This window comes from Achromobacter sp. CF-sbj1-Ac2-l, assembly GCF_052698165.1.
Genome location: NZ_CP199856.1, coordinates 1 through 53556, shown reverse-complemented (window position 1 = coordinate 53556; position 53556 = coordinate 1). Strand labels below are relative to the sequence as shown.

The 53556-nt window shown below is 63.8% G+C and carries 60 protein-coding genes and 4 pseudogenes (1 of these 64 only partly in view); 25 read left to right on the top strand and 39 right to left on the bottom strand.

Going from position 1 to position 53556, the window contains the following annotated elements; all coding sequences use genetic code 11:
• From ACUDCK_RS29295 to ACUDCK_RS29240, 12 genes are all read left to right on the top strand, one after another.
• Positions 1-347 carry the 3' portion of a conjugal transfer protein TrbH gene (locus ACUDCK_RS29295; protein WP_445659340.1) on the top strand. The gene continues 136 nt to the left of window position 1, outside the view, so 347 of the gene's 483 nt are visible here — the last part of the coding sequence; its start codon lies beyond the left edge, outside the window; the stop codon is at positions 345-347.
• 4 nt (positions 348-351) lie between these two features.
• Positions 352-1743 (top strand): TrbI/VirB10 family protein, encoded by a 1392-nt coding sequence (locus ACUDCK_RS29290; RefSeq protein WP_445659339.1) that lies wholly within the window; start codon positions 352-354, stop codon positions 1741-1743.
• A 16-nt stretch (positions 1744-1759) separates the two neighbouring features.
• Positions 1760-2536, top strand: a complete 777-nt coding sequence (trbJ, locus tag ACUDCK_RS29285) for a P-type conjugative transfer protein TrbJ (protein WP_445659338.1) — start codon at positions 1760-1762, stop codon at positions 2534-2536.
• Positions 2537-2547: 11 nt separating this feature from the next.
• Positions 2548-2757 (top strand): IncPalpha-type entry exclusion lipoprotein TrbK, encoded by a 210-nt coding sequence (gene trbK, locus ACUDCK_RS29280; protein WP_445659337.1) that lies wholly within the window; start codon positions 2548-2550, stop codon positions 2755-2757.
• Between the two features lie 6 nt (positions 2758-2763).
• Complete coding sequence (gene trbL, locus ACUDCK_RS29275; protein WP_445659336.1) at positions 2764-4359, top strand: P-type conjugative transfer protein TrbL; 1596 nt, start codon at positions 2764-2766, stop codon at positions 4357-4359.
• A gap of 23 nt (positions 4360-4382) precedes the next feature.
• Positions 4383-4982, top strand: coding sequence for a TrbM/KikA/MpfK family conjugal transfer protein (locus tag ACUDCK_RS29270; RefSeq protein ID WP_445659335.1), 600 nt, complete (start codon positions 4383-4385; stop codon positions 4980-4982).
• Between the two features lie 135 nt (positions 4983-5117).
• A complete protein-coding gene (locus ACUDCK_RS29265) occupies positions 5118-5702 on the top strand; it encodes a muramidase (RefSeq protein ID WP_445659367.1) in 585 nt (194 codons plus the stop codon).
• Between the two features lie 30 nt (positions 5703-5732).
• Positions 5733-5996, top strand: a complete 264-nt coding sequence (locus ACUDCK_RS29260; RefSeq protein ID WP_087638863.1) for a hypothetical protein — start codon at positions 5733-5735, stop codon at positions 5994-5996.
• Between the two features lie 36 nt (positions 5997-6032).
• The gene (locus ACUDCK_RS29255) at positions 6033-6767 is read left to right on the top strand and encodes a TraX family protein (protein ID WP_445659334.1); all 735 of its coding nucleotides are present in this window, start codon (positions 6033-6035) and stop codon (positions 6765-6767) included.
• A gap of 16 nt (positions 6768-6783) precedes the next feature.
• Positions 6784-7203 carry a hypothetical protein gene (locus tag ACUDCK_RS29250; protein ID WP_011205799.1) on the top strand — a complete coding sequence of 140 codons (420 nt, stop codon included), beginning with the start codon at positions 6784-6786 and terminating at the stop codon, positions 7201-7203.
• A gap of 15 nt (positions 7204-7218) precedes the next feature.
• Positions 7219-7914: a plasmid fertility inhibition factor family protein gene (locus tag ACUDCK_RS29245; RefSeq protein ID WP_445659333.1), complete on the top strand. Its 696-nt coding sequence runs from the start codon at positions 7219-7221 to the stop codon at positions 7912-7914.
• Positions 7915-7949: 35 nt separating this feature from the next.
• Entirely contained in the window at positions 7950-8612 is a 663-nt protein-coding gene (locus ACUDCK_RS29240) for a hypothetical protein (protein WP_445659332.1), read from the top strand.
• A 23-nt stretch (positions 8613-8635) separates the two neighbouring features.
• Here the strand turns inward: ACUDCK_RS29240 and ACUDCK_RS29235 are convergent, their stop codons facing one another.
• Genes ACUDCK_RS29235 through ACUDCK_RS29225 form a run of 3 tightly spaced genes read right to left on the bottom strand, consistent with a single transcriptional unit; the run spans position 8636 to position 10079 of the window.
• On the bottom strand, positions 8636-9295 hold the full coding sequence (locus ACUDCK_RS29235; RefSeq protein WP_011205802.1) for a recombinase family protein: 660 nt from the start codon (positions 9293-9295) through the stop codon (positions 8636-8638).
• Positions 9256-9789 carry a thermonuclease family protein gene (locus ACUDCK_RS29230; RefSeq protein ID WP_445659331.1) on the bottom strand — a complete coding sequence of 178 codons (534 nt, stop codon included), beginning with the start codon at positions 9787-9789 and terminating at the stop codon, positions 9256-9258. The genes ACUDCK_RS29235 and ACUDCK_RS29230 overlap by 40 nt, the downstream gene beginning before the upstream one ends.
• Positions 9786-10079 carry a hypothetical protein gene (locus ACUDCK_RS29225; protein ID WP_445659330.1) on the bottom strand — a complete coding sequence of 98 codons (294 nt, stop codon included), beginning with the start codon at positions 10077-10079 and terminating at the stop codon, positions 9786-9788. The genes ACUDCK_RS29230 and ACUDCK_RS29225 overlap by 4 nt, the downstream gene beginning before the upstream one ends.
• A 151-nt stretch (positions 10080-10230) precedes the next feature.
• Here ACUDCK_RS29225 and ACUDCK_RS29220 point away from each other — a divergent pair, with 151 nt between their 5' ends.
• Together ACUDCK_RS29220 and ACUDCK_RS29215 are read left to right on the top strand one after the other, a co-directional pair.
• Positions 10231-10482, top strand: coding sequence for an antitoxin (locus ACUDCK_RS29220; RefSeq protein WP_445659329.1), 252 nt, complete (start codon positions 10231-10233; stop codon positions 10480-10482).
• Positions 10479-10790 carry a type II toxin-antitoxin system RelE/ParE family toxin gene (locus ACUDCK_RS29215; RefSeq protein WP_445659328.1) on the top strand — a complete coding sequence of 104 codons (312 nt, stop codon included), beginning with the start codon at positions 10479-10481 and terminating at the stop codon, positions 10788-10790. Before ACUDCK_RS29220 ends, ACUDCK_RS29215 begins: the two co-directional genes overlap by 4 nt.
• Before the next feature lie 273 nt (positions 10791-11063).
• Here the strand turns inward: ACUDCK_RS29215 and ACUDCK_RS29210 are convergent, their stop codons facing one another.
• The 9 genes from ACUDCK_RS29210 to traJ are packed head-to-tail and all read right to left on the bottom strand — an operon-like array spanning position 11064 to position 22545.
• On the bottom strand, positions 11064-11354 hold the full coding sequence (locus tag ACUDCK_RS29210; RefSeq protein WP_445659327.1) for a DUF5440 family protein: 291 nt from the start codon (positions 11352-11354) through the stop codon (positions 11064-11066).
• 7 nt (positions 11355-11361) lie between these two features.
• Positions 11362-11802, bottom strand: coding sequence for a protein TraB (locus ACUDCK_RS29205; protein WP_011205812.1), 441 nt, complete (start codon positions 11800-11802; stop codon positions 11362-11364).
• 15 nt (positions 11803-11817) lie between these two features.
• Positions 11818-15003, bottom strand: a complete 3186-nt coding sequence (locus ACUDCK_RS29200; protein ID WP_445659326.1) for a zincin-like metallopeptidase domain-containing protein — start codon at positions 15001-15003, stop codon at positions 11818-11820.
• Between the two features lie 6 nt (positions 15004-15009).
• Positions 15010-15273 (bottom strand): hypothetical protein, encoded by a 264-nt coding sequence (locus ACUDCK_RS29195; RefSeq protein ID WP_445659325.1) that lies wholly within the window; start codon positions 15271-15273, stop codon positions 15010-15012.
• 5 nt (positions 15274-15278) lie between these two features.
• Positions 15279-17492, bottom strand: coding sequence for a DNA topoisomerase 3 (locus ACUDCK_RS29190; protein ID WP_445659324.1), 2214 nt, complete (start codon positions 17490-17492; stop codon positions 15279-15281).
• Between the two features lie 14 nt (positions 17493-17506).
• Positions 17507-18040: a conjugative transfer signal peptidase TraF gene (gene traF, locus ACUDCK_RS29185; RefSeq protein WP_181856081.1), complete on the bottom strand. Its 534-nt coding sequence runs from the start codon at positions 18038-18040 to the stop codon at positions 17507-17509.
• Complete coding sequence (locus tag ACUDCK_RS29180; RefSeq protein ID WP_445659323.1) at positions 18037-19944, bottom strand: type IV secretory system conjugative DNA transfer family protein; 1908 nt, start codon at positions 19942-19944, stop codon at positions 18037-18039. The genes traF and ACUDCK_RS29180 overlap by 4 nt, the downstream gene beginning before the upstream one ends.
• A complete protein-coding gene (gene traI / locus ACUDCK_RS29175; RefSeq protein ID WP_445659322.1) occupies positions 19941-22139 on the bottom strand; it encodes a TraI/MobA(P) family conjugative relaxase in 2199 nt (732 codons plus the stop codon). Before traI ends, ACUDCK_RS29180 begins: the two co-directional genes overlap by 4 nt.
• Positions 22140-22173: 34 nt before the next feature.
• A complete protein-coding gene (gene traJ / locus ACUDCK_RS29170; protein ID WP_008832110.1) occupies positions 22174-22545 on the bottom strand; it encodes a conjugal transfer transcriptional regulator TraJ in 372 nt (123 codons plus the stop codon).
• Positions 22546-22912: 367 nt separating this feature from the next.
• Here traJ and ACUDCK_RS29165 point away from each other — a divergent pair, with 367 nt between their 5' ends.
• The 3 genes from ACUDCK_RS29165 to ACUDCK_RS29155 are packed head-to-tail and all read left to right on the top strand — an operon-like array spanning position 22913 to position 24476.
• A complete protein-coding gene (locus ACUDCK_RS29165; RefSeq protein WP_011205820.1) occupies positions 22913-23317 on the top strand; it encodes a TraK family protein in 405 nt (134 codons plus the stop codon).
• A complete protein-coding gene (locus tag ACUDCK_RS29160; protein ID WP_046797610.1) occupies positions 23317-24042 on the top strand; it encodes a nucleotide-binding protein in 726 nt (241 codons plus the stop codon). Before ACUDCK_RS29165 ends, ACUDCK_RS29160 begins: the two co-directional genes overlap by 1 nt.
• Positions 24039-24476 (top strand): conjugal transfer protein TraM, encoded by a 438-nt coding sequence (locus ACUDCK_RS29155; protein ID WP_445659366.1) that lies wholly within the window; start codon positions 24039-24041, stop codon positions 24474-24476. The genes ACUDCK_RS29160 and ACUDCK_RS29155 overlap by 4 nt, the downstream gene beginning before the upstream one ends.
• A gap of 53 nt (positions 24477-24529) precedes the next feature.
• On the opposite strand, the gene ACUDCK_RS29150 is transcribed toward ACUDCK_RS29155, so the two are convergent.
• From ACUDCK_RS29150 to ACUDCK_RS29055, 20 genes are all read right to left on the bottom strand, one after another.
• Positions 24530-25876 (bottom strand): phosphoribosyltransferase, encoded by a 1347-nt coding sequence (locus ACUDCK_RS29150; RefSeq protein ID WP_445659365.1) that lies wholly within the window; start codon positions 25874-25876, stop codon positions 24530-24532.
• A gap of 28 nt (positions 25877-25904) precedes the next feature.
• Entirely contained in the window at positions 25905-26252 is a 348-nt protein-coding gene (gene kfrB / locus ACUDCK_RS29145; RefSeq protein ID WP_445659364.1) for an IncP plasmid survival protein KfrB, read from the bottom strand.
• Positions 26253-26409: 157 nt separating this feature from the next.
• Positions 26410-27336, bottom strand: coding sequence for a DNA-binding protein (locus ACUDCK_RS29140; RefSeq protein WP_445659363.1), 927 nt, complete (start codon positions 27334-27336; stop codon positions 26410-26412).
• 186 nt (positions 27337-27522) lie between these two features.
• Positions 27523-28050 carry a hypothetical protein gene (locus ACUDCK_RS29135; protein ID WP_445659362.1) on the bottom strand — a complete coding sequence of 176 codons (528 nt, stop codon included), beginning with the start codon at positions 28048-28050 and terminating at the stop codon, positions 27523-27525.
• Positions 28051-28059: 9 nt separating this feature from the next.
• Positions 28060-28563, bottom strand: coding sequence for a hypothetical protein (locus ACUDCK_RS29130; protein WP_445659361.1), 504 nt, complete (start codon positions 28561-28563; stop codon positions 28060-28062).
• Between the two features lie 69 nt (positions 28564-28632).
• Positions 28633-29709, bottom strand: coding sequence for a transcriptional repressor gene korB (locus ACUDCK_RS29125; RefSeq protein ID WP_445659360.1), 1077 nt, complete (start codon positions 29707-29709; stop codon positions 28633-28635).
• Positions 29706-30485, bottom strand: a complete 780-nt coding sequence (locus ACUDCK_RS29120) for a ParA family protein (RefSeq protein WP_445659359.1) — start codon at positions 30483-30485, stop codon at positions 29706-29708. The genes ACUDCK_RS29125 and ACUDCK_RS29120 overlap by 4 nt, the downstream gene beginning before the upstream one ends.
• Positions 30482-30787 (bottom strand): transcriptional regulator KorA, encoded by a 306-nt coding sequence (locus ACUDCK_RS29115; protein WP_011205830.1) that lies wholly within the window; start codon positions 30785-30787, stop codon positions 30482-30484. Before ACUDCK_RS29115 ends, ACUDCK_RS29120 begins: the two co-directional genes overlap by 4 nt.
• A 173-nt stretch (positions 30788-30960) precedes the next feature.
• The gene (locus ACUDCK_RS29110; protein WP_445659358.1) at positions 30961-31923 is read right to left on the bottom strand and encodes a TrbC/VirB2 family protein; all 963 of its coding nucleotides are present in this window, start codon (positions 31921-31923) and stop codon (positions 30961-30963) included.
• Positions 31920-33056, bottom strand: a complete 1137-nt coding sequence (klaB, locus tag ACUDCK_RS29105) for a tellurium resistance system protein klaB (RefSeq protein WP_445659357.1) — start codon at positions 33054-33056, stop codon at positions 31920-31922. Before klaB ends, ACUDCK_RS29110 begins: the two co-directional genes overlap by 4 nt.
• Before the next feature lie 17 nt (positions 33057-33073).
• On the bottom strand, positions 33074-33847 hold the full coding sequence (locus ACUDCK_RS29100) for a toxic anion resistance protein (RefSeq protein WP_445659356.1): 774 nt from the start codon (positions 33845-33847) through the stop codon (positions 33074-33076).
• A gap of 113 nt (positions 33848-33960) precedes the next feature.
• Positions 33961-34206 (bottom strand): hypothetical protein, encoded by a 246-nt coding sequence (locus ACUDCK_RS29095; protein ID WP_445659355.1) that lies wholly within the window; start codon positions 34204-34206, stop codon positions 33961-33963.
• A gap of 9 nt (positions 34207-34215) precedes the next feature.
• Positions 34216-34518 carry a DUF2761 domain-containing protein gene (locus ACUDCK_RS29090; RefSeq protein WP_445659354.1) on the bottom strand — a complete coding sequence of 101 codons (303 nt, stop codon included), beginning with the start codon at positions 34516-34518 and terminating at the stop codon, positions 34216-34218.
• A 26-nt stretch (positions 34519-34544) separates the two neighbouring features.
• On the bottom strand, positions 34545-34868 hold the full coding sequence (gene kleE / locus ACUDCK_RS29085) for a KleE stable inheritance protein (protein WP_445659353.1): 324 nt from the start codon (positions 34866-34868) through the stop codon (positions 34545-34547).
• 345 nt (positions 34869-35213) lie between these two features.
• A complete protein-coding gene (gene kleA, locus ACUDCK_RS29080; RefSeq protein WP_445659352.1) occupies positions 35214-35444 on the bottom strand; it encodes a stable inheritance protein KleA in 231 nt (76 codons plus the stop codon).
• Positions 35445-35595: 151 nt separating this feature from the next.
• Positions 35596-35811: a DUF2688 domain-containing protein gene (locus ACUDCK_RS29075; RefSeq protein ID WP_445659351.1), complete on the bottom strand. Its 216-nt coding sequence runs from the start codon at positions 35809-35811 to the stop codon at positions 35596-35598.
• 47 nt (positions 35812-35858) lie between these two features.
• The gene (gene kleA / locus ACUDCK_RS29070) at positions 35859-36092 is read right to left on the bottom strand and encodes a stable inheritance protein KleA (RefSeq protein WP_011205839.1); all 234 of its coding nucleotides are present in this window, start codon (positions 36090-36092) and stop codon (positions 35859-35861) included.
• Positions 36093-36318: 226 nt separating this feature from the next.
• Positions 36319-36576 (bottom strand): transcriptional repressor KorC, encoded by a 258-nt coding sequence (korC, locus tag ACUDCK_RS29065; protein WP_445659350.1) that lies wholly within the window; start codon positions 36574-36576, stop codon positions 36319-36321.
• Positions 36577-36598: 22 nt separating this feature from the next.
• Positions 36599-37984: a klcB gene (locus ACUDCK_RS29060; protein ID WP_445659349.1), complete on the bottom strand. Its 1386-nt coding sequence runs from the start codon at positions 37982-37984 to the stop codon at positions 36599-36601.
• A 45-nt stretch (positions 37985-38029) separates the two neighbouring features.
• Positions 38030-38470: an antirestriction protein gene (locus ACUDCK_RS29055; protein ID WP_011205777.1), complete on the bottom strand. Its 441-nt coding sequence runs from the start codon at positions 38468-38470 to the stop codon at positions 38030-38032.
• A 1321-nt stretch (positions 38471-39791) separates the two neighbouring features.
• Between ACUDCK_RS29055 and ACUDCK_RS29050 the strand changes: the two genes are divergently transcribed.
• Positions 39792-40481: a hypothetical protein gene (locus ACUDCK_RS29050; protein WP_445659348.1), complete on the top strand. Its 690-nt coding sequence runs from the start codon at positions 39792-39794 to the stop codon at positions 40479-40481.
• Here the strand turns inward: ACUDCK_RS29050 and ACUDCK_RS29045 are convergent.
• Positions 40395-43280, bottom strand: a complete 2886-nt coding sequence (locus ACUDCK_RS29045; protein WP_134231062.1) for a Tn3 family transposase — start codon at positions 43278-43280, stop codon at positions 40395-40397. The two genes, ACUDCK_RS29050 and ACUDCK_RS29045, sit on opposite strands and share 87 nt — an antisense overlap.
• Before the next feature lie 125 nt (positions 43281-43405).
• Here ACUDCK_RS29045 and ACUDCK_RS29040 point away from each other — a divergent pair, with 125 nt between their 5' ends.
• The 5 genes and pseudogenes from ACUDCK_RS29040 (at position 43406) to ACUDCK_RS29020 (ending at position 45975) form a co-directional block, all read left to right on the top strand.
• Positions 43406-44020 (top strand): recombinase family protein, encoded by a 615-nt coding sequence (locus tag ACUDCK_RS29040; RefSeq protein WP_000904906.1) that lies wholly within the window; start codon positions 43406-43408, stop codon positions 44018-44020.
• Between the two features lie 65 nt (positions 44021-44085).
• Complete coding sequence (aph(3'')-Ib, locus tag ACUDCK_RS29035; RefSeq protein ID WP_001082319.1) at positions 44086-44889, top strand: aminoglycoside O-phosphotransferase APH(3'')-Ib; 804 nt, start codon at positions 44086-44088, stop codon at positions 44887-44889.
• A pseudogene (locus tag ACUDCK_RS29030) lies at positions 44889-45158 on the top strand (aminoglycoside phosphotransferase family protein); the annotation flags it as partial. The gene aph(3'')-Ib and the pseudogene ACUDCK_RS29030, both read left to right, overlap by 1 nt.
• Positions 45149-45628, top strand: a pseudogene (locus tag ACUDCK_RS29025) (HesA/MoeB/ThiF family protein); the annotation flags it as partial. The pseudogenes ACUDCK_RS29030 and ACUDCK_RS29025, both read left to right, overlap by 10 nt.
• Positions 45616-45975, top strand: a complete 360-nt coding sequence (locus tag ACUDCK_RS29020) for a DsrE family protein (protein WP_044061793.1) — start codon at positions 45616-45618, stop codon at positions 45973-45975. The pseudogene ACUDCK_RS29025 and the gene ACUDCK_RS29020, both read left to right, overlap by 13 nt.
• Here the strand turns inward: ACUDCK_RS29020 and ACUDCK_RS29015 are convergent.
• Together ACUDCK_RS29015 and ACUDCK_RS29010 are read right to left on the bottom strand one after the other, a co-directional pair.
• A complete protein-coding gene (locus ACUDCK_RS29015; protein ID WP_044061792.1) occupies positions 45965-46759 on the bottom strand; it encodes an aminoglycoside N-acetyltransferase AAC(3)-C322 in 795 nt (264 codons plus the stop codon). The two genes, ACUDCK_RS29020 and ACUDCK_RS29015, sit on opposite strands and share 11 nt — an antisense overlap.
• A 218-nt stretch (positions 46760-46977) precedes the next feature.
• Entirely contained in the window at positions 46978-48333 is a 1356-nt protein-coding gene (locus tag ACUDCK_RS29010) for an IS1380-like element ISKpn23 family transposase (RefSeq protein ID WP_003168745.1), read from the bottom strand.
• A gap of 87 nt (positions 48334-48420) precedes the next feature.
• On the opposite strand from ACUDCK_RS29010, the pseudogene ACUDCK_RS29005 reads away from it, so the two are divergent.
• Positions 48421-48999 (top strand): annotated as a pseudogene (locus tag ACUDCK_RS29005) (aminoglycoside phosphotransferase family protein); the annotation flags it as partial.
• A gap of 278 nt (positions 49000-49277) precedes the next feature.
• Here the strand turns inward: ACUDCK_RS29005 and tetR(A) are convergent.
• Positions 49278-49928: a tetracycline resistance transcriptional repressor TetR(A) gene (gene tetR(A), locus ACUDCK_RS29000; RefSeq protein ID WP_000164043.1), complete on the bottom strand. Its 651-nt coding sequence runs from the start codon at positions 49926-49928 to the stop codon at positions 49278-49280.
• A 105-nt stretch (positions 49929-50033) separates the two neighbouring features.
• Here tetR(A) and tet(A) point away from each other — a divergent pair, with 105 nt between their 5' ends.
• Complete coding sequence (gene tet(A), locus ACUDCK_RS28995) at positions 50034-51233, top strand: tetracycline efflux MFS transporter Tet(A) (protein ID WP_000804064.1); 1200 nt, start codon at positions 50034-50036, stop codon at positions 51231-51233.
• A 31-nt stretch (positions 51234-51264) separates the two neighbouring features.
• Here tet(A) and ACUDCK_RS28990 read toward each other — a convergent pair.
• The 3 genes and pseudogenes from ACUDCK_RS28990 to trfA all read right to left on the bottom strand — a co-directional run.
• A pseudogene (locus ACUDCK_RS28990) lies at positions 51265-51597 on the bottom strand (DMT family transporter); the annotation flags it as partial.
• 290 nt (positions 51598-51887) lie between these two features.
• On the bottom strand, positions 51888-52322 hold the full coding sequence (locus tag ACUDCK_RS28985) for a hypothetical protein (protein ID WP_445659347.1): 435 nt from the start codon (positions 52320-52322) through the stop codon (positions 51888-51890).
• 85 nt (positions 52323-52407) lie between these two features.
• Complete coding sequence (trfA, locus tag ACUDCK_RS28980) at positions 52408-53556, bottom strand: plasmid replication initiator TrfA (RefSeq protein ID WP_445659346.1); 1149 nt, start codon at positions 53554-53556, stop codon at positions 52408-52410.

Sequence of the window (53556 nt, the reverse complement as noted above, 5' to 3'; positions counted from 1 at the left end):
TCAAGCTCTACCCGCCGGCGCAAACCAGGCTGGAATTGCAGCAGGCTACGCCCGACCCGTTCGGCATTGCTCTGGTCACTGACCTTCGCGCCCAGGGCTATGCCGTCATGGAGTACAAGCCCGACGGCAACGCGGCCGCAGCTCCGGCTGCTGCGTCCTCGGCCGCTGCGAAGCCGGCAACGCCGCAAGCCCAGGGCGGCTATCCGCTGCGCTACGTGCTGGATCAGTTCAGCGACAGCAACCTGTATCGCCTGACCGTCATGGTCGGCTCTCAATCGCTCACGCGCGCCTACCTCGCCCAAAACAACACTATGGTCCCGGCCGGCGCATGGGTTCGGAAGGAGTAAGCCAATGAGCGAAGATCAAATGGCACCGGACGCATCGCCCGATGCGGTCAAGCCGAAAAGCGGGGTTCGCCGCGTCAACAACATGCCGATGTACCTCGTCGGCGGTGTGCTCGGCATCTTCCTGCTGGTGATGGCCCTGGTTGCTGCGGATCGCGCTGCGCAGCAGAACCAGCCGGGAGCTGCGAAGGCTGAGAAGGCCGGCAGCACCAGCATGTTTGCCGACGAAATCGCCGGCAAGCAGCAGGACGGCATCATCAAGGCCAAGCCGCTGGAAATTCCGCAGGAACAGACCGCCCAGCAGCCGACGACGGAGCTGACGCCAGCCCCGGCGCCGGGAACGACTATCACGGTCGCCCGGCCCGAGAACCTGGACCAGCCCCCGACGCCGCCGCAGGGTGCGCGCAACGAGGACCTGGACCGCATCCGCATGGCGAAGTTGCAGATGCTGGAAGAGGCGATCAAGGCCAAGACGACGGTGCGCATCGACGCGCCGCGCAGCCAAGGCAGCGCCGGCGGCGGTGCTCCGCAGGGCCGCGAGGAAACCCTTGCGCGCATCCAGGAGCTGCGTCGGCAGGCTGAGAACGCCCGCGCCAACGATCCGACCGCTGCCTATCAGGCTGCGCTTGCGCAGGCTCGCACGATGGGCGGCGGGGCAGGGGGTGGCGGCATGGGCGGCTCGGGTGCGCCGACCTTGGTGCAGACCTCGAACCGCAGTGGTGGCAGCGCTGGCTATGGGTCGTTCGACAACCGCAGCGAGGGCGACCGTTGGCGGCTCGACTCGCAGCCGGAAGCCCCTGCAACGCCCTATGTGCTGCGCGCTGGCTTCGTCGTTCCGGCTACGCTTATCTCGGGCATCAACTCCGATCTGCCAGGCCAAATCATGGCCCAGGTATCGCAGTCGGTGTACGACACGGCGACCGGCAAGCACATGCTCATCCCCCAAGGCTCCCGCCTGGTGGGCAGCTACTCGAACGATGTGGCCTACGGGCAGAAGCGCGTTCTGGTGGCATGGCAGCGCATCATCTTCCCCGACGGCAAGGCAATGGACATTGGGGCCATGCCGGGCGGCGATAGCGCTGGGTATGCGGGCTTCAACGATAAGGTCAACAACCACTACTTCCGCACCTTCGCATCGGCATTCCTCATGTCGGGCGTCGTTGCGGGCATCAGCTTGAGTCAGGACCGTGGCAACAGCAACAGCGGTTACGGACGACAAGACGCGGGTTCCGCGATGAGTGAAGCGTTGGGTCAACAGCTCGGCCAAGTAACGGCGCAGATGATCGCCAAAAACTTGAATATCGCGCCGACGCTGGAAATCCGTCCGGGCTATCGCTTCAACGTCATTGTCACCAAAGACATGACGTTTTCTAAGCCCTACCAGGCGTTTGACTATTAACTCCAAGGAGTAACTTATGAAGAAGCTCGCTAAGAATGTTTTAGCCGCTAAAGTCGCTCTGGTGCTGGCCCTCACGGCCGGCACCTTGGCGGTCACGCCTGCGCAAGCGGGCATTCCGGTCATTGACGGCACCAACCTGTCGCAAACCACTGTCACCGCGATTCAGCAGGTTGCGCAGGTCCAGAAGCAAATCGAGCAATACCGGACGCAGTTGCAGCAGTACGAAAACATGCTGCAAAACACGATGGCTCCGGCCGCCTACGTGTGGGACCAGGCGCAGTCCACCATCAACGGCCTGATGAGCGCCGTTGATACCCTGAACTACTACAAGAACCAGGCAGGCAGCATCGACGCCTACCTGGGCAAGTTCAAGGACGTGTCCTACTACAAGGGCTCGCCGTGCTTCTCCCTGTCGGGCTGCTCGGAAAGCGAGCGCAAGGCGATGGAAGAGAACCGCCGCCTGGCGTCCGAATCGCAGAAAAAGGCCAACGATGCGCTGTTCCGTGGCCTCGATCAGCAACAGAGCAACCTCAAGTCCGACGCCGCCACGTTGGAGCAATTGAAGGGCAAGGCGACGACGGCGCAGGGCCAGTTGGAAGCCCTCGGCTACGCCAACCAGTTCGCAAGCCAGCAGGCCAACCAGCTCATGCAAATCCGTGGCCTTCTGCTTGCGCAGCAGAACGCCATCGCCACGCAGATGCAGGCCCAGCAGGACCGGCAGGCCCAGCAGGACGCTGCGGGCGCGAAGCTGCGCGAGGGTTCGTACCGCGCAAGCCCGGCTAAGACCTGGTGAGGGGAGGCGCGATGAAGAAATCCAACTTCATCGCAGTTGCCGCGCTGGCCGCCGTCATGGCGGCCAGCCTGGCAGGCTGCGACAACAAGCCTGACACCGACAAGCTGACCTGCGCCGATCTGCCGAAGATCACGGATGCCGCTCAACGCGCGGAGCTGTTGAAGAAGTGCCCGCGCGGAGAACCGGGAGGCTTCAAGCCCAGCGAAAAGAAAGAGTGGTGATGACGTATGAAAATCCAGACTAGAGCTGCCGCGCTCGCGGTCCTGATGCTGGCCTTGATGCCGGTAGCGGCATACGCCCAAATCGACAATTCGGGCATCCTCGACAACGTATTGCAGCGCTACCAGAACGCCGCCAGCGGTTGGGCCACTGTCGTCCAGAACGCCGCAACCTGGCTGTTCTGGACCTTGACCGTGATTAGCATGGTCTGGACCTTCGGCATGATGGCGCTGCGCAAGGCCGACATTGGCGAGTTCTTCGCCGAGTTCGTGCGGTTCACGATCTTCACCGGCTTCTTCTGGTGGCTGCTGACCAACGGCCCGAATTTCGCGTCGTCCATCTATGCGTCCCTGCGGCAAATTGCAGGCCAGGCAACGGGGTTGGGGCAGGGGCTTTCGCCGTCCGGCATCGTCGATGTTGGATTCGAGATTTTCTTCAAGGTGATGGACGAAACCTCGTACTGGTCGCCGGTCGATAGCTTCGTCGGGGCCTCCCTGGCGGCCGCCATCCTCTGCATCCTGGCCCTGGTCGGCGTGAATATGCTCCTGCTCCTGGCGTCCGGCTGGATTCTCGCCTACGGCGGTGTGTTCTTCCTGGGCTTCGGCGGCTCGCGCTGGACCTCGGACATGGCGATCAACTACTACAAGGTCGTCCTCGGGGTCGCTGCGCAGCTCTTCGCAATGGTGCTGCTCGTAGGCATCGGCAAGACCTTCCTCGACGACTACTACAGCCGCATGAGCGAAGGCATCAACTTCAAGGAACTTGGAGTGATGCTGATCGTCGGCCTGATCCTGCTCGTCCTGGTCAACAAGGTGCCGCAGCTCATCGCCGGCATCATCACCGGCGCGAGCGTCGGCGGTGCTGGTATCGGCCAGTTCGGCGCTGGCACGCTCGTCGGTGCGGCCGCGACGGCCGGCGCGGCAATCGCCACTGGCGGCGCGGCCGTTGCGGCCGGCGCAGCGGCGGCGGCCGGTGGCGCGCAGGCCATCATGGCGGCCGCGTCGAAGGCCAGCGATAACGTCTCTGCGGGGACTGACATTCTGTCGAGCATGATGGGCGGCGGCGGTGGTGGCGGTGGCAGCGCCGGCACCAGCAGCAGCGGCGGTGACGGCGGCGGCTCCGGCGGCGGTGGCGGCTCGGGCGGTGGTGAAACCCCGATGGCCTCGGCCGCCGGCGACAACAGCAGCGGCGCACGCGGCGGCAGCTCGGGTGGTGGCTCGGGTGGTGGCCGCTCGTCCGGCGGTTTCGGGGCCACGGCGGCCAAGGGCGGCCGGATCGCGGCCGATACCGTCGCCAACCTGGCGAAAGGTGCCGGCTCGGTCGCCAAGGCCAAGGCCGGCGAAATGCGCGCATCGGCCCAGGAACGCATCGGCGATACCGTGGGCGGCAAGATCGCGCAGGCAATTCGCGGCGCGGGTGCGGCGGCGCAGACCGCTTCAACCGTCGCCGATAGCAGCAGCAACAGCCAGGCGCAGGAACAACCTGCACCGGCACCCGCACCGTCGTTCGACGACAACAGCCTTTCCGCAAGCAACAACAGGGAAGCGGCCGCCGACGCGGATTCCGAAGTGGCGAGCTTCGTCAACAAGCCCGCCCAATCCTGAAACGACTCTTAGGAGCTACGACCATGCAACTGAAAAAAGCGTTCTCGTCGGCCGCCCTGGTGGTGGCCTTGGGCCTCGGCGCAACTGGCTCGGCCAGCGCGCAAGACGTGCTGACGGGCGATACCCGCCTGGCCTGCGAGGCCATCCTGTGCCTGTCCACGGGCAGCCGGCCCAGCGAGTGCAGCCCGTCGCTGTCGCGGTACTTCGGCATCCACAAGCGCAAGCTGTCGGATACCCTCAAGGCGCGGCTGAACTTCCTGAACCTCTGCCCGGTATCGAACCAGACGCCGGAAATGCAGACGCTCGTTTCCGCGATTTCGCGCGGGGCCGGGCGCTGCGATGCGTCCTCGCTGAACTCCGTGCTGCGTGAGTGGCGGAGCTGGGACGATCAGTTCTACATCGGCAACCGTCTGCCGGACTACTGCGCGGCCTACACCGGCCATGCCTATACCGACTTCAACACGACCGCGCCGCGCTACGTCGGCACGCCGGAAGAGGGCGGCTATTGGGTCGAGGCGGCCGACTACGACCGCGCGCTCAAGGAGTATGAGGCGAAGCTGAAAGAGCGGCAGCAGCAGTCCGGCCGCTATGGCAGCGACGCCTACCGTCGGTTCGAGCGGTAAGGGGAGGGGATAGCGATGCCGTTTGCCAAGCTGCTGGCACGGAACGCTCTGCCGGTGGTCGCCCTGGTGGCGGCCACTGGCTTCGGTGCGGCGGATGCGACCGCCGCACGGCTCTTCCCCGATCTGTCGGAACAGATGGAAGAGCGCGTTGTGTGCTCGGTGTCTGCGGCCGCGAAGTATGAGATTCCGGCCAACATCCTCCTTGCCATCCGCGAAAAGGAAGGCGGCAAGCCGGGCCAGTGGGTCAAGAACACCAATGGCACCTATGACGTGGGCGAGCTGCAATTCAACACCGCCTACCTGGGCGATCTGGCGAAGTACGGGATCACGGCCCAGGACGTTGCTGCGGCAGGCTGCTATCCCTATGACCTGGCGGCCTGGCGGTTGCGCGGGCACATTCGCAACGACAGGGGCGATCTGTGGACGCGCGCCGCTAACTATCACTCGCGCACGCCGTCGAAGAACGCGATCTATCGCGCCGACCTGATGGTGAAGGCCGACAAGTGGGCGAAGTGGCTGGATGCGCGTTTCGTCACCGTCAACTATGGCCCCAGCTCGCCGGCGCAGCCGGCAGGGAAGGGGACCACGCTCGCGGCCGCTGATGCGCCCGCAGCAGCGTCGGCCGAAGCGCAGCCAGTGAAGCAAGGCCGGATCACCCGCACCAGCTTCCGCAGCTCGGGTTACGTGCCTCGGCAGCTCATCATCAACAACACGCCATAAGGAGGAACGGCCGTTTAGCGGCTAAAGCCTATGGGCATTCGCAACCTGACGCAGCGATACATGAACGGGTCCAGGGCCTACGCGGCCTGGGCGGCATCGCAGGCGAAAGCGCCGTTTGATCTTCTGGTCCTGGGCATCGGACCTGTCATCGTCTTTGGCCTGGTCGCGCATACGCTGCTCGCGTTCCTGCCCGCATGGGCCATGTACGCCGCCGGCGCTCTGCTGGGCCTCGCAGCCCTGCCTTTGGCGCTGCACGTCCTCCGGGAATACGCGCTGCGCTATGGGCGCAAATAGCGCCCTGCAGGGCGTCTTTACTCCAAGGGGGAGGGCATGAATACACGCGCCATGAACGACGCCAGCGGCCGGGCCTCGCTGCCTGCCCTGGTGATCGCCGACGGCACCATTGAAGCCTTGAAGTGGCTCGCCCTGCTTGCCATGACCGGGGATCACGTCAACAAGTACCTGTTCAACGGCACGCTGCCATATCTGTTCGAGGCGGGGCGCTTGGCCCTGCCTCTTTTCGTTTTCGTCCTGGCGTACAACCTCGCCCGCCCGGGCGCGCTCGAGCGCGGTTTGTACGGGCGAGCGATGAAACGCCTGTTGGCCTTCGGCCTGGTCGCCTCGGTCCCGTTCATTGCGCTGGGTGGCGTGGTGGGCGGATGGTGGCCGCTGAACGTCATGTTCACGCTGTTGGCCGCAACCGCGATGCTCTACCTGGTCGAGCGCGGCCGCTCGGTCGCTCCTATAGCACTGTTCGTCGTGGCCGGCGGCCTGGTCGAATTCTGTTGGCCTGCGCTGCTGCTGGCCGCGTCTGTCTGGTTGTACCTCAAGCGCCCGACGTGGGCGGCCGCGTTGATGGCGCTGCTGTCTTGCGCGTCGCTGTGGTACATCAATGGCAACCTGTGGGCGCTTGCTGTCGTGCCCCTAGTGATCGCCGCCGCCGGCGTCGATCTTCGTGTCCCGCGCCTGCGCTGGGCCTTTTACACGTACTACCCGCTGCATCTGGCCGCTCTTTGGCTGATCCGCATTCCGATGCGCGAGGCGGGCTACTTGTTTTTCACCTGACCTTTGAGATTCCAATATGCAATTGCTCAAGAAATGCACCATCGCGGCCCTGCCGCTGCTCGCCCTGTCCGGCTGCGCACTGCTGAACATCCCCATGCCGACGCCGCCCGGTTCGACCCCGCCGGAAATGCTGACCGTGCCAGTGGCGCAAATCTGCCGCGACGCTGACAAGAACCCGGTTCGGGCGACGGAGCTGTACGGCAAGAAAGGGTTGTCGGCGACCGGCAAGGTGCAGGTAATTTCCGAAGGCTTCAAGCCTCGCTACCGGGTGCTGCTGCGCGCTGGCAGCGCCTCGGTCCATGCAGGGACCGATAACCAGCTTGCCATCAAGTCGGTTTCCACCGGCCAGACCACGCGCGTCACTGGCACCGTTAAGGACGTGTCCTACGACCATAACGGCTGCTCGATCTCCCTTGACGACGCCAAGTTCTACTGAGGGGAGGGCGGGGGAATGCTGACACGGTTGAAGGGCTACCTTGCTCGTCGCCGCGAGTTGAAGGAGCTGGATGCGTCCGTGGTGAGCCGGCCCCGGCCGGCTCCGGCGGAACTGGTCCAGGTTGATGCACGCGAGGCCGTTTGGCGCGTGCCGGTGCCCGGCCAGGCCGACCGCTTCATGTCGGCCAAGCCTGGCGCAATCAACGATGAAATGTTCGTGGTTCGGGTGGACACCGAAGCGTTCTATCGGGCCTGGCTGCGCAGCAGCTCGACCGGCCGCGAAACGCGGTCGGACAACTGCCTGCTGCGCTCGGAAATGCCGCAGGACTACAAGTACAAGCACGCCGTCCAGGGCTTCGCGCACGGCAGGGAAAATCCTGTGCCGCTGGCCTTCGCCGGCGCGCACCAGGAGCGTGACCGGGTGGACATTGGTTTCAGCAATGGGGTCACGCGCTCGTTCTGGCTGATTGCGAACAACGCTCCATCGTTCCCGATCCAGGTCCACGGCCGGGAGTCTGCCGAGCTGCTGAACAAGGTTTGCGGCCTCGATCCCGCGCCGCTGTCGTTCACGGAACTGTTCGCGCAGGCCCAACGCCAGGCTCCGCAGGTCGCCACACCGGCCCGGCCTGCGCCGGCAGCGGCCGCGCGGCCAGCCCCCAAGGTGCAGCCGCGCCCTGGCCGAAGCGGCCCGCGCAAAGGCCGCGGACTCTGACTAAAACCATGCGCAAAGCGCATTAGGGAGGATGTATGTATGTAATCGCCTGCGGCATCGTTGCGGGCCTGGCGGCTGCGGTGGCCCTGTTGGGCTTCACGCCGATGATGGAAGCGCTTGCCGCCGGCGAACGCCGAAAGGCATTCGCGCAGTGGGCGCAGACGATGTTCCTGGTGCTGCTGCCGGTCCTGCTGATGTGCGCGCCCATCGGGTCCAGCATTATCGACGCCGCGCGGGCGGACGCCGGCAAGCCCATCGCTTTCCACAACGGCCGGATCACGGTCGTCATGGCCCTGGTCGGCAGCTTGGCCGTTGTGCTGATCGCGGCCGCGCGGGCCGTGGTCAACCGCAAGAATGCCAGCTTCTGGTTCGTCGGCTGGGTAATGGCCTCGGTTCTGGCCGGCGGCGTCGGCGCGATCGCCAGTGCGAAGCAACTGGCGTTCCTCGGCGAACATAGCGGCATGGTTGCCTTCGGCTTCTTCCGCGACCAGGTGAAGGACATGCACTGCGATGCGGACGTTATCCTGGCCCGGTGGGATGAAAAGGCGAACTCTCCGGTGGTCTACCGCTGTCCCAAGGCGTACCTGCTCAACAGGTACGCATCCGCGCCCTTCGTGCCGTGGCCGGACTACACCGAAGGGGAAAGCGAGGATCTAGGCAGGGCGCTCGCAGCGGCCCTGCGAGACGCGAAAAGGTGAGAAAAGCCGGGCACTGCCCGGCTTTATTTTTGCTGCTGCGCGTTCCAGGCTGCCCATACTCGTTTGACCTGGCTCGGGCTGCATCCGACCAGTTTGGCCGTCTTGGCAATGCTCGATCCGCCGGAACGAAGCGTGATGATGCGGTCGTGCATGCCGGCGTCACGTTTGCGGCCGGTGTAGCGGCCGGCGGCCTTCGCCAACTGGACGCCCTGACGTTGACGCTCGCGCCGATCCTCGTAGTCGTCGCGGGCCATCTGCAAGGCGAGCTTCAAAAGCATGTCCTGGACGGATTCCAGGACGATTTTCGCCACTCCGTTCGCCTCGGCGGCCAGCTCCGACAGGTCAACCACGCCAGGCACGGCCAGCTTGGCCCCTTTAGCCCGAATCGACGCAACCAGGCGCTCGGCCTCGGCCAACGGCAAGCGGCTGATGCGGTCGATCTTCTCCGCAACGACGACTTCACCAGGTTGAAGGTCGGCGATCATGCGCAGCAGCTCGGGCCGGTCGGCGCGTGCGCCGGACGCCTTCTCGCGGTAGATGCCTGCGACGTAGTACCCGGCGGCCCGCGTGGCCGCTACAAGGCTCTCCTGGCGTTCAAGGTTCTGCTCGTCCGTACTGGCGCGCAGGTAGATGCGGGCGACCTTCAACCTTCGTCCCTCCGGTTGTTGCTCTCGCGTCGCCATTTCCACGGCTCGACGGCGTGCGGATCGGACCAGAGGCCGACGCGGTTGCCTCGCGCCTCCTGTTCGAGCCGCAGCATTTCAGGATCGCTCGCGCGGCCGTGGAACCGGTAAGCCCAGGCCATGCCCTGGTGAACCATCGAGGCGTTGACGTTGCGCGGGTGCGGTGGCCGGCCGGGCAGCTCGACGTTGACCCACACGACGCCCAGCGTGCGGCCGTAGCGGTCGGTGTCCTTCTCGTCGACCAGGACGGGCCGGCGGAACACCATGCCGGCCAGCGCCTGCCGCGCACGTTCGCCGAAGGCTTGCCGCTTCTCTGGCGCGTCAATGTCCACCAGGCGCACGCGCACCGGGCGTTTGTCTACCAGCACGTCGATGGTGTCGCCGTCGATGATGCGCACGACCTCGCCGCGCAGCTCGGCCCATGCCGGTGACGCGATGACCAGGACGGCCAGCGCGGCCGCCGCGCGCAGCGTGGCGTAGCTTCGGCGCTTCATGCGCGGCCCCATTGCTGATGATCGGGGTACGCCAGGTGCAGAACGGCATCGAAGTTGGCCTTGCAGTAGCCGTCCAGCGCGACCCGCGAACCGAACGCCGGGGAAAGGTACTCGACCAGGCCGGGCCGGTCGCGGACCTCACGCCCCAGGACGTGGACGCGCCGGCCGCGTGTGCCCTCGGCTCCGGGCACGAAGGCCAGCGCCTCGATGTTGAAGTCGATGGATAGAAGTTGTCGGTAGTGCTTGGCCGCCCTCATCGCGTCCCCCTTGGTCAAATTGGGTATACCCATTTGGGCCTAGTCTAGCCGGCATGGCGCATTACAGCAATACGCAATTTAAATGCGCCTAGCGCATTTTCCCGGACCTTAATGCGCCTACCGCCGTAGCCTCACGCCCACATATGTGCTAATGTGGGTCTGTGCATTTTATGGAGGTTATCCAATGAGCCGCCTGACAATCGACATGACGGACCAGCAGCACCAGAGCCTGAAAGCGCTGGCCGCCTTGCAAGGCAAGACGATCAAGCAATACGCCCTCGAACGCCTGTTCCCCGGTGACGCTGATGCCGATCAGGCATGGCAGGAACTGAAAACCATGCTGGGGAACCGCATCAACGATGGGCTTGCCGGCAAGGTGTCCACCAAGAGCGTCGGCGATATTCTTGATGAAGAACTCGGCGGGGATCGCGCTTGACGGCCTACATCCTCACGGCTGAGGCCGAAGCCGATCTACGGGGCATCATCCGCTACACGCGCCGGGAGTGGGGCGCGGCGCAGGTGCGCCGCTACGTCACCACGCTAGAACAGGGCATCGCCAGGCTTGCCGCCGGCGAAGGCCCGTTTAAGGACATGGGCGAACTCTATCCCGCGCTGCGGATGGCCCGCTGCGAACACCACTACGTTTTTTGCCTGCCGCGTGCGGGCGAACCCGCCTTGGTCGTGGCGATCCTGCATGAGCGAATGGACCTCATGACGCGACTGGCCGACAGGCTCAAGGACTGATTTCAGCCGCTAAAAATTGCTATGGGATACAAAAAAAATGATCCGGGTCTAGGACTTCGCCCACGCTCGATGCGCGAGCGAATTGCAGAGCATTTCCTTGATAACTGGCGTGACTACGCGGTGTGGTTGCTTGTGGCGATAGCTGCGACCGCTTTCTTGTTGCCGCGAGAGGGAAACTTCTGATGCCAACGCAGCGGCCTGTAACGACAATGACCAGTGCGCGCATGAGCGGCAACCCATAAAAAAGCCGGGCATTGCCCGGCTTTTCTGCTGCTACCTCCGTAGTCGTAAGGTCGTTGCAGGTGCTCGGGTGCGGTACAGCTCGCCGGTCGCCAGCTCAAGCGCGATCACGTCGTTGCCGTCGTAGTTGACGATGATGCTGTTGGGCCGACTGCCCTCACGCTTCGCAGGGAGAGGCCAGCCTTCAATCGACGCCGGCGCAAGCTCGTAGTGCTGCCCGGTTTCGACGCTGCGCAGCGTCCAGGTCCTGCAACCGGCCACGCCGGTCGCAGAAACCACGGCGAGGGAGCCGCGAAAGCCTTGCGGGTACGCCTCGATGTTCATACGCCTCCTAGATCGAGCGCGAGCGTTTCTGCTCGGCCTTGGCCGCCTGTTCCTGGGACACCTCGCCGATGACCTTGCCCTGGCCCCGGCTGTAGGCGATTTCGTAGTTCTTGCCGACAACCGGCGGCTTCTCGAAGATGCCCCGGCTGTGCTTCACGATTCCGCCTTCGCTGAACTGGTAGACGTTGCGGCCGTCGTCGTGCAGCACCTGGCCGACGTGCTTGTGCGGATGGACGTTCTTGCTTGCGTCCTTCGCATCGCTCAACTGGTGAATGCCTTTCGGTAGCCCTGCCTCGGGCAACACCTTCATGGTCAGCCACTCGCCGTTCACTACCTGGTCCACCTGGCGGCTGCCGTTCATGACGGCGATCTTGACGCTGCCCTCGGGCTTCATGATGACGCCAGGGCTTGCCGATGTGCGTGGTGCCCCGATCTGTACTTTGTTCATACGCTCTAGTTCTCCTTAGTAGGTTCTCGCGCGGCGTTGCCGCTGTTCTTGCTGCTCGATCTCTTGCTGCTTGAGCTGCTGCACCTTCTGCCGCTGGCCTTCGTCGAGAAGCACCTTGCCGACAGCACTTCTCACCTGGCGTTCAACCCCGTCTTTGCCGAGGCTGCTGCGCTCGGACAGGTCGTTGAAATCGGTGTGCTTCTTCATGTTCGACAAGGCGGCGAGCTGGTCATCGCTCAACAGCGATTCCTTGAGCTTGGCCGTGTCGGCCTCGCTCAACTGGACCTTGCCGGCCGCCGCGTCCGCGAGGCGCTTTTCAGCGTGCAGGTGGTTGCGGTAGCTCTCCGGGGTGATCGGCGGCAGCTCCTTCGGATAGGCGTTCTCGCCCGGTGCGAAGATCGGGAAGATGGCCTTGCCGCCGACCGCCTTGGCGGCCTCCTGGGCCTTCGTCCTGCCGGGGTTCACGCCCTGGGTGATCTGCACCTGGCGGTCGTCGTCGCCGGCGATCACAACGGGCTTGTCCGGGAACTTCGCGTGCAGGGCCTCGGCAACAGCCTGTAGGTTGCCGGAATCGAACGCGGCGACGGTCGCGTGCCCCAGCGCCTCGGCCACGGTGGCGGCGGTGGCGTAGCCCTCGCCGATCACCAGCGCCGGCGCGGCCGCGAGGGCATCCATGCCGCCGACGACATGGAAGCATCCTTCCTTGCGGCTGTCCTTGGCGAAGCGCTTGGTGCCGTCCTCCTGGATGTACTGCATGGTCCATTGCTTGCCGTCGGCGTCGTAGGCCGGGATGTAGGTTTTCTGGCCTTCCTGGTCGGTGAGGATGCCGGCGTGCAACTGTAGGCCCTTGTCGCGCAGGTACGGCGTCGGTTCCGTGATCGGAACCAGGCCCTGCGCCTGGCGGCCGATGCGTTGCGCCGTGGCTTCGTGCAGGCGCTCTTGTTCCTCCGCACGCGCGGCCAGCTTGGCCGCCGCCTCGGCCTGCATCTTGGCCTTCTCGGCGGGGTCCAGGGCATAGCCCTTGGCCTTCCACTTCATTTCGACGCCGGTGCGGTTGTTCTTGATGTAGCCGGCCGGGTGTCCGTCCAGGTGGCCGACGTAGAAGCCCGACTTCTCGCCCTTCTTGTCGCCCTCCGTCTCGATGCGGTGCTTCTTGCCGTCCATGATGGGGTGCCCGCCGCCTGGGGTGACGACGCAGCCCATGCTTTTCAGGGCCTCGGCGAACTCATCTTCCGGGGTAACGGCCGGGGATTGCTGGGTGGGCACGTTGTCCGGCAGCCAGCGTTGCAGCTTGCCCATGTCGGCGTTCGGGCCGGCATACCAGGACTTGGCCACCTTGTCCCACTGCGCGCCGGCCGCCTTGGCAACCTGGCGCTCGCCGTAGGGCACGGCCAGATAGACGCGCTCCTGGGCCACGTTGCGGCGCTCGGCCGTGGGTTGGGTAGCCTGGACCTCGGCGCGGGCCTCTACGGCCGCCGTAGCGCCCTCCCGCGCCCATTTGGCGAACGGGGCAGGGTCTACCCCTGCCGGAACGTACCAGGCGCGTTCCTGGCGGTCCCAGCGCGCTCCAAGGGCCTTCACCTCGTCCTTCTCCTTGAACGGCACGTTCAAGTAGGCGCGCTCGGGCTTGGCGGGGGCCTGGGCGGCCGCCGGCTGCTCGGCGGCGTTCATGGCCTGGGCCATTTCCTGCTGCTCGCGCTCGTAGTCGGCAATCCGGCGCTGTAGGTCCTCGTCGTGCAGCATGGCCGTGCCTTCGGCGGCCTTGCGCGCCTCCTTGGCGGCAACGCGGTCCTCGTCGGTGCTGTTGGGATCGCGGCGAACCCGCTCTTCATGGATGCGGGCGAACTTCGCGGCCTGCTCGTACTCGTTGGCCGTCGCGTAGGCGTCGATCACGGCCAGGCGGTCGGCGAGCGCTTCGGCATTGGTCTGAGCGTCGGGGCCGGCGAAATCGGCAAGCCATTGGTGGCCGCCCCACTCATGGTTCGCATAGACGCCCCAAAACTCCGGCTCTCGGTCGCCAGCCGGCACCACTGACCGTTCGCCGTCGTGCTCGACCTCGACATTGCCCTGGACCTGGACGCGGCCGGTCCAATCGGCGGGCAGCTCAAAGCCCAACGTGGTTTCGGTCAGTGCGGCCAGCGATTGGCTGCCTTCCGCCGGTTCCGCGCCGGCGCGGTACATGCGCAGGGTCTGCGCGATCAGCTCGTCGGCCGGCGCAATGGCCGGTCGTGCTACCTGGTCTTGCTGTTGCTCCATAGTTGCCCCCTGCGCCGGCTCGATGGCCTGCTGGGTCGTTTGTTCCTGAATTTGCTTCTGCTCGAACGCCAGGACGAAATCCTGGATCTTCTCCGCGTCGGCGGCCGCGCGGAAAATCTCTAGCGGGTCCTCTTGTAGCGCTTTGATCCACGATCCGACATAGGCCACGTGCTGGCCGGGGTCGTGGCCGATGCCCAGCTCGTCGCCCAGGATCATGCTGGCAATCTCGGCCCGCAGCTCTTCCTTGGCGTACCCCTCGCTCCCGAAGGGATGCGCCAGGTCGCGGTCCAGCCGCGACGGGTGGCCGGTCCAGTGGCCCAGCTCATGGAGCGCGGTCGCGTAGTAGTTGTCGGCCGTCGGGAACTGGCCCTTGTCGGGCAGATGGATGCTGTCCGTGGACGGCCGGTAAAACGCGCGGTCGTGCTCGCCGTGGCGGATGGTGGCACCTGACGCCGCAAGGATGTGCTCGGCCCGCTCGACGGCGTTCCAGGTCTGTTCCTTGCGCTCCAACGGCGGCAGGCCGTCGATCTGCTCCGCGTTGAACACGGTGGCGAAGAACACGCGCGGGCGTTCGAGCTGCACCGTCACCTTGACCGGATCGCCGTTGGCATCGAGGACCGGCTTGCCGGTCTGCTCGTCGGTCTTGGTCTGCTCTTCGCTGAACTTCCAATACTGGATCGGCGTGCCTTTCTCGCCGCGACGCACCTGCGCGCCGGCGGCAGCGGCCTGCTTGTAGGTCATCCAGCGCGGGTCTGCATGGCCCTGGGCCATGAGCTGGATCGCGTTGATGCCCTTGTACCGCTTGCCGGTCGTCGGGTTGAGCGGGATGAAGGAGCCGGGCATGCCCGGCTCCCACGGTTTTTGCCACGGCGCAGTGCCGGCTTTCAGTTGCTCAATAAGGCGTTCGGCAACCTGCTCGTGGAACGGCTTTTTGACCTCTGCCATAGCCAATTACCTCGCGTCATTGGCGGCCGCGGTCGTCGTGTCCTCGGGCACGGTCGCGTCCACCAGGTCAATGTCGCTCTCGGCGGCGTCCTGCTCGCTCAAGGCGTCCTCGGGAAAGGCCCCGGCCTTCTCCGCTTCGTCCGGGTCGAACTCGACCTGGAAGCCGGGCGTCATCGCGTCGGCGAGCTTTTCACGCAGGGCGGCGTTGGCGTTCGCGGTATCGTCGAACGGCGCAAAGTCGTCCTGCTGCACGGTCTTGGGATCGTTCATCGCTTTCACTCCTGGTTGGTGCCGTTACGGCCTTTGCTGTAGTCCGGCCTGCCTTTCAGGTCGGGGTAGGTCTGCTTGCACGTGGGGAAGTTGCTGCACCCCCACCAGAACATGCCGCGCTTCTTGCCAGGCCGGCGGGAAAGGCCGTGGCCGCAGGCCATGCACTTGTGCAGCTCGGAGACTTTCGGGGCCTCGCGCGGGACGGGCTTGCCGCCCTTGTCGTCGCACGCGAACTTGCAGCCGTCGGCAAAGCCGGTGCAGCCCCAAAAGTATTCGTTCTTGTCCTTCTTCTTGATGCGCCGCAGTGGCTTGCCGCAGGACGGGCAAGGATGCGTGTCGATCTTCATGCTGAGGCCGTTTTCCTTGATGTTGGCGACCTCGGCGCTGATGTACTCCATCAGCTCGTTGACGAACGACAGCGTGTCGCGCTCGCCGGCCTGGATGGCCTTCTGCTGCTCATGCCAGAGCGCGGTCATGTCGGGGTATCTCGCCGTGTCCGGCAGCGCGTCGTACAGCTCTTCGCCGGTCGGCGTGGACACGATGTGCTTGCCCTTCTCCACCAGGTAGCCGCGCTCGAAGAGCGTGGCGATGATGGAGTCTCGCGTTGCCGGCGTGCCAATGCCGCCGTGCTCGCCTTGCTTGCCCTTGTCCTTCTCGATCAGGATTTTCCGCAGGCGGTCGTCGCGGATGTATTTCGCAACGCGCGTCAGGTCCGACAGCAGGGATTCCATCGTGTACAGCGGCTGCGGCTTCGTCTCCTGCTGCTCGGCCTTCGCATCGGTGCAGGTGCCGGCCTGGCCGTCGCGCAGCTTGCGCAGGTCCTGTTCAATGTCGTCGGCATTGCCTTCCAGGTCCTCGTTGCCGGCGTCGTTCTTGTAGAGAATCTTCCAGCCCGGCGACGTGGTGACGTTCGAGCGCACGCCGAAACGATGATCGCCGACCTGGGCCAGCACGTCGGTCTGGTCATACAGATGCTTCGGCCAGAACTGCGCGACGTAGGCGCGGGCGATCAGCAGGTAAATCTTCTGCTCGGCATCGGTGAGCTTCGACAGGTCGGCCGTGCTCTCGGTCGGGATGATGGCGTGGTGCGCGGAAACCTTGGACGAGTTGAAGGCGCGGCTCTTGATCGTCGGATTGGCGCGCTGCGCAGCAGCCGCCAGCATCGGGGCCGTCTGCGCGATGGCCGCCAGCACGCCCGGCGCATCGCCGTGCTGTTCCTCGCTCAAGTATTCGCAGTCGGAACGGTTGTAGGTGATGAGCTTGTGCTTCTCGCGCAGGGCCTGCGTAATGTCCTTCACCTGGTCCGGCTTGAAGCCGAACTTGCGCGAGGCGTCCATTTGCAGTTTCAGCAGGTTGTAGGGCAGCGGCGCGGCCGCTTCCTTCGCCTTGGTGGTCACGGACACGATGCGGGCGGGTTGGCCGCTCACGGCGGCCGCGATGCCCTCGGCGTGCTCCTTGTTGCTGAGGCGGCCTTTCTCGTCCACCGGATCGCCGTCGGCGACCTGGTAACGGGCCGGGAACTGGATGCCCTCGACCTCGAATTGGCCGTTGACCAGGTAGTAGTAGGCTTTCTGGTGGGCCGCGTTCTCGCGGCAACGGCGCACGACTAGCCCCAGGATAGGGGTCTGCACGCGCCCGACGCTCAACAGGCCCTGATAGCCCTTCGCGCGGGCCGCAAGCGTGTACAGGCGGGTGATGTTGAAGCCGTAGAGCTGGTCGCCGACGCTGCGGGCCTCGGCCGCAGCGGACAGGCCGGCGAACTCGCGGTTGTCGCGCATCGCGGCGAGCTGCCGGCGCACGATCTTCACGTTGTTGTCGTTGATAAGCAGCCGCTGCACCGGCAGGCGGCAGTTGGCGTATTCCAGGATTTCATCGACCAGAAGCTGGCCTTCGTCGTCCGGGTCGCCGGCGTGAACCACGCTTTTTGCCTGCTTCAACAGGCTGAGGATGGTCTTGAACTGAGCTTTCGCACCGGCGTCACCGGACGGTTTCTTGCGCCAGGGAATATGGACGATGGGAAGGTCGGCCATGTTCCAGTTGGCGTAGCGCTCGTCGTAGTCCTCCGGGTCCAGCAAGGCCAGCATGTGACCATAGCACCAGGTCACGCGGTCGGAGCCGCATTCGTAATAGCCGTCCTTGCGGCTGCCGCCGCCCAGGCCCTCGACGATGGCTTTTGCCAGCTCCGGTTTTTCAGCGATTACAAGGCGTTCAAATTGCATATATCCCCCTACCCTCACCAGGTCAGAACCGGCCTGATGACGGTGATGATTTGCGAACGATTGACAGGGCCGAAGTAGCGGCCGTCGAAAGACGTGTCGCTTACGTCGGACATAAGCAGAACCTCGGCGGTCCCCAGGGTGTAGCTGTCGGACTGATAGCGAGGCAGCGGCCGTCCTGATGGATCGGCCTTGATGAGCGCGCTGTGAGGCAGCAGCTCGCCATTCACGCGCACGCCGGCGTCGGTGATGGCAACCTCGTCGCCTTTAGCGGCTAAAACCCGCTTCATCATGTAGCCGTAGTCGCCGGGGCAGAAACCGCCGGCGATGTAGCCCCGCTCCTTGGCGTCCGAAAACACGCCGACTTGCGGCGGGCAGAACATGACGTAGGCCCCCTTCTCCACCGGCGCATTCGATTTCCAGTACAGGCCGACCGGAATGCTTTTGGTGGTGTTCACCTTCGCGCCAGCGAGATAGGCCGCGCCGGCGAGCAACAAGGCCGCACCGCCTGCGATGGCGACGTACTTGGTCAGACGCTGGAAGCGGCTCATATCGTGATCCCCTCCCCTTCCTCGACGGTGGCGGTCTGGATCAGCTTGTCGCTGACCTTCGGGGCTGGCACGGCCGCGCGGGCCTGGAATATCGGGTCTTTGAAGTAGAGCGGCTGCTTGCCGTAGATCGCGGGATAGCCGGCGACGTACACAACCATGTCGCCAGCCTCTTCAATGCTGCCGTCGGCGCTCTTCTTCGGCCCCGGCATGCGCAGGCATTCATCGGGGGTCAGCAATGGCCGCTGCACTTCCTGGAAGGTCCGCGAGACATTGCCCAGCAGGGCCGACGTGCGGCGGCCGCTCGTCGTGATCTGCTCCTTCACGATGGTCGTGGTGCCTGTCAGTTTTGACAGGTGCTCGGCCGTCTCCACGCGGTTCGGCGGGTAGGCGTTCTGCACGTGGCAGTTCGACGTGATGCTTTCGTCGTGGCCGTAGCCGGTTTCGCGGCTCTTGAGCTGGTTAATGTCCTGGCAGATGAGGTAGCACTTGATGCCGTAGCCGGCGACGAAGGCAAGGGACTCTTGCAGGATTTCGAGCTTGCCCAGGCTGGGGAACTCGTCGAGCATCATCAGCAGACGATGCTTGTAGTGCGCGACAGGACGGCCGTTCTCGAAGTCCATCTTGTCGGCCAGCAGCCGGACGATCATGTTGACCATGACGCGCACCAGCGGCCGCAGACGGGCCTTGTCGTTGGGCTGCGTCACGATGAACAGGCTTACCGGGTCGTCGTGGTGCATCAGTTGCTTGATGCGGAAGTCGGACTTGCTGACGTTGCGGGCCACAACCGGGTCGCGGTACAGGGCCAGGTAGGACTTGGCGGTGGACAGCACGGAACCGGCTTCTTCCTCCGGGCGGTCCATCATGTCGCGGGCCGCAGAGCCGACCGCAGGATGGTTCTGCCCGTCAACGTGGCCGTAGGTGGTCATTTCCATCCAAAGCTCGCCCACGTCGCGGTTCGGGTCCGCAAGCATGGCGTCCACCGATGGCAGGGTGGCCGGCGTGCCCTCGTTCTTGGCCTTGTAGAGCGCGTGCAGGATGACGCCGACAAGCAGCGCCTGGCTGGTTTTCTGCCAGTGCGATTCCAGGCCCTTGCCGTCCGGATCGACGATCAGGGTGGCAAGGTTCTGCACGTCGCCAACCTCGTACTCGGTCCCCAGGCGGATTTCATCGAGCGGGTTCCAGCACGCGCTACCCTGCGCGGATGCCGGCTCAAAGCGCACAACCTTGTTGCGCGCATGCTTCTTTCGCCAGCCGGCGGTCAGCGCCCACAACTCGCCTTTCAGGTCGGTGATGACGGCGCTGTGCGCCCAGGAAAGCAGCGTCGGAACGACCAGGCCAACGCCCTTGCCGGAGCGCGTCGGCGCGTAGGTCAAGACGTGCTCGGGGCCGTTGTGCCGCAGGTAGTGGAACTTGCCGTCCTTGTCCTGCCAGCCGCCCACATAGACGCCGCTGGAAGTGGGCGGGTGCTTGCCGGATACCAGCTCGACGACGGTGCGCGGCCGGGGCAGGAGGCCGGCGGCCTGAATGTCCTTCTTGTCGGCCCAGCGGGCCGAACCGTGCAGATAGTCGTTCGCCTTGCCGGTGTTGGCCTTGACCATCTGCGTGACAGCCGTGCCCAGCAGGCCCACGGTCGAAACGACCATGCCCATGCTGGCCGCGCGCATGAAATCGTCGGGATACTGGCCGTACCACTTCCCGGCCCATTGAAGGATCGACCAGGGCGTGTAGACGTGGTTGATATTCCAGCCAAGGCCGGCCTGATACTGGAAGGAATGGGCGAAATATTGCGTGGCCGTCTGCAAGCCTGCCCCAAGGGACAGGCCGGCGAGGACGGGAATGGTCTTGCTGGCCTTCGGTTTTTTCGCCCGTATCTGTGGCCCCACGGCGTTGTTTCGGTTCTTCATCTACTCCTACCTCGGGTAGTTTTAAGGGAGCCTCGCGGGGTCACGGTGACGGGATCACCGATGGCGAGGCGCTTCATGCGTTGCGCCGTGGCCTTATCGACGGGCAGCACCAGAATCTCGTCGTTTTCTTTCCTCAACAGGGCCAGCGCCTGGTCCTCGACGTTCCGGGTGCCTGCATAGGACAGCGCACCAACATAATCAGTATATCGTGCATGCTTCGGTATATCGAAGCCGTTTAGCCGCTTTTGCTCGCGCTCGGCAACATATTTCTCGGCCGCCGCGATCTGTTCGGGCTTTAGCCCTCGTCCTGGCCGAGAAACTCCCCGTCGCAGTGCGTGAGCTGGTTCGGCTCCTTGCTGCTCCACGTGACCAGGAACATCACGCGGCAATAGCATTTCAGCTCCGCCGGCGATGCGAACCACACCGAGTTGGGACAGCGCTCGCAAACGGTTTTGGCTTTGGGGCGGCGGCTTTCGTCCAATGCGTCCAACGTTGGGCTTGCGGAGTACGACGGTTCCGCCGGCGCTGACGGCGCGAGCGTCCCGGCGGTCGCCGTCGCCGCCTGCGGTGTTGAGGGTGGTTCCGGCTGCGGCAGGTCGAATGCCTCCATCGCCGCCGCGATCTCGTCGTCCGTCATTTCGTTCGGTTCGCTCATGTGCTTGCTCCTTCGTCAGTAGTTCTTGACGGCGCTGCTCAAGGGCGGCGTCGTCAAAGGTGATTGCCAGACGGCCAGCGGCGGCCGCTTGCGCGATCCGCTCCTTGAACTCTGCCGTGCCGTTGACGGTGATCCGGTCGCCGAAGCGCTCCATTGCCAGGCGCAGGGCGGCATCCAGGCCGTCCGTCGTGGCCTCGCGCGAGACTTGCAGGCGGTCGCCGTCGTCCCGCACGGCGCTGTTGCCGACGCGGTAGATGATGGTTCCCTTCTTCGTGATGTTGTCCGTCACGGCTGCGTGGCCCGGCTTGGCCTCGCCCCTGCCCTGGATGGTGTTGCCCTTGAGGCCGCTGCGGCCCTCGCGTGCGCGCAGCGCCGCCAGGGCCTTGTCGTCGCCCTTCATCGCCTCGGCCTTGAGCCAGTCGGCCCACGCGCGCCGCTGCGTGCGCTCCTGGACCGCCTGACGGTCCCGCCGGTACTCGCGGTTGATCTTGTCCAGGTCGGCGCGCAGCGCCTTGTGCGCCTGCGCGTACATGAGCCGCTTTGCAACGCGCCCCTCGCCCAGCAGCTTGATAGCGGCGCGGCGCAGCCGGTTGCTGCGCATCGCGCCTTCAATCAGGCGGTCACGACGCAGGCGCAGCGTGTCCAGCTCGCCCTTGCGCACGGCCCCCATTTCCTGGCGTTCAGACTGATACCGGGCGTATAGCTCGGTGGTGTCGATCCGGGTCTTGAGCGGCTTTGCTCGATACTCCCGGCGGCGGGGAGCTTCGCTGCCCTCGGCCGGTGTGAATGCCCCGAACCGGGCTTCGAGCTTCGGCTTGGACAGGTCGCGCGAAACGGTGCTGGCCTTGACGGTCGTGCCGTCGCCAGCCTCGAAGATGAAGCCGTTTCCGCGCTCGCGCAGCTCAAGCCCGTTTTCCCGCAGGACCCGGTGCAGGTCATCCCAGGACTGCGCCGCTTGCAGCTCCGGCAGGCATTCGCGCTTGATCCAGCCGACCAGGCTTTCCACGCCGGCGTGCCGTTCCATGTCGTTCGCGCGGTTCTCGGAAACGCGCTGCCGCGTTTCGTGGTTGTCGCGCTCAAGCCCGTAGTCGCGTTCGAGCGTCGCGCAGAGGTCGGCGAGGGCGCGATAGGCCCGGTACGGCTCATGAATGGTGTTTCGGGTCGGGTGAATCTTGTTGATGGCGATGTGGATGTGCAGGTTGTCGGTGTCGTGGTGCACGGCACTGACGCGCTGATGCTCGGCGAAGCCAAGCCCGGCGCAGATGCGGTCCTCAATCGCGCGCAACGTCTCCGCGTCGGGCTTCTCTCCCGCGCGGAAGCTAACCAGCAGGTGATAGGTCTTGTCGGCCTCGGAACGGGTGTTGCCGTGCTGGGTCGCCATGACCTCGGCCATGACGGCGGGCAGGGTGTTTGCCTCGCAGTTGGTGACGCGCACGTGACCAAGGCGCTCGGTCTTGCCTTGCTCGTCGGTGATGTACTTCACCAGCTCCGCGAAGTCGCTCTTCTTGATGGAGCGCATGGGGACGTGCTTGGCAATCACGCGCACCCCCCGGCCGTTTTAGCGGCTAAAAAAGTCATGGCTCGGCCCTCGGGCGGACCACGCCCATCATGACCTTGCCAAGCTCGTCCTGCTTTTCTTCGATCTTTGCCAGCAGGGCGAGGATCGTGGCATCGCCGAACCGCGCCGTGCGCGGGTCGTCGGTGAGCCAGAGTTTCAACAGGCCGCCCAGGCGGCCCAGGTCGCCATTGATGCGGGCCAGCTCGCGGACATGCTCATAGTCCACGACGCCCGTGATCTTGTAGCCCTGGCCGACGGCCAGCAGGTAGGCCGACAGGCTCATGCCGGCGGCCGCCGCCTTTTCCTCAATCGCTCTTCGTTCGTCTGGAAGGCAGTACACCTTGATAGGTGGGCTGCCCTTCCTGGTTGGCTTGGTTTCATCAGCCATCCGCTTGCCCTCATCTGTTACGCCGGCGGTAGCCGGCCAGCCTCGCAGAGCAGGATTCCCGTTGAGCACCGCCAGGTGCGAATAACGGACAGTGAAGAAGGAACACCCGCTCGCGGGTGGGCCTACTTCACCTATCCTGCCCGGCTGACGCCGTTGGATACACCAAGGAAAGTCTACACGAACCCTTTGGCGAAATCCTGTATATCGTGCGAAAAAGGATGGATATACCGAAAAAATCGCTATAATGACCCCGAAGCAGGGTTATGCAGCGGAAAAGGGCTGCTTCCCTGCTGTTTTGTGGAATGTCTACCGACTGGAAACAGGCAAATGCAGGCAATTACCGAACTGAGGGGACAGGCGAGAGACGATGCCAAAGAGCTACACCGACGAGCTGGCCGAATGGGTTGAATCCCGCGCGGCCAAGAAGCGCCGGCGTGATGAGGCTGCGGTTGCGTTCCTGGCGGTGAGGGCGGATGTCGAGGCGGCGTTAGCGTCCGGCTATGCGCTCGTCACCATTTGGGAGCACATGCGGGAAACGGGGAAGGTCAAGTTCTCCTACGAGACGTTCCGCTCGCACGCCAGGCGGCACATCAAGGCCAAGCCTGCCGATGTGCCCGCACCGCAGGCCAAGGCTGCGGAACCCGCGCCGGCACCCAAGACGCCGGAGCCACGGCGGCCGAAGCAGGGGGGCAAGGCTGAAAAGCCGGCCCCCGCTGCGGCCCCGACCGGCTTCACCTTCAACCCAACACCGGACAAAAAGGATCTACTGTAATGGCGAAAATTCACATGGTTTTGCAGGGCAAGGGCGGGGTCGGCAAGTCGGCCATCGCGGCGATCATTGCGCAGTACAAGATGGACAAGGGGCAGACGCCCTTGTGCATCGACACTGACCCGGTGAACGCGACGTTCGAGGGCTACAAGGCCCTGAACGTCCGCCGGCTGAACATCATGGACGGCGACGAAATCAACTCGCGCAACTTCGACACCCTGGTCGAGCTGATTGCGCCGACCAAGGACGACGTGGTGATCGACAACGGGGCCAGCTCGTTCGTGCCCCTGTCGCATTACCTCATCAGCAACCAGGTGCCGGCCCTGCTGCAAGAAATGGGGCATGAGCTGGTCATCCATACCGTCGTCACCGGCGGCCAGGCTCTCCTGGACACGGTAAGCGGGTTCGCCCAGCTCGCCAGCCAGTTCCCGGCCGAAGCGCTTTTCGTGGTCTGGCTGAACCCGTATTGGGGGCCAATCGAGCATGAGGGCAAGAGTTTCGAGCAGATGAAGGCGTACACGGCCAACAAGGCCCGCGTGTCGTCCATCATCCAGATTCCGGCCCTCAAGGAAGAAACCTACGGCCGCGATTTCAGCGACATGCTGCAAGAGCGGCTGACGTTCGACCAGGCGCTGGCCGATGAATCGCTCACGATCATGACGCGGCAACGCCTCAAGATCGTCCGGCGCGGCCTGTTTGAACAGCTCGACGCGGCGGCCGTGCTATGAGCGACCAGATTGAAGAGCTGATCCGGGAGATTGCGGCCAAGCACGGCATCGCCGTCGGCCGCGACGACCCGGTGCTGATCCTGCACACCATCAATGCCCGGCTCATGGCCGACAGCGCGGCCAAGCAAGAGGAAATCCTTGCCGCGTTCAAGGAAGAGCTGGAAGGGATCGCGCATCGCTGGGGCGAGGACGCCAAGGCCAAAGCGGAGCGGATGCTCAACGCGGCCCTGGCGGCCAGCAAGGACGCGATGGCGAAGGTGATGAAGGACAGCGCCGCGCAGGCGGCCGAAGCGATCCGCAGGGAAATCGACGACGGCCTTGGCCGGCAGCTCGCGGCCAAGGTCGCGGACGCCCGGCGCGTGGCGATGATGAACATGGTCGCCGGCGGCATGGTGCTGTTCGCGGCCGCCCTGGTGGTGTGGGTCTCGTTATGAACCGCAGCGGCGCAGATGAAAAAGCCCGGCAATGCCGGGCTTTGTTTTTTGCGTTAGCTGGGCTTGTTTGACAGGCCCAAGCTCTGACTACGCCCGCGCTCCCGCTCCTGGGCCTGCTTCTTCTCTTGCTCCTGCTTGCGCATCAGGGCCTGGTGCCGTCGGGCGGCCTCACGCATCGAATCCCAGTCGCCGGCAAGCTCGGGATGCTCGGCGCGCATCTTGCGCGTCGCCAGTTCCTCGATCTTGGGCGCGTGAATGCCCATGCCTTCCTTGATTTCGCGCACCATGTCCAGCCGCGTGTGCAGGGTCTGCAAGCGGGCCTGCTGTTGGGCCTGCTGTTGCTGCCAGGCGGCCTTTGTACGCGGCAGGGACAGCAAGCCGGGGGCATTGGACTGTAGCTGCTGCAAACGCGCCTGCTGACGGTCTACGAGCTGTTCTAGGCGGTCCTCGATGCGCTCCACCTGGTCATGCTTCGCCTGCACATAGAGCGCAAGGGTCTGCTGGTAGGTCTGCTCGATGGGCGCGGACTCTAAGAGGGCCTGCTGTTCCGTCTCGGCCTCCTGGGCCGCCTGTAGCAATTCCTCGCCGCTGTTGCCGCTGGACTGCTTTACTGCCGGGGACGGTTGTTGCCCTGCTCGCGCCGGCGTCGCAGTTCGGCTTGCCCCCACTCGATTGACTGCTTCATTTCGAGCCGCAGCGATGCGATCTCGGATTGCGTCAACGGACGGGGCAGCCCGGAGGTGTCCGGCTTCTCCTTGGGTGAGTCGGTCGATGCCATAGCCAAAGGTTTCCTTCCAAAATGCGTCCATTGCTGGACCGTGTTTCTCATTGATGCCCGCAAGCATCTTCGGCTTGACCGCCAGGTCAAGCGCGCCTTCATGGGCGGTCATGACGGAGGCCGCCATGACCTTACCGCCGTTGTTCTCGATGTAGCCGCGTAACGAGGCAATGGTGCCGCCCATCGTCAGCGTGTCATCGACAACGATGTACTTCTGGCCGGGGATCACTGCCCCCTCGAAAGTTGGGTTGAACGCCAGGCGATGATCTGAGCCGGCTCCGGTTCGGGCGACCTTCTCCCGCTGCACAATGTCCGTTTCGACCTCAAGGCCAAGGCGGTCAGCCAGAACGACCGCCATCATGGCCGGAATCTTGTTGTTCCCCGCCGCCTCGACGGCGAGGACTGGAACGATACGGGGCTTGTCGTCGCCGATCAGCGTCTTGAGCTGGGCAACAGTGTCGTCCGAAATCAGGCGCTCGACCAAATTAAGCGCCGCTTCCGCGTCGCCCTGCTTGGCGGCCTGGTATTCAGGCTCGTTGGTCAAAGAACCAAGGTCGCCGTTGCGAACCACCTTCGGGAAGTCTCCCCACGGTGCGCGCTCGGCTCTGCTGTAGCTGCTCAAGACGCCTCCCTTTTTAGCCGCTAAAACTCTAACGAGTGCGCCCGCGACTCAACTTGACGTTTTCGGCACTTACCTGTGCCTTGCCATTTGCGTCATAGGTGATGCTTTTCGCACTCCCGATTTCAGGTACTTTATCGAAATCTGACCGGGCGTGCATTACAAAGTTCTTCCCCACCTGTTGGTAAATGCTGCCGCTATCTGCGTGGACGATGGTGCCGTCGTGGCGCTGCGACTTCTCGGCCTTTTGGGCCATATAGATGTTGTAAATGCCGGGTTTCAACGCCCCGGCTTTGTCTACCTTCTGGTTCGTCCATGCGCCTTGGTTCTCGGTCTGGACAATTCTTTGCCCATTCATGACCAGTAGGCGGTGTTTCATTGGGTGACTCCTGACGGTTGCCTCTGGTGTTAAACGTGCCCTGGTCGCTTGCCGGCTAAAAAAAAGCCGACCTCGGCAGTTCGAGGCCGGCCTTCCCTAGAGCCGGGCGCGTCAAGGTTGTTCCATCTATTTTAGTGAACTGCGTTCGATTTATCAGTTACTTTCCTTCCGCTTTGTGTTTCCTCCCACTCGTTTCCGCGTCTAGCCGACCCCTCAACGTAGCAGCCTCTTCTTGTGCCGCCTTCGCCTCTCGCCGCGCTTCGTCACGCTCGGCTTGCACCGTCGTAAAGCGCTCGGCCTGCCTGGCCGCCTCTTGCGCCGCCAACTTCCTTTGCTCCTGGTGGGCCTCGGCGTCGGCCTGCGCCTTCGCTTTCACCGCCGCCAACTCCGTCCGCAAGCTCTCCGCTTCGCGCCTGATCGCGTCGCGCTCGCCGCGAAGCGCCTGCATTTCCTGGCTGGCCGCGTCCAGGGCCTTGCGGCTCTCTTCCTTGAATGCGCGGGCGTCCTGGTGAGCGTAGTCCAGCTCGGCGCGCAGCTCCTGCGCTCGACGCTCCACCTCATCGGCCCGCTGCGTCGCCAGCGCGGCACGCTGCTCGGCCCCTGCCAGGGCGGTGCGGGCTTCGGCCAGGTCCTGCCCCTGGCGTGCGGCCAGCTCGGCCGCCTCGGCGGCCTGCTGCTCTAGCAAAGTAACGCGCGCCTGGGCTTCTTCCAGCTCGCGGGCCTGCGCCTCGAAGGCGTCGGCCAGCTCCCCACGCACGGCTTCCAACTCGTTGCGCTCACGATCCCAGCCGGCTTGCGCTGCCTGCAACGATTCGTTGGCAAGGGCCTGGGCGGCTTGCCAGAGGGCGGCCACGGCCTGGTTGCCGGCCTGCTGCACCGCGTCGGGCACCTGGACCGCCAGCGGGGCGGCCTGCGCCGTGCGCTGGCGTCGCCATTCGCGCATGCCGGCGCTGGCGTCGTTCATGTTGACGCGGGCTGCCTTGCGCACTGCATCCACGGTCGGGAAGTTCTCCCGGTCGCCTTGCTCGAACAGCTCGTCCGCAGCCGCAAAGATGCGGTCGCGCGTCTCTTTGTTCAGTTCCATGATTGGCTCCGGTAATGGGTAAGAATAATAATACTCTTACTTATCTTATCAGCGCAAGAGTTTAGCTGAACAATTCCCGACTTAGCGGCAGGTTTTTAGCCGCTGAAGGGCCAGGCAAAAAAAGCCCCGCACGGTCGGCGGGGCAAAGGGTCGGCGGGAAGGGGATTTAGCGCGCGGGGGGCTTCTTCATGCGTCGGGGCCGCGCTTCTTGGGATGGAGCACGACGAAGCGCGCACGCGCATCGTCCTCGGCCCTTTCGGCCCGCGTCGCGGTCAGGAACTTGTCGCGCGCCAGGTCCTCCCTGGTGGGCACCAGGGGCATGAACTCGGCCTCCTCGATGTAGGTCCACTCCATGACCGCATCGCCGTCGAAGCCGCGTTTCTTCACCGTCTCTTGCAAGTCGCGGTACGCCTGCTCGTTGAGGGGCCGGTAGTGGGCCAGTTGGTCGTAAATGGCAGTCGGCCATGAGCGGCCTTTCCTGTTGAGCCAACCGCCGACGATGATGCCGGCAATGCAGGCCCCAGGCACAACCAGGCCGACGCCGGGGGCAGGGGATGGCAGCAGCTCGGCAACCAGGAACCCCGCCGCGATGATGCCGATGCCGGTCAACCAGCCCTTGAAGGTGTCCGGTCCCGAAACACCCCTGCGCATTGCCTGGATGCTGTGCCGGATAGCTTGCAGCATCAGGAGCCGTTTCTTTTGCTCGTCAGTCATGGGCGGCCCTCACCAGTTGTTCGTATCGGTGTCGGTCGAACCGAAATCGCAAGAGCTGCCGGTATCGGTCCAGCCGCTGTCCGTGCCGCTGCTGTCGAAGCTCGGCGAGGGGTCCGCGAACGCCGCAGACGGCGTATCGGGCCGCAGCGCATCGCCCAGCATGGCCCCGGTCAGCGAGCCGCCGGCCAGGTAGCCCAGCATGGTGCTGTTGGTCGCCCCGGCGACCAGGGCAGACGTGACGAAATCGCCGTCGTTCCCCTTGGATTGTTCGCTGCTCGGCGGGGCAGTTCGCCGCGCCGGCGGGGTCGTGGATGGCTCGGGTTGGCTGGCCTGCGACGGCCGGCGATAGGTGCGCAACAGTTCGTTATCGACCGGCTCCGGCGTCGGGGCCACTGCCTTGCGCTCCGGCCGGTGGTCCTTCTTCGGCTCGCGCAGCTTGACCAGCATGATCGCGGAAGCCAGCAGCAACGCCGCGCCTATACCTCCCGCGATGTAGAACAGCATCGGATTCATTCTTCGGTCCTCCTGTAGCGGAACCGTTGTCTGTGCGGCGCGGGTGGCCCGCGCCGCTGTCTTTGGGGGTCAGCCCTCGATGAGCGCGACCAGCTTCACGTCGGCAAGGTTCGCCTCGAACTCCTGGCCGTCGTCCTCGTACTTCAACCAGGCATAGCCTTCCGCCGGCGGCCGACGATTGAGGATCAGGCGGGCAGGGCGCTTGTCGTGCTCGACCTGGACGATGGCCTTTTTCAGCTTGTCCGGGTCCGGCTCTTTCGTGCCCTTTTCCTTGGCGTCCTTACCGTCCTGGTCGTCGTCCTCGCCGCCCTGGCCGTCGCCGGCCTCCGCGTCACGCTCGGCATCAGTCTGGCCGTTGAAGGCATCGACGGTGTTGGGATCGCGGCCCTTCTCGTCCAGGAACTCGCGCAGCAGCTTGACCGTGCCGCGCGTGATTTCCTGGGTGTCGTCGTCAAGCCACGCCTCGACTTCCTCCGGGCGCTTCTTGAAGGCCGTCACCAGCTCGTTCACCACGGTCACGTCGCGGACGCGGCCGGTGTTGAACGCATCGGCGATCTTCTCCGGCAGGTCCAGCAGCGTGACGTGCTGGGTGATGAACGCCGGCGACTTGCCGATTTCCTTGGCGATATCGCCTTTCTTCTTGCCCTTCGCCAGCTCGCGGCCGATGAAGTCGGCAATCTCGCGCGCGGTCAGCTCGTTGCGTTGCAGGTTCTCGATAACCTGGTCGGCTTCGTTGTAGTCGTTGTCGATGAACGCCGGGATGGACTTCTTGCCGGCCCACTTCGAGCCACGGTAGCGGCGGGCGCCGTGGTTGATGATGTAGCGACCCGGCTGCTCCTGGTTCTCGCGCACCGAAATGGGCGACTTCACCCCGCGCTCTTTGATCGTGGCACCGATTTCGGCGATGCTCTCCGGGGAAAAGCCGGGGTTGTCGGCCGTCCGCGGCTGATGCGGATCTTCGTCGATCAGTTCCAGGTCAAGCTCGATAGGGCCGGAACCGCCCTGAGCCGCCGCAGGAGCGTCCAGGAGGCTCGACAGGTCGCCGATGCTATCCAACCCCAGGCCAGACGGCTGCGCCGCGCCTGCGGCTTCCTGGGCGGCCGCAGCGGTGTTTTTCTTGGTGGTCTTGGCTTGAGCCGCAGTCATTGGGAAATCTCCATCTTCGTGAACACGTAATCAGCCAGGGCGCGAACTTCTTTCGATGCCTTGCGCGCGGCCGTTTTCTTGATCTTCCAGACCGGCACACCGGACGCGAGGGCATCGGCGATGCTGCTGCGCAGGCCAACGGTGGCCGGAATCATCATCTTGGGGTAGGCGGCCAGCAGCTCGGCTTGGTGGCGCACGTGGCGCGGGTTCCGCGCATCGACCTTGCTGGGCACCATGCCAAGGAATTGCAGCTTGGCGTTCTTCTGGCGCACGTTCGCAATGGTCGTGACCATCTTCTTGATGCCCTGGATGCTGTACGCCTCAAGCTCGATGGGGGACAGCACATAGTCGGCCGCGAAGAGGGCGGCCGCCAGGCCGACGCCAAGGGTCGGGGCCGTGTCGATCAGGCACACGTCGAAGCCTTGGTTCGCCAGGGCCTTGATGTTCGCCCCGAATAGCTCGCGGGCGTCGTCCAGCGACAGCCGTTCAGCATTCGCCAGCACCGGGTCGGACTCGATGAGCGCGAGGCGCGCGGCCTGGCCGTCGCCGGCTGCGGGTGCGGTTTCGGTCCAGCCGCCAGCAGGGACAGGGCCGAACAGCTTGCTTGCATGCAGGCCGGTAGCGAAGTCCTTGAGCGTGTAGGACGCATTGCCCTGGGGGTCCAGGTCGATCACGGCAACCCGCAAGCCGCGCTCGAAAAAGTCGAAGGCAAGATGCACAAGGGTCGAAGTCTTGCCGACGCCGCCTTTCTGGTTGGCCGTGACCAAAGTTTTCATCGTTTGGTTTCCTGTTTTTTCTTGGCGTCCGCTTCCCACTTCCGGACGATGTACGCCTGATGCTCCGGCAGAACCGCCGTTACCCGCGCGTATCCCTCGGGCAAGTTCTTGTCCTCGAACGCCGCCCACACGCGATGCACCGCTTGCGACACTGCGCCCCTGGTCAGTCCCAGCGACGTTGCGAACGTCGCCTGCGGCTTCCCATCGACTAAGACGCCCCGCGCTATCTCGATGGTCTGCTGCCCCACTTCCAGCCCCTGGATCGCCTCCTGGAACTGGCTTTCGGTAAGCCGTTTCTTCATGGATAACACCCATAATTTGCTCCGCGCCTTGGTTGAACATAGCGGTGACAGCCGCCAGCACATGAGAGAAGTTTAGCTAAACATTTCTCGCACGTCAACACCTTTAGCCGCTAAAACTCGTCCTTGGCGTAACAAAACAAAAGCCCGGAAACCGGGCTTTCGTCTCTTGGCGCTTAGGGTTCTGCGCCCGGCTCCATTACCAGCAGGTCGCGCACGCGCTTCACTCGGTTGCGGATCGACACTGCCAGCCCCACAAAGCCGGTTGCCGTCGCTGCCAGGATCGCGCCGATGATCCCGGCCACCCCGGCCATCGCCCACCAGGTAGCCGCCTTCCGGTCCCATTCCTGCTGATACTGCTTCGCAATGCTGGACCTCGGTTCACCATAGGCCGACCGCTCGATGGCGTATGCCGCCTCTCCCCTTGGCGTAAAACCCAGCGCCGCAGGCGGCATTGCCATGCTGCCCGCTGCCTTCCCGACCACGACGCGCGCGCCAGGCTTGCGGTCCAGACCTTCGGCGACCGCGATTTGCGCAAGAACATAATCGGCGGCCGACGCAGCCCCAAATTGCGCCTCGTTGATTAGCGTCTGCACCCGCTCATAGTTCTTCGCCTCAACTGCTGCCATGAACGCCGCACGCGGGGAGGGGTCCGCAGGGGCGGCATCGTGATCGCCGCCGCCGATCATGACCTTCATCACGTTCGAGGCTGCGAACATCATCCCTACGGCAAGCACCATCATGCAGATGGATCGCACGAACCCGCTGCCGTCACCCCCGAACACGAGCATGGCACCCGCGACGATCATGCCAAGAATGGCAAATGTAAAAATCGCCGGCCCCGTCATGAAGTCCATGAGCGACCCGGCGACCGACGTGAAGGGCAGGCCGCCGCCCAGCCCGCCGCCGGCGCTGCCTGGCACCTGGTCGCTGAACGTCGATGCCAGCACCTGCGGCACGTCAATACTTCCGGGCGTCGCGCTCGGGCTGATCGCCCATCCCGTTACCGCCCCGATCCCGGCAATGGCGAGGACCGCCAGGGCCGCGATGAGGAAGCGGGTGCCCCGCTTCTTCATCTTCGCGCCTCGGGCCTCAAGGCCGCCTACCTGGGCAAAAACATCGGTGTTTGTGGCATTCATACGGACTCCTGTTGGGTCAGCTCGCGCACGGGCTGGCGGGTCAGCTTGGCTTGAAGATCACCGCGCATGGCGGCGATCTGCTTCTCGGCATCCTTGCGCTTCTGCACGCCTTCCTGCTGGATGCGAATAACGTCCTCGACGGTCTTGATGAGCGTCGTCTGAACCTGCTTGAGCGTGTCCACGTCGATCACCAGGCGTTGGTTCTCCTTCGCCGTCTCGACGGACGTGCGATGCAGAAGGGCCGCATTGCGCTTCATCAGGTCGTTGGTGGTGTCGTCGATGGCCGTGGCCAGCTCGACGGCGTTCTTCTGCTCGTTGAGGCTCAAGGCCAGCATGAATTGCCGCTTCCACGCCGGCACGGTGATTTCGCGGATGGTGTGGAATTTATCGACCAGCATCTGGTTGTTGGCCTGGATCATGCGGATGGTCGGCAGGCTCTGCATGGCCGAATGCTGCAAGGCGATCAGGTCGCCGATGCGCTTGTCCAGGTTGGCAACCATCGCATCGAGGTCGGCCAGCTCCTGCACGCGGCCCGGATCGTTCCCGACATTGCCGCGCAGGCCCTCGGCCTGCTCGCGCAGCTCGGCAAGGCGGACCTTGCCGGCCGCGATGTGGACGCCAAGAAGGCGGTGTTCCTCGCGCACGGCCGCGAACATCTCGTCGAGCGAGGCATTGCGCTGCGTGATGCCTTGCTGGGTGGTCTGCACTTCGCTGACCAGGTGTTCGATCTGCTCGCGGGTCGTGTCGAAGCGCGCCATGAAGCCCGTCGAACGGACGCGGAAGCGGTCGATCAGCGGGCCAATCAGGGGCAGGCGGGAACGGTTGTCGGACAGCGGGCCGACGTTCAAGGAACGGGCCTTGGCGACAACCTGGGTCAGTTTCTCGCCGGCTTCGTCCAGGTCGCTGTTGCGCACCTGGTCCAGCAGGCTATCGGCGTAGCGGGACGTGTGCTCGGCCACATCGCGGCCGAACTCGGCCACGGTCTGCGGACTGCCGACCTCGATCCGCTGCGCGACCGCATGGACTTCCGGTACGTCGCTTTCCTGCAAGCCCAGCTCGCGCAGGGTTGCCGGGGTCATGTCGAAGGCGACGATAGGGGCCTTGGCTTCTTGCGTCGTTTTCAGTGCGTTCATAGGGTTCTCCCGCCGTGTTATTGGTTGATGCCTTCCAGGCTTTGCGAAAGGCTCCGCATGAGCGCCTGGTGAGCTTTGGCCGCCTCGGCGACCATTGCCGGATTCATGTTCTTGGTGGTGATGAGTGCGAGGGTGTGCTGACGCCAGACGGGCACCAGGACGGATGCCGTTTCAGAAAAGCGGTCCAGCATGTCCACGGCCTGCGCCCGCGTGAGCTTCATCTGAGTGACGCTCATTTCATGGGACGCCATGAGGGTCGCCAGGTTGGCGAGCTTGCGCGCGAAGCGTTCACGCGGCTTGTCGAACTCGATCACGCCGGCCTTGGCCGCGCCGGCCTCGGGGTTCTCGTCCAGGAACTCGCGCCCGGCCTGAATGTAAGCCCTGAGTCGGTCTACCTCGGCCTCATGGGTAGTGAGCATGTCATCCAAGGCGCGCAACGTGTCCCGCACGCGCTGCGCTACGCCCTCGGCTTCGTCCAGCAACTGGTCGAGCGTCTTGCGGGCGACCTGATACCTCACCTGGCGTTCAACCTCACGGCCAAGCATCTTCTCGAACCAGGTAGGCTTTTCCGCGATCTTGCGGGGGTCCGCGTCGGCCAGCTTCGCCACGATCTGGCTGATTTTGTCGGCCAGGGCAGCAACTGCGCCGTGCTCCATCAGATTCGATAGCTCGTTGAGGGAATCCGCGCCGTCGATGCCGGCCCCGTACTCGCCAATCGTCGCCGGCGACGCGAAGAGGGCGGGCAAAACCTCCCCCTTCAATCGCGCCATGTTCACGCTTTGTTCTTCCATTCGATACACCCTCGCGGTGGGTTAATTGCTTCTCGATGGAAAGAAGTTTAGCTAAACTTTGGATTCGGTGTCAACGCCTTTAGCGGCTAAATTTTTAGGCGGGAGGCGGATTGTTACCTGCCGGCTCGCAGCTTCGAGCCGCGCCACCAGGCGACACCGGCAAAAAGAGCGCCCACCACGACTGCGGCGATGTACGGCCACGGTCCAAGCATTCCCACAACAGATTGATACGGGGAATCAGGGTTGTCCGCTTGATCCTGCATGTACCCGTAGGCCCCAGCAAAGACCATCACAATCCCGGCCAGGAATTGCAGGCCATACCAGCGCAGAACAAACAACAAGGTTGGAATCTTCTTCACTTCCTCTCCCTAGAAATCGCGTGACGCGAGGCGCGCAGCATCCTTCGCGCTGAGGAAAAACGTCATCAACGGCCCAACCGTCTTGCTGGAACCGTCGGCAAAGCAAACATCCATCGAACTGCCTTGCGTATGAGGGTCTACGCCCTCGACCAACCTCCAAGGGTCCATACCCCAGCCCTCGGCCTCCGGGTTGAACCAATACGCCGGCGCGTCGCCGTTTAGGTCACTGTTGGCGTAGTCCTTGACCAGCACGGCCACCCGTCCGGTCATCGGGCACACATAGCCCGGCTGCTTAGGCTCCTGTATCGGCATAGTTCAAAGCTCCTTGAAAGGCCGCCCTACAGCCCCTTGGGCTTGTAGAGCGACACGAAATAGGTGAGTGCGGTCAGTACCGCGAAATGCACCAGGAACGTCCAGCCGGCATGAACGCCAGGGGTGTTCCAGTGGTACAGCATCCGCAGGAACTGAAAGAAAACGTCGATGGAAATGATCCACTTCGCCACCGGCCACACCAGGACGGTAGCGACCCATACAAAGCGGACCAGGGCCTGGACACCCTTGGCAAAAGTGAACCGGGGCGGGGCCTTGCTCGGGGCCTCAACGCGCGGGGCAGGGGCCTCGGCCTCCACTTCCACGCCTGGGAACTTGATAATCTTCGACATTGCTTGACCCTCCACGGCGATGCGTGTTCAATTCGTCCAGCGCTCGCGCGCCTAGACCGTGATGTGACAGCATCGAGGTCAAGCGCCCCGGAGAAATCCGGGGCGTCATCCCTATGCCCCGTCCAACTCGGGAACCGGCTTTTCCCTGGTGCTCAACCTGGCCGGCTCGACCCACTTGGTGACTTGCTGCCACTCGTTACCACTGCGAACGGCTACCCGAATCTGCACACGTTTAGCCGCGATCTTCGTCACTATGCCAGCAACACAAACGGAATACCCGTACCCGCCGCGCGGAGTGTGCTGCCAGTTCACCCTATCTCCTACCTGCATCATCATCCCCTGGCGTCAGTAACCGGCCCGGAATTTCGCCAAGTCGATTTCGTTGAAAGTCCAGCGCTGTTTCGCCCGTTCCTCCAACTTCGACGACTCCCGCATGACCTCGATGCGCAGGCGCTCGACCTGGTGCATCAGCTCATCAGCGCGCCGCTGCTTCTCGGCAATCGCATTCCGCTGCGCAACCAGCTCCTGGTCTACGTTCGGCAGCTCGTCGATCCACGGCATGAACTTATCGGTCATCGGATTGGCCTCCGGTAATTGACCTGGGAATCTACCCGGCCTTAAAACAAGAATAGGGCATAATGCCCTATCTTGTCAAGCAATTTTAGCTAAACAATCGAGGAGTTCAGCAAGGCGTCACGCTTGAAAACACCTTTCCCCTGGCGTTCAATCAGCTTGTCCCAGCGGCAGCGCACTGCCGCAGTGCCGCCTGCAAGGTGCCTTGCTCGATCCGCTGTCGTTCTTCCGGCGTAATGCAGTCGCCGCAGATGCCGCCCAGCTCTTGGCGCAGGGCGTCCGCCCCGATCAGGCTGCGGCTAAGGGTCGAAATGGACTTGCCGCAACGGCGGCAATTGGTGGTGACGATCTCGATCTTGCGGTTGGGCATGGCCCTATCTCCTTGATAGAGGCCCGACGTGGCCGGGCCTCGTTCCGTTACCAGCCGGCGCGAGCCTTCGCGCGTTCGACTTCCTGGGTGGACCAATGGCCCTTTGCTTCACCCTCCAGGGTGCAGCCTTGCAGGTACGCTTTGTGCCGCAGCTCTTCGGCCTGGCGGGTAAGCTCTGCCGCCTGTTCCATCAGCGCCGCGATCTGGTCACGACGGGCCAGAAAATCCGTAGCGGCCGCGCCGGGCAGCTCATCGAGCCAAGACATGATCTTGCTTTTCATCGGGGTTGATCCTCCGGTTGCTGACCTGGGCGAAGTGCCCGGCCTTCGATTGCCATACTAGGGCATTATGCCCTAATCCGTCAAGATAATTTAGCTAAACAAATTGCAATGGACGCACGAAAAAACCCGGCTTGCGGGCCGGGCTGCTGGCAGCATATCGCAACGATCAGGGTGGCGCGGTTTTAGCCGCTAAAGCCCTTTCCCTTGGCGTCAAGTCATGCGGGCGTCAGCCCTGGTCTTTCCAGATCGCCCCAATCCCCGCAAGATCGCAAAGGATCGCCCAGGCGGCATAGGGGATCGGCGAATCCTCGCCAACCCAACGCCGCACCGTGCGGTCGCCCTTGGCACCCAAGCCCAAGGTGCGCGCAGCCTGTCCGCCGGTGAGGCCGGCCAAGTGCAAGACTTCCCGGATTTCTGCGCCGGTCGGCTGCACCCAGCGTTCCGCCGGGCGCAGGCACTCAAGCCGGATATTCACGTCGCTCATGCTGCTTTTCTCCTAATCGTTATCAAATGGCGGCCCGCAGTTGGTCGTAGCCGTAGCACGACTCGATGCAACGCGGGTCATATTCACAAACCTTTCTACCGTTGCGATTGATGCGATAGCGCGCCGGCTTGTCGTCGTGCGCCCACACCTGTCGCGTTTCGGGACTGATCTTCGTAATGATGACGTGCTTCCCGATTTCCTTGGCAAAAACCGGGTGATGCACGCTCACAATCTCGCAACGCAGGCCAGGAAAGAACGTCGCCGGCCACGCCGGCGCGTCCTCATCCTTGGCCGGCTCCGGCTGCGGCTTGGCCGGTGTAGCCGGCTCCCTGCGCTGGCCGGCCGGCTCCTGAGCTTTCGCACGCGCCGCCGCGAGCTTCGCCTTGGCACTGGCTGCCCATTTGCGGGCGATGAACGCCTGGTGCGCCGGCAGCACGGCATCAACCCAGGCGAAGCCCGGCGGCAGTTCGTCCGGCTTTCGCCAGTCCTCGGCCACGGCCCGCACGCGGCGCGGCGGCGGGGTGATACCCGCGAGCCATGCCGGCAAGGAATCGTCGGCAAGGCGGTCCTGGTCGCGGGGGTCCAGATACCGGCGATGCGAGCGCAGCAGGGCGCGCAAAACGCCGTCCGCCACCTGGTCCACCGTCATGCCTCCGCGCGCATGGTCAAAATGGGACCGATAGCCCGTTTCGGAAATAAAAGGGCCGTCCAGGTCCACGGCGTGGAACTGGAAATGCACCGTGGTTAGGCCGCCGTAGCCGTTTTCGACCTCCACCCATACCCGCATCCCGTCCACCGATGCCAGGAAGTCGCCCTCCTGGCCCCACATCGGGACGACGCCCGGCGTCGCGCGGCAATGGCGCTCTATGACCCTCTCGGCCGCATCCTCGTCGCCGGCGCAACCGAAGAACGTGCCGCCGTTGAGCTTCCACACGGCCGCCGCGTAACGGTCGCCGGCCACGTCGGCCACCAGGTCGGCCCGATTGAGCACCGCCTCATGCACCGCCGCTACCGCATCCGCCGCAACGGCCAGCAGGCCGGCGCGATCCTCGGGCAGCGTCGCCGCCAGCGCCGCAATGCGCGCGTCCTTGTCCTCGATCTGCGGCTTGCTTTTGCGCACCTTCGTCCGCCGGCGAGCCGCCGGGGTGGTCGCCTCGGGCGGCGTCGGGTTGGCTACCAGGTAGGCCGCGATGCAATCCGGTTTCCGGTAGTCATCGCAGAACTTCAAGCCGTCCAGGACGCAGCAGGTCGGCAAGGGGTACTGCATCCAGTATTCGGGTTCCGGGAACGGATGCAGCAGCTCGCCGCAGTGGTGGCATCGCTCTGTCTCGCGGTCCTGCACCGAACCGCTGAACAAGCGGCCGGCAACGATGGCATCGTTGCGGCGCTTGATGTTGTCGTCTTGCATGCTCGCCTCCAACGGCCCCCAGCCTTTCGGCCGGGGGCCTGCCCCTTAGTCGATGGCCCGGTAGATCGCCGCCGCCTCGGCGTGCTCGCTCGCAAACGCCGCCAGGTGGTGGTAGCGGTCAATCAGGGCGTCCGCGTCGGCTGTGCCGGCCAGCTCCGCGCAAAGCTGGTTCAGGGCGAAGAGCGTGGCAACGATGCCGGCAGCGTCGGCCGACAGCTCGCCCGCGAAGCCGTTGCCATCAACCTCGATGCGCAAGCGGCCGTCATGCTCCGGGGCCATGTAGAAGCCACCGTTCGAGAGGGTGTAGAAGTGCCAGAAACCGCCGTGGTAGGCCGCGCAAAGCCGGCCCATCCAGCCGAATACCAGGGCCTCGCCGCGAAGCATGCGCAGCATCGAGGGGCCGAAGTACGTCGGCAGAAACCGCAGGCGATCCGCCTCGGCGACGCGGGTGGCAACGATAGGGGAGGGGATTTGAACATCAGTCATCGGACTTTCTCCGGTAGTTGACCTGGGCGGAATGCCCGGCCTCAAGACCAATATTAGGGCATTATGCCCTAGTCTGTCAAGCAAATTTAGCTAAACAATGCCGTCGGGCGTACCCGATTCTGCGGTTCCTGCTCGGTCCTGGTCCCGACCGGACTTTGCCTGGCGGGCGGATGGAACGCCAAGCGGAGCTGCGGCCGCTGAACGGTGATCTTCATCACGTTTCATTGACACTTGAGGGGCGCTTAGGGAGGGACCGCGAAGGCCCACCCCCCTCCTGGAGTAAAAACCCTTGCGGCGGTGCAGCCGGCACGGATCTTCCGATCGGGCGCGGTGGTGGCCGCGCCTGTGGCCTAAAAAGGGGGGAGTCCAGAGGGGCGCAGCCCCTTTGGGCATAGCGCAGCGTAATCGGAGACGTAATTGAGCATTTCCAGGCGCTTGCGCCTGGTCAACGAAAGAGTCAGCGCCGTAGGCGCTGCCATTTTGGGGTGAGGCCGCTCGCGGCCGAGGGGCGCAGCCCCTGGGGGGATGGGAGGCCCGCGATAGCGGGCCGGGAGGGTTCGAGAAGGGGGGGCACCCCCCTTCGGCGTGCGCGGTCACGCGCACCGGGCGCAGCCCTGGTTAAAAACAAGGTTTATAAATATTGGTTTAAAAGCAGGTTAAAAGACAGGTTAGTGACGGTCGAAAAACGGGCGGAAACCCTTGCAAATGCTGGATTTTCTGCCTGTGGACAGCCCCTCAAATGTCAATAGGTCCGCCCCTCATCTGTCAGCACTCTGCCCCTCAAGTGTCAAGGATCGCGCCCCTCATCTGTCAGTAGTCGCGCCCCTCAAGTGTCAATAGCGCAGGGCACTTATCCCCAGGCTTGTCCACATCATCTGTGGAAAACTCGCGTAAAATCAGGCGTTTTCGCCGATTTGCGAGGCTGGCCAGCTCCTGGTCGGCGGCCGAAATCGAGCCTGCCCCTCATCTGTCAATGCCGCGCCGGGTGAGTCGGCCCCTCAAGTGTCAACGTCCGCCCCTCATCTGTCAGCGAGGGCCGAGTTTTCCGTGAGGTATCCACAACGCCGGCGGCCGCGGTGCCTCCGCACGCGGCTTCGACGGCGTTTCTGCCGCGTTTGCAGGGCCATAGGCGGCCGCCAGCCCAGCGGCGAGGGCAACCGGCCCGGTGAGCGTCGGAAAGGCGCTGGAAGCCCCGTAGCGAAGCGGAGAGGGGCGAGACAAGCCAAGGGCGCAGGCTCGATGCGCAGCACGACATAGCCGGTTCTCGCAAGGCGAGAATTCCCCGGTGCTGCCCCTCAAGTGTCAACGAAAGTTTCCATCCATGACCGGACGTTACGATCCCGCCCGCCATGATTGTCTGCTGGGCACCATGACCGACCAGGCGCTGGCCGACCTGGTTGGCATCAGCAAGGCCGCGATCACAAAGCGTCGGAACGCCAAGGGGGTGCCCTCCTACACTGCGCAGACAGTGCCGGCGTCGCGCGCGTTCGACGATCTGCTGGGCACACTGCCGGATCGAGCCGTGGCGCACCTGGCCGGGCTTGCTGCGGCCACTGTGGCGCAGCGCAGAGCGAAGCTCGGCATTGCGTCGTACTGGCAGGGGGAAGGGAAGGCCGCCAGGCGTGCCGACCGTGCCGCGCGGCCGAAGCTGCGGCCGGGTCGTGGCGCGATCCCCTGGGCGCGCTACGACCGCTTCCTGGGCACGATGTTCGACCAGGACCTGGCTGCGGTGCTGCATATCGCGCCGCGCACGATCCTCAACCGCCGCAAGGCGCTCGGCCTGCCGTCCTACCGGGACCTGGTGCCGGCATTGCAGCAGCTCGGGGAGCTGATGGGCCAGGTGTCCGATGACGTGCTTGCGGAGCGCTCTGGCCTGCCGGTCGAAGCGATAGGGGTCGTTTGCAGGAGGGGGCGGAATCCTACGCTAAGGCTTTGGCCAGCGATATTCTCCGGTGAGATTGATGTGTTCCCATCCGAGCGGCGAAACATGGGCCAAGAGATCGGGCGATAGCAGCTTTCCATCGCGTTTCTGGTTTGCAACGACCTCGCCGAGCTTCATGGTGTTCCAGAAGATGATGATGGCGGCGAGCAGATTCATGCCGGCGATGCGGTAATGCTGGCCTTCGACGGAACGGTCGCGGATTTCACCGCGGCGGTGGAAGCTGATTGCCCGCTTCAGCGCATGATGAGCTTCGCCTTTGTTGAGCCCGATCTGGGCACGCCGTTGGAGTTCGGCATCCAGAATCCAGTCGATCATGAACAGGGTGCGCTCGACGCGACCGACTTCCCGCAGGGCTGTCGCGAGCTCGTTCTGCCGCGGATAGGAGGCGAGTTTCCGCAGAATCTGGCTTGGCGCGACGGTCCCGGCAGCAATGGTGGCGGCGATGCGCAGGATGTCGGGCCAATTGCGCTCGATCATGGCTTGGTTGACCTTTCCGCCGATCAACGCTCGCAGGTGCGCCGGGGCGGCCGACGGATTGAACGCGTAGAGCCGTTTGGATGGCAGGTCGCGGATGCGCGGAGCGAACCGGTAGCCGAGAATGGCACATGCGGCAAAGACGTGATCGGTGAAGCCGCCCGTGTCGGTGAACTGCTCGCGGATATGGCGTCCAGCATCGTTCATCAGCAGGCCATCGAGGATGTAAGGCGCTTCGCTTGCCGTTGCAGGAATCACCTGGGTTGCGAACGGCGCATATTGGTCGGAGACGTGGCTATAGGCTTTCAGGCCCGGGGTATTGCCATATTTCGCGTTGACCAGGTTCATGGCCTCACCTTGCTCTGTAGCGACGAAGAACTGTCCGTCGCTCGAAGCCGACGTGCCCATGCCCCAGAACCGGGCCATGGGTAACGCTGCCTGTGCCTCGACCACCATGGCCAGCGCCCGGTCATAGGCTTCGCCCTCGACATGCCACCGTCCAATGCGGATCAATTCCCAGAAGGTGTGGGTGTTTGTCGCATCCGCCATTTTGCGCAAGCCGAGGTTGATCCCTTCCGCCAAGATAACGTTCATTAGCCCGATCCGGTCAGCGCAGGGTGCTCCTGTGCGCAGATGGGTGAACGCTTCGGTGAAGCCGGTCGCCGCATCCACCTCCAGCAGGAGATCGGTGATGCGCGTGGGCGGGATCTGCTTGTAGAGATCGAGCACCAGATCTTCGGCGCCTGTCGGCGCGGCGGCTTCGAGTTTCTCGATATGCAGAACGCCGTTTTCAATCGACCCGCCCGGGATCGTGCCTGCGCGAGCGGCACGGCCAAGCTCGCGCAACCGCATGTCGAGGCGAGCTTGCCGGTCTGCCAGCCATTCCTCCGGCCGCAATGGCACAGCGAGACGACCGCCTTCCGCGATGGATTGTGCCGGAACGAGTGCGTGTTTCAGATCGCCATAGCGCCGGGACCTAGTAAGCCAGACATCTCCGGAGCGGAACGCATCGCGCAGATGGAACAGCACCGCGATCTCCCATAGGCGAGCGTCGCCAGCCCTCTGGGCCCGAAGGTGGCGATGCCATTTCGAGCTGGGCCGCAAGAAGCTGGTCATCGCGGCATCGTTCAAACCGGTACGAAGGGCCGTCACCGCTTCCAGAAGCGGCAGTGCAACGGGCGCAGCTCGCAGATCGAGCAGGCGCAACATGCGTGGAGCGTATCGGCGGAAGCGGTGATAACCGTCGAGCACATGATTGAGCGGATCGTCGGCCATGGTGGCGGTCAGCCTGGTTGCCATTGCAACAAGGGTTTTTAAGCCGTCCCACCCTGACCCACTCGCGATGACATCGCCCAGCGGCTGGCCATCATCCTGTGCATCGACCAGGGCGCCCCCGATCTCGGCGAAGGATTTCAGGGTGTCACGCACCACCCCCGCTTCGTCTGCGACCTTTGCATGGCAAATACGCTCCGAAGCACGGTAGAGACGGCCGACGATCCGGTCGTGGGTTTCGACCACTGCGTCGGCCAACATCGCCTGCCATTCCGAGACGCAAACAGCCAAGATCGCAAGCCGCCTGTCCTCCGGGAGATCGCGCATGCCGTCGGCATAATACCGTTCACCCTGCCTGCGCAGACGAGTCACCCGATGGGCAGGAACGCCGGCAAGCAGATCCTCGGGGAGATCGATGCGTTGCAGATATTCGAGCCGGTCGAGCAGCCGGTTGGCCGACGAAGAGTTCGAGCCAGGCTCGAACTGGCGCAGCCACACAAAACGGGTCACCCGATCATCAGCCGTCTCCTCGAGCAATGCCAGCAACTGTTCTCGGATCGACATAGGCAGCCGACTGGCGATCCTCGTCTCGATGCGTCGCTCGGCATCGACGAGAGCCGCGGCACAAAGCCGCTCGATCGTGGATGTCGCGGGAAGGACAGTGCGGGTGCGTCGGCACTCGGCTACGAAGCGACGGGCGATATCCTCGTTCGACACCGCCATCTCGGCTTCTCGGAACAACCATTCCTTCAGCTCGCTCGCACCACGTCCGGAGAAGGTGCGGAAGCCGTAGAGCCCCCGTAACTCGGCAAGATGCTCGTGCCGTGTTTCCTCGCGGGCAGCATAGTCTACGAGATCGTCGGCACCCAGGCCAAGCTGCGCTCCGATAAATTCGATGACCTCTGCAGGGATCAGTTCGCCTGGAGCCAGCACCCGGCCGGGATAGCGCAGGACACACAATTGCAGGGCGAAGCCGAACCTGTTGTGAGCGCGCCGACGCAGCCTGATATGCCCAAGGTCTTCATCACTCAGCGTATAGTGCTTGAGCAAATCCGTCTGTGAAGTCGGCAAGCGCAACAGCGCGTCTTTCTGCCGATCGGTTAGAGTGACGCGACGCGGCATACATGTTCCTTTTTCAAAATCTGATAGCGTTCAAGACGCTTTGTTTATGAAGCTGGTTGAGATACATTTCCAGAGGTCAATGCAATCGTGGCCGAAGCGCCGCCTCAAACCAACGTTTGTGATACATGCTGATCGGATATGCCCGCGTCTCCAAAGCCGATGGCTCGCAGTCTCTCGACCTGCAGCACGACGCCTTGCGCGCCGCAGGTGTCGAACGGGACAATATCTATGATGATCTTGCTTCCGGCGGTCGTGATGATCGCCCTGGCTTGACTGCCTGCCTCAAGTCATTGCGTGACGGCGATGTGCTGGTGGTCTGGAAGCTCGATCGCCTCGGACGATCGCTTGCCCATCTGGTCAACACGGTGAAGGAGCTGTCAGACCGCAAGATCGGCCTGCGGGTTCTGACTGGAAAGGGCGCTCAGATCGACACCACGACTGCGTCCGGTCGCATGGTGTTCGGAATCTTCGCCACCTTGGCCGAGTTCGAGCGGGATCTGATCCGAGAGCGCACCATGGCGGGTCTCGCCTCCGCGAGAGCGCGCGGTCGCAAGGGCGGACGAAAATTCGCGCTCACCAAAGCTCAGGTGCGTCTCGCGCAAGCCGCCATGGCCCAGCGCGATACTTCAGTTTCCGATCTCTGCAAGGAACTCGGCATCGAGCGCGTCACTCTCTACCGATATGTCGGTCCCAAAGGCGAGCTCAGAGACCATGGAAAGCATGTTCTCGGACTTACGTAGCAACTCGTTTCTTTTCGCAGGTTGAGCCACCTCCGCGCTTCATCAGAAAACTGAAGGAACCTCCATTGAATCGAACTAATATTTTTTTTGGTGAATCGCATTCTGACTGGTTGCCTGTCAGAGGCGGAGAATCTGGTGATTTTGTTTTTCGACGTGGTGACGGGCATGCCTTCGCGAAAATCGCACCTGCTTCCCGCCGCGGTGAGCTCGCTGGAGAGCGTGACCGCCTCATTTGGCTCAAAGGTCGAGGTGTGGCTTGCCCCGAGGTGATCAACTGGCAGGAGGAACAGGAGGGTGCATGCTTGGTGATAACGGCAATTCCGGGAGTACCGGCGGCTGATCTGTCTGGAGCGGATTTGCTCAAAGCGTGGCCGTCAATGGGGCAGCAACTTGGCGCTGTTCACAGCCTATCGGTTGATCAATGTCCGTTTGAGCGCAGGCTGTCGCGAATGTTCGGACGCGCCGTTGATGTGGTGTCCCGCAATGCCGTCAATCCCGACTTCTTACCGGACGAGGACAAGAGTACGCCGCAGCTCGATCTTTTGGCTCGTGTCGAACGAGAGCTACCGGTGCGGCTCGACCAAGAGCGCACCGATATGGTTGTTTGCCATGGTGATCCCTGCATGCCGAACTTCATGGTGGACCCTAAAACTCTTCAATGCACGGGTCTGATCGACCTTGGGCGGCTCGGAACAGCAGATCGCTATGCCGATTTGGCACTCATGATTGCTAACGCCGAAGAGAACTGGGCAGCGCCAGATGAAGCAGAGCGCGCCTTCGCTGTCCTATTCAATGTATTGGGGATCGAAGCCCCCGACCGCGAACGCCTTGCCTTCTATCTGCGATTGGACCCTCTGACTTGGGGTTGATGTTCATGCCGCCTGTTTTTCCTGCTCATTGGCACGTTTCGCAACCTGTTCTCATTGCGGACACCTTTTCCAGCCTCGTTTGGAAAGTTTCATTGCCAGACGGGACTCCTGCAATCGTCAAGGGATTGAAACCTATAGAAGACATTGCTGATGAACTGCGCGGGGCCGACTATCTGGTATGGCGCAATGGGAGGGGAGCAGTCCGGTTGCTCGGTCGTGAGAACAATCTGATGTTGCTCGAATATGCCGGGGAGCGAATGCTCTCTCACGCCTCAATCCCCATGTCGAGGCGGCGGCCCGTCTCGTCCGCGTCGATTCCGTCAATGCCGGCGCGCTGCTCGCCGGGCATGACGCGATCCTCGACGGCACCGACAATTTCGCCACGCGCCTCGCCGTCGCGGACGCGGCGCTGCGCCTTCGAATCCCGTTGATCGCCGCCGCGGTCGGCGAGTTCGAGGGGCAACTCGGCGTGTTTCGCGGCTGGGAGGCGGACAAGCCCTGCTATCGCTGCTTTACCGGCGCCGATCCGGAGAGGCCCGGCATCAACTGTGCCGAACAGGGCGTGCTCGGCGCGCTCACCGGAGTGATGGGCAGCCTCGCCGCGCTCGAGACGATCCGCGCGATCGTACCCTTCGGGGAGGACAGCGCGGGCAAGCTGCTGATCGCCGACACGCTCGCGCTGCGCTTCCGCACCCTGGCGCTGCCCAAGGATCCCGGATGCCTGGCATGCGCGGCCTGACGATCATCGCTGCCACCGCCGATAGCGAGCGCTTCCGCGCCGCGCTGTCGCTCGCCTGCGCGCATGTCGCGCTCGGGGGCCGCGCGCGCCTCTATTGCCATGAGGGCGCGGTGCGGCTGCTCCTTCCGGGCGAAGATCCCGACGATGCGCAGCGCATCGCCGCCGGCCTCCCCACCCGCGCGCAGCTGCTGCACGAGGCGGTCGAGAGCGGCGTCGCGTTGATCGCCTGCCAGACCGGCCTCGCCGCCGTCGGCATCCCGTTCGACACGCTGCCCCCCGGCATCGCGCCCGGCGGACTCGTCTCGCTCCTCGCCGAGTTGGGCGAGGAGCGGCTGGTCACGCTCTAGCCGCGTTCCGCTCGATCCACTCGACCGCGAAGCGCAGCATCGGCGCCGCCTCCACCAGCACGCACGCCGCCTGCCCCACCGTCCCGCGCGCGCCCTGCCCCATCGCCAGGAACGCCTCGACGATCGTCCCGAAATAATCGTCCGCGAATCCGTCGGGCGGATCGGCGGTGTCGAACTCCTCCACGGTCCGCCATTGCGTGCCGCCTTCCACGGCGAACGGCACTTCCTTGCGGATCACGCGCTTGGGAATGTCCGCCAGATGCTCGGCATGGTGGATCAGCGTCATCGTATCGAGCGGTGCGCCCAGCATCAGCACCTTGCCCCGCACCGCCGCGAGCTTGGCGAAGGGCGATGCCGGACCATAGCCATAGTCGATCGCATGGTCCGCCGTGAGCCATTCGGCCTTCGCGCCAGTCGCGACGACCCGCGCGCCGGGGTTGGCGCTCGCCGCGGCGCCGCGCGTGGTCCGCAGCAATTCGGGGAAGATGCCGTTGTCGCGGATCGCGCGCGACCAGATGCGGTCGAACGGCGGCACATGCGCGCGCCACCACATCGGCACGCGGCCATGTTCGTCGAGCAGATCCTCGTAATTGGCTTCCCAGTCGGCATAGGCGGCGATCGTGCCTTCCGGCCCGGCCGCGTCCAGCAAGGCGCCGATCACCGCGTCGCCGCCGCCCAGCATCGGCCCCACGCTGCGCAGCGCAGCATGCACCATCACCACGTCACCCGGCGCCAGTCCCAGCGCGCGCAGCTCGGCGGCAAGCTCGTCCCGTGTCCGCAACATACATTCCCCAAGTGGCATGCCGTCTGACGTGAGTTTCGCCTGAATCCGACCGCAGGACAATCATTTTCCGTCCCGAGCGGCGTCGTCGGGCGCGCAAGGCGCTGAGACAGGGCAGATCGGCCCGCGAAGCCGCCGTGTTGTGCCCTGGTGGCGGTGTTTTTCAGCGCAGCGGACAGACCCATCCTGCCGTTTTCGTTCAGTTTGGGCGTGGATGGCGGTCATGCGCATAGCGGAGGCGCTCGCAATCGGCGGATGGCGGCGAGGATGGCGCGGACCATCGGACCGGTGACGGCCACCTCGGCCAGCTGGAAGGTGATGGCGCGGGCATGGCGGACGACACGTGCCCCGATCTTGATCAGCTTCAGTTGCAGGCTGGTCAACGACCAGTCGGCCATCGTCTCGGGCAACTCGATGCAGCGCAAGAAGATGGCCAGGTTGTAGGCCAGCGCATGCAGTTGCAGTCGCACCTCATTGTCGCGGAACTTCCGGCATGACAGCCGCGTCCAGTGGAAGGCATATTTACCTTCCTTGATGTGCTGCTCGGCGGTGCCGCGCTGGTTATAGAACCGCACCACCCAGTCGGGCTCCATCGGCAGGTTGGTGACGATGAAGCCGACACGCGGGAACAGTTCGCCCGGATGCCATTCGATCTTGGCGATCACCCGGCGTTCCTTGTCCCAGGATGCCGCCTGATACTCGAAGTCTTCGTAGAAGCGCTTGACCTTGGTCAGCGAAGGTCGCCCGACAGGGCGCGTCAGCCGATGCGCGATCTTCTCGCGCAGGACGTTGTTCGCAGGCAGCCGGATGGCGTAGAAGAATCGGGCTTCTTCCAGCCGCTCATAGATCGCGGGGATCGCGTAGGCGGCGTCAGCCCGGAAGAACCGGCCGCAAAGGTCGCGCTCCGCGTAGCGGGCGATGACGGGGTCGAGAACGTCCCGCCAGCCATCGGCGCTGTGGACGTTGCCATGGCGCAAGGCGCAGCGCTCCAGCATGCCGAACTGGTTGAACAAAAAGTTCGGGTGATAGCAGGTGCAGTCGAAATGCCCGTTCCAGGCCGCGCCCTCCTGATCGCCATGGGTGGGGCTGACCGAACTGTCCATGTCCAGAACGATGTACTTCAGCCCGTTACGGTCATGGAACCGGTCGATCCATTGGCCATTCAGGTCGGCCAGCGCGGCACGGTTCTCGGGCTGTGCCAGTGTCTCGGTCTCGAACCGTCCCATCTGCGAGGCCGAGGCCGCTTGCGCATCGACAGCCCTTCCACCCACGACCTGGCGCATCACCGGATCGAGGGCCAGGCGGTCGGCGTCGTTCACATCCTCGTATCCGGCCAGTCGCCCGAACACCGATTGCCGGAACAACCCGTCAAGCCGGTGGACCGTGTTCTTGCCGCGCCGGGTGTCGCGCAATGCTTTTGCCGCCAGATCGGACAGCCCGAGCGCGTCATCCAGCTCGCGCATCACCAGCAGGCCGCCGTCGGAACTGAGCTGCGCACCTCGGAACTCCACATGCACCCGGCGGTCGAACTCGACCCGATCTGCCCGCTTCGAACCCGCACCCTCTGGGTGATCCATCAAACGCGCCCCTCACGGCCATCAACACCATGATTTATATCGGAAATATTGAGATCCTGACAGCAAAATCAGCGATTTACTTGGGGAATGTGGGCTCACATCGTTGCCGAGCACGGCGACTACCAGGCGACCGAAATTGCAGCGGAACTAATGGCGAAGCTGTATGCCGCATCTGAGGAACCCCTGCCTTCTGCCCTTCTCCCGATCCGGGATCGCTTTGCAGCTTTGTTTCAGCGGGCGCGCGATGATCAAAACGCAGGTTGTCAAACTGACTACGTCCACGCGGCGATTATAGCCGATCAAATGATGAGCAATGCCTCGGAACTGCGTGGGCTACATGGCGATCTGCATCATGAAAACATCATGTTCTCCAGTCGCGGCTGGCTGGTGATAGATCCCGTCGGTCTGGTCGGTGAAGTGGGCTTTGGCGCCGCCAATATGTTCTACGATCCGGCTGACAGAGACGACCTTTGTCTCGATCCTAGACGCATTGCACAGATGGCGGACGCATTCTCTCGTGCGCTGGACGTCGATCCGCGTCGCCTGCTCGACCAGGCGTACGCTTATGGGTGCCTTTCCGCAGCTTGGAACGCGGATGGAGAAGAGGAGCAACGCGATCTAGCTATCGCGGCCGCGATCAAGCAGGTGCGACAGACGTCATACTAGATATCAAGCGACTTCTCCTATCCCCTGGGAACACATCAATCTTACCGGAGAATATCGTTGGCCAAAGCCTTAGCGTAGGATTTCGCCCTCTCCCGCAAACGACCCCCAGAAGGCCGCCAGAGAGGCCGAGCGCGGCCGTGAGGCTTGGACGCTAGGGCAGGGCATGAAAAAGCCCGTAGCGGGCTGCTACGGGCGTCTGACGCGGTGGAAAGGGGGAGGGGATGTTGTCTACATGGCTCTGCTGTAGTGAGTGGGTTGCGCTCCGGCAGCGGTCCTGATCAATCGTCACCCTTTCTCGGTCCTTCAACGTTCCTGACAACGAGCCTCCTTTTCGCCAATCCATCGACAATCACCGCGAGTCCCTGCTCGAACGCTGCGTCCGGACCGGCTTCGTCGAAGGCGTCTATCGCGGCCCGCAACAGCGGCGAGAGCGGAGCCTGTTCAACGGTGCCGCCGCGCTCGCCGGCATCGCTGTCGCCGGCCTGCTCCTCAAGCACGGCCCCAACAGTGAAGTAGCTGATTGTCATCAGCGCATTGACGGCGTCCCCGGCCGAAAAACCCGCCTCGCAGAGGAAGCGAAGCTGCGCGTCGGCCGTTTCCATCTGCGGTGCGCCCGGTCGCGTGCCGGCATGGATGCGCGCGCCATCGCGGTAGGCGAGCAGCGCCTGCCTGAAGCTGCGGGCATTCCCGATCAGAAATGAGCGCCAGTCGTCGTCGGCTCTCGGCACCGAATGCGTATGATTCTCCGCCAGCATGGCTTCGGCCAGTGCGTCGAGCAGCGCCCGCTTGTTCCTGAAGTGCCAGTAAAGCGCCGGCTGCTGAACCCCCAACCGTTCCGCCAGTTTGCGTGTCGTCAGACCGTCTACGCCGACCTCGTTCAACAGGTCCAGGGCGGCACGGATCACTGTATTCGGCTGCAACTTTGTCATGCTTGACACTTTATCACTGATAAACATAATATGTCCACCAACTTATCAGTGATAAAGAATCCGCGCGTTCAATCGGACCAGCGGAGGCTGGTCCGGAGGCCAGACGTGAAACCCAACAGACCCCTGATCGTAATTCTGAGCACTGTCGCGCTCGACGCTGTCGGCATCGGCCTGATTATGCCGGTGCTGCCGGGCCTCCTGCGCGATCTGGTTCACTCGAACGACGTCACCGCCCACTATGGCATTCTGCTGGCGCTGTATGCGTTGATGCAATTTGCCTGCGCACCTGTGCTGGGCGCGCTGTCGGATCGTTTCGGGCGGCGGCCGGTCTTGCTCGTCTCGCTGGCCGGCGCTGCTGTCGACTACGCCATCATGGCGACGGCGCCTTTCCTTTGGGTTCTCTATATCGGGCGGATCGTGGCCGGCATCACCGGGGCGACTGGGGCGGTAGCCGGCGCTTATATTGCCGATATCACTGATGGCGATGAGCGCGCGCGGCACTTCGGCTTCATGAGCGCCTGTTTCGGGTTCGGGATGGTCGCGGGACCTGTGCTCGGTGGGCTGATGGGCGGTTTCTCCCCCCACGCTCCGTTCTTCGCCGCGGCAGCCTTGAACGGCCTCAATTTCCTGACGGGCTGTTTCCTTTTGCCGGAGTCGCACAAAGGCGAACGCCGGCCGTTACGCCGGGAGGCTCTCAACCCGCTCGCTTCGTTCCGGTGGGCCCGGGGCATGACCGTCGTCGCCGCCCTGATGGCGGTCTTCTTCATCATGCAACTTGTCGGACAGGTGCCGGCCGCGCTTTGGGTCATTTTCGGCGAGGATCGCTTTCACTGGGACGCGACCACGATCGGCATTTCGCTTGCCGCATTTGGCATTCTGCATTCACTCGCCCAGGCAATGATCACCGGCCCTGTAGCCGCCCGGCTCGGCGAAAGGCGGGCACTCATGCTCGGAATGATTGCCGACGGCACAGGCTACATCCTGCTTGCCTTCGCGACACGGGGATGGATGGCGTTCCCGATCATGGTCCTGCTTGCTTCGGGTGGCATCGGAATGCCGGCGCTGCAAGCAATGTTGTCCAGGCAGGTGGATGAGGAACGTCAGGGGCAGCTGCAAGGCTCACTGGCGGCGCTCACCAGCCTGACCTCGATCGTCGGACCCCTCCTCTTCACGGCGATCTATGCGGCTTCTATAACAACGTGGAACGGGTGGGCATGGATTGCAGGCGCTGCCCTCTACTTGCTCTGCCTGCCGGCGCTGCGTCGCGGGCTTTGGAGCGGCGCAGGGCAACGAGCCGATCGCTGATCGTGGAAACGATAGGCCTATGCCATGCGGGTCAAGGCGACTTCCGGCAAGCTATACGCGCCCTAGGAGTGCGGTTGGAACGTTGGCCCAGCCAGATACTCCCGATCACGAGCAGGACGCCGATGATTTGAAGCGCACTCAGCGTCTGATCCAAGAACAACCATCCTAGCAACACGGCGGTCCCCGGGCTGAGAAAGCCCAGTAAGGAAACAACTGTAGGTTCGAGTCGCGAGATCCCCCGGAACCAAAGGAAGTAGGTTAAACCCGCTCCGATCAGGCCGAGCCACGCCAGGCCGAGAACATTGGTTCCTGTAGGCATCGGGATTGGCGGATCAAACACTAAAGCTACTGGAACGAGCAGAACGGTAAGCGCGTTCTCGGCTTAACGTAGGATTTCGCCCCCTCCCGCAAACGCCCCCCGATACGGCGTCACCGGCTGGCAAGGGGCTACGGCATCGACCGCCGGCGTCGCGGCCGGTACGACCCGGAACGTCATGACGTGATCCTCGGCATGATCGCCGACGCGGAGCTGGCCGCGCGCATTGGCGTGTCGGCGCAGTCGATAGCGCAGCGCCGGCGCGATCTGGCCGTGCCGGCGGCCGCGCAATGAAAAAACCCGGCTTTCGGCCGGGTTCGCAGGGTGGGGTAGGGCGGTCACGATGAGGCCGGCGCTTCCGGCCATTTCGGCAGCAGGCGACGAGTCAAGGCCATAGCCGCTATGCCCAGGACCACAAAGAACAGATACAGGAATCGAAGGGAACGCCCGCCATTGCCGGCCAGCTCGTCCAGGCTTTGGGTCTGGTACTCCCATTTGCTGCACGGCTCCACAACGGCGGGCACTGTGCTCGTTTGGGCCGGCTTCGGGTCGGCGCATACCTTGACGCGGAAGGTGGCCGGGTCCGTAGTGACCACCGGCGTTTCGGCAGACAGCTCGTAGAACTGGCGAACGACACCATCGAACGACATGCCGCCAGCGGCGGCCGCGACCAGAAAGAACGCCAGCGCGGGAAATGCGATCAGCGCCAAAAACAGACGGTCGATGCAGCGCCATGTGTAGGTGAGATAGGCGACAACCTCTTGCCCCTTCATTATTCAATCCTCGTTTCGCGGAATTGTTTAACAACCCGGTCAGCGACCGGATTGAGTTGTGTTGGGCTTGTAAGAAGCCCAGGGCCTAGCGTTTGCAATGCACCAGGTCATCATTGACCCAGGCGTGTTCCACCAGGCCGCTGCCTCGCAGCTCTTCGCAGGCTTCGCCGACCTGCTCGCGCCACTTCTTGACGCGGGTGGAATCCGATCCGCACATGAGGCGGAAGGTTTCCAGCTTGAGCGGGTACGGCTCGCGGTGCGAGCTGAAATAGTCGAACATCCGCCGGGCCGTCGGCGACAGCTTGCGGTACTTCTCCCATATGAATTTCGTGTAGTGGTCGCCGGCGAACAGCACGACGATTTCCTCGTCGATCAGGACCTGGCAACGGGACGTTTTTTTGCCACGGTCCAGGACGCGGAAGCGGTGCAGCAGCGATACCGATTCCAGATGCCCAACACGGTCGGACGTGAAGCCCATCGCCGTCGCCTGTAGGCGCGACAGGCATTCCTCGGCCTTCGTGTAGTAACGGCCGTTGATCGACCAGCCCAGGTCCTGGCAAAGCTCGTAGAACGTGAAGGTGATCGGCTCGCCGATAGGGGTGCGCTTCGCGTACTCCAACACCTGCTGCCACACCAGTTCGTCATCGTCGGCCCGCAGCTCGACGCCGGTGTAGGTGATTTTCACGTCCTTGTTGACGTGGAAAATGACCTTGTTTTGCAGCGCCTCGCGCGGGATTTTCTTGTTGCGCGTGGTGAACAGGGCAGAGCGGGCCGTGTCGTTTGGCATCGCTCGCATCGTGTCCGGCCACGGCGCAATGTCGAACAAGGAAAGCTGCATTTCCTTGATCTGCTGCTTCGTGTGTTTCAGCAACGCGGCCTGCTTGGCCTCGCTGACCTGTTTTGCCAGGTCCTCGCCGGCGGTTTTTCGCTTCTTGGTCGTCATAGTTCCTCGCGTGTCGATGGTCATCGACTTCGCCAAACCTGCCGCCTCTTGTTCGAGACGACGCGAACGCTCCACGGCGGCCGATGGCGCGGGCAGGGCAGGGGGAGCCAGTTGCACGCTGTCACGCTCGATCTTGGCCGTCGCTTGCTGGACCATCGAGCCGACGGACTGGAAGGTTTCGCGGGGCGCGCGCATGACGGTGCGGCTTGCGATGGTGTCGGCATCCTCGGCGGAAAAACCCGCGTCGATCAGCTCTTGCCTATATGCCTTCCGGTCAAACGTCCGATTCAT

Excerpts from the sequence above, each read along its gene's own strand:
- trbJ (WP_445659338.1), top strand. The coding sequence starts at position 1,760 with ATGAAGAAGCTCGCTAAGAATGTTTTAGCCGCTAAAGTCGCTCTGGTG.
- ACUDCK_RS29155 (WP_445659366.1), top strand. The coding sequence starts at position 24,039 with ATGAGCGACCAGATTGAAGAGCTGATCCGGGAGATTGCGGCCAAGCAC.
- ACUDCK_RS29290 (WP_445659339.1), top strand. The coding sequence starts at position 352 with ATGAGCGAAGATCAAATGGCACCGGACGCATCGCCCGATGCGGTCAAG.
- ACUDCK_RS29180 (WP_445659323.1), bottom strand. The coding sequence starts at position 19,944 with ATGAAGAACCGAAACAACGCCGTGGGGCCACAGATACGGGCGAAAAAA.
- ACUDCK_RS29200 (WP_445659326.1), bottom strand. The coding sequence starts at position 15,003 with ATGGCAGAGGTCAAAAAGCCGTTCCACGAGCAGGTTGCCGAACGCCTT.
- ACUDCK_RS29230 (WP_445659331.1), bottom strand. The coding sequence starts at position 9,789 with ATGAAGCGCCGAAGCTACGCCACGCTGCGCGCGGCGGCCGCGCTGGCC.
- ACUDCK_RS29115 (WP_011205830.1), bottom strand. The coding sequence starts at position 30,787 with ATGAAGAAACGGCTTACCGAAAGCCAGTTCCAGGAGGCGATCCAGGGG.
- ACUDCK_RS29265 (WP_445659367.1), top strand. The coding sequence starts at position 5,118 with ATGGAAGAGCGCGTTGTGTGCTCGGTGTCTGCGGCCGCGAAGTATGAG.
- ACUDCK_RS29050 (WP_445659348.1), top strand. The coding sequence starts at position 39,792 with ATGACCGGACGTTACGATCCCGCCCGCCATGATTGTCTGCTGGGCACC.
- ACUDCK_RS29235 (WP_011205802.1), bottom strand. The coding sequence starts at position 9,295 with ATGGCGACGCGAGAGCAACAACCGGAGGGACGAAGGTTGAAGGTCGCC.
- traF (WP_181856081.1), bottom strand. The coding sequence starts at position 18,040 with ATGAGCCGCTTCCAGCGTCTGACCAAGTACGTCGCCATCGCAGGCGGT.
- ACUDCK_RS29110 (WP_445659358.1), bottom strand. The coding sequence starts at position 31,923 with ATGAATGCCACAAACACCGATGTTTTTGCCCAGGTAGGCGGCCTTGAG.
- kleA (WP_445659352.1), bottom strand. The coding sequence starts at position 35,444 with ATGACCGATAAGTTCATGCCGTGGATCGACGAGCTGCCGAACGTAGAC.
- ACUDCK_RS29255 (WP_445659334.1), top strand. The coding sequence starts at position 6,033 with ATGAATACACGCGCCATGAACGACGCCAGCGGCCGGGCCTCGCTGCCT.
- traJ (WP_008832110.1), bottom strand. The coding sequence starts at position 22,545 with ATGGCTGATGAAACCAAGCCAACCAGGAAGGGCAGCCCACCTATCAAG.
- ACUDCK_RS29205 (WP_011205812.1), bottom strand. The coding sequence starts at position 11,802 with ATGAACAAAGTACAGATCGGGGCACCACGCACATCGGCAAGCCCTGGC.
- ACUDCK_RS29140 (WP_445659363.1), bottom strand. The coding sequence starts at position 27,336 with ATGGAACTGAACAAAGAGACGCGCGACCGCATCTTTGCGGCTGCGGAC.
- ACUDCK_RS29125 (WP_445659360.1), bottom strand. The coding sequence starts at position 29,709 with ATGACTGCGGCTCAAGCCAAGACCACCAAGAAAAACACCGCTGCGGCC.
- ACUDCK_RS29055 (WP_011205777.1), bottom strand. The coding sequence starts at position 38,470 with ATGACTGATGTTCAAATCCCCTCCCCTATCGTTGCCACCCGCGTCGCC.
- ACUDCK_RS29225 (WP_445659330.1), bottom strand. The coding sequence starts at position 10,079 with ATGGGTATACCCAATTTGACCAAGGGGGACGCGATGAGGGCGGCCAAG.
- ACUDCK_RS29240 (WP_445659332.1), top strand. The coding sequence starts at position 7,950 with ATGTATGTAATCGCCTGCGGCATCGTTGCGGGCCTGGCGGCTGCGGTG.
- ACUDCK_RS29135 (WP_445659362.1), bottom strand. The coding sequence starts at position 28,050 with ATGACTGACGAGCAAAAGAAACGGCTCCTGATGCTGCAAGCTATCCGG.
- ACUDCK_RS29195 (WP_445659325.1), bottom strand. The coding sequence starts at position 15,273 with ATGAACGATCCCAAGACCGTGCAGCAGGACGACTTTGCGCCGTTCGAC.
- trbL (WP_445659336.1), top strand. The coding sequence starts at position 2,764 with ATGAAAATCCAGACTAGAGCTGCCGCGCTCGCGGTCCTGATGCTGGCC.
- ACUDCK_RS29270 (WP_445659335.1), top strand. The coding sequence starts at position 4,383 with ATGCAACTGAAAAAAGCGTTCTCGTCGGCCGCCCTGGTGGTGGCCTTG.
- kleE (WP_445659353.1), bottom strand. The coding sequence starts at position 34,868 with ATGTCGAAGATTATCAAGTTCCCAGGCGTGGAAGTGGAGGCCGAGGCC.
- ACUDCK_RS29010 (WP_003168745.1), bottom strand. The coding sequence starts at position 48,333 with ATGGATCACCCAGAGGGTGCGGGTTCGAAGCGGGCAGATCGGGTCGAG.
- ACUDCK_RS29245 (WP_445659333.1), top strand. The coding sequence starts at position 7,219 with ATGCTGACACGGTTGAAGGGCTACCTTGCTCGTCGCCGCGAGTTGAAG.
- trbK (WP_445659337.1), top strand. The coding sequence starts at position 2,548 with ATGAAGAAATCCAACTTCATCGCAGTTGCCGCGCTGGCCGCCGTCATG.
- kfrB (WP_445659364.1), bottom strand. The coding sequence starts at position 26,252 with ATGAAACACCGCCTACTGGTCATGAATGGGCAAAGAATTGTCCAGACC.
- ACUDCK_RS29075 (WP_445659351.1), bottom strand. The coding sequence starts at position 35,811 with ATGCCCAACCGCAAGATCGAGATCGTCACCACCAATTGCCGCCGTTGC.
- ACUDCK_RS29250 (WP_011205799.1), top strand. The coding sequence starts at position 6,784 with ATGCAATTGCTCAAGAAATGCACCATCGCGGCCCTGCCGCTGCTCGCC.
- ACUDCK_RS29260 (WP_087638863.1), top strand. The coding sequence starts at position 5,733 with ATGGGCATTCGCAACCTGACGCAGCGATACATGAACGGGTCCAGGGCC.
- ACUDCK_RS28985 (WP_445659347.1), bottom strand. The coding sequence starts at position 52,322 with ATGAAGGGGCAAGAGGTTGTCGCCTATCTCACCTACACATGGCGCTGC.
- ACUDCK_RS29060 (WP_445659349.1), bottom strand. The coding sequence starts at position 37,984 with ATGCAAGACGACAACATCAAGCGCCGCAACGATGCCATCGTTGCCGGC.
- ACUDCK_RS29210 (WP_445659327.1), bottom strand. The coding sequence starts at position 11,354 with ATGAACATCGAGGCGTACCCGCAAGGCTTTCGCGGCTCCCTCGCCGTG.
- ACUDCK_RS29020 (WP_044061793.1), top strand. The coding sequence starts at position 45,616 with ATGCGCGGCCTGACGATCATCGCTGCCACCGCCGATAGCGAGCGCTTC.
- ACUDCK_RS29160 (WP_046797610.1), top strand. The coding sequence starts at position 23,317 with ATGGCGAAAATTCACATGGTTTTGCAGGGCAAGGGCGGGGTCGGCAAG.
- ACUDCK_RS29045 (WP_134231062.1), bottom strand. The coding sequence starts at position 43,280 with ATGCCGCGTCGCGTCACTCTAACCGATCGGCAGAAAGACGCGCTGTTG.
- ACUDCK_RS29040 (WP_000904906.1), top strand. The coding sequence starts at position 43,406 with ATGCTGATCGGATATGCCCGCGTCTCCAAAGCCGATGGCTCGCAGTCT.
- ACUDCK_RS29190 (WP_445659324.1), bottom strand. The coding sequence starts at position 17,492 with ATGCAATTTGAACGCCTTGTAATCGCTGAAAAACCGGAGCTGGCAAAA.
- ACUDCK_RS29015 (WP_044061792.1), bottom strand. The coding sequence starts at position 46,759 with ATGTTGCGGACACGGGACGAGCTTGCCGCCGAGCTGCGCGCGCTGGGA.
- ACUDCK_RS29165 (WP_011205820.1), top strand. The coding sequence starts at position 22,913 with ATGCCAAAGAGCTACACCGACGAGCTGGCCGAATGGGTTGAATCCCGC.
- ACUDCK_RS29100 (WP_445659356.1), bottom strand. The coding sequence starts at position 33,847 with ATGGAAGAACAAAGCGTGAACATGGCGCGATTGAAGGGGGAGGTTTTG.
- ACUDCK_RS29120 (WP_445659359.1), bottom strand. The coding sequence starts at position 30,485 with ATGAAAACTTTGGTCACGGCCAACCAGAAAGGCGGCGTCGGCAAGACT.
- kleA (WP_011205839.1), bottom strand. The coding sequence starts at position 36,092 with ATGAAAAGCAAGATCATGTCTTGGCTCGATGAGCTGCCCGGCGCGGCC.
- trfA (WP_445659346.1), bottom strand. The coding sequence starts at position 53,556 with ATGAATCGGACGTTTGACCGGAAGGCATATAGGCAAGAGCTGATCGAC.
- ACUDCK_RS29090 (WP_445659354.1), bottom strand. The coding sequence starts at position 34,518 with ATGCCGATACAGGAGCCTAAGCAGCCGGGCTATGTGTGCCCGATGACC.
- ACUDCK_RS29130 (WP_445659361.1), bottom strand. The coding sequence starts at position 28,563 with ATGAATCCGATGCTGTTCTACATCGCGGGAGGTATAGGCGCGGCGTTG.
- klaB (WP_445659357.1), bottom strand. The coding sequence starts at position 33,056 with ATGAACGCACTGAAAACGACGCAAGAAGCCAAGGCCCCTATCGTCGCC.
- ACUDCK_RS29220 (WP_445659329.1), top strand. The coding sequence starts at position 10,231 with ATGAGCCGCCTGACAATCGACATGACGGACCAGCAGCACCAGAGCCTG.
- korC (WP_445659350.1), bottom strand. The coding sequence starts at position 36,576 with ATGAGCGACGTGAATATCCGGCTTGAGTGCCTGCGCCCGGCGGAACGC.